Source organism: Allobosea sp. 117 (assembly GCF_000702305.1).
Taxonomy (GTDB): Bacteria; Pseudomonadota; Alphaproteobacteria; order Rhizobiales; family Xanthobacteraceae; genus Ancylobacter.
Genome location: NZ_JNLC01000011.1, coordinates 389,975 through 446,764, shown reverse-complemented (window position 1 = coordinate 446,764; position 56,790 = coordinate 389,975). Strand labels below are relative to the sequence as shown.

General features: G+C 67.8%; 51 protein-coding genes, 1 tRNA gene and 1 pseudogene (1 of these 53 running past the window's edge). 21 read left to right on the top strand and 32 right to left on the bottom strand.

Annotated elements, in window-relative coordinates; translation table 11 throughout:
* Positions 1–66: 66 nt before the first annotated feature.
* From glpD to U742_RS0108810, 3 genes are read right to left on the bottom strand one after another with little or no spacing between them, the layout of a single operon-like run.
* Positions 67–1,611 (bottom strand): glycerol-3-phosphate dehydrogenase, encoded by a 1,545-nt coding sequence (glpD, locus tag U742_RS0108820; protein ID WP_029352143.1) that lies wholly within the window; start codon positions 1,609–1,611, stop codon positions 67–69.
* Entirely contained in the window at positions 1,604–2,449 is an 846-nt protein-coding gene (locus tag U742_RS0108815) for an HAD-IIB family hydrolase (protein WP_156034171.1), read from the bottom strand. Before U742_RS0108815 ends, glpD begins: the two co-directional genes overlap by 8 nt.
* On the bottom strand, positions 2,446–3,789 hold the full coding sequence (locus tag U742_RS0108810; RefSeq protein WP_051660967.1) for an iron-containing alcohol dehydrogenase: 1,344 nt from the start codon (positions 3,787–3,789) through the stop codon (positions 2,446–2,448). The genes U742_RS0108815 and U742_RS0108810 overlap by 4 nt, the downstream gene beginning before the upstream one ends.
* A gap of 206 nt (positions 3,790–3,995) precedes the next feature.
* On the opposite strand from U742_RS0108810, the gene U742_RS0108805 reads away from it, so the two are divergent.
* The 5 genes from U742_RS0108805 (at position 3,996) to U742_RS0108785 (ending at position 10,204) form a co-directional block, all read left to right on the top strand.
* Positions 3,996–4,988, top strand: a complete 993-nt coding sequence (locus U742_RS0108805; protein WP_051660966.1) for a sugar-binding transcriptional regulator — start codon at positions 3,996–3,998, stop codon at positions 4,986–4,988.
* A gap of 723 nt (positions 4,989–5,711) precedes the next feature.
* Positions 5,712–7,112, top strand: a complete 1,401-nt coding sequence (locus U742_RS0108800) for an MmgE/PrpD family protein (protein WP_051660965.1) — start codon at positions 5,712–5,714, stop codon at positions 7,110–7,112.
* Complete coding sequence (locus tag U742_RS0108795) at positions 7,109–8,218, top strand: 4-oxalomesaconate tautomerase (RefSeq protein ID WP_029352132.1); 1,110 nt, start codon at positions 7,109–7,111, stop codon at positions 8,216–8,218. The genes U742_RS0108800 and U742_RS0108795 overlap by 4 nt, the downstream gene beginning before the upstream one ends.
* Positions 8,219–8,386: 168 nt before the next feature.
* Positions 8,387–9,136 (top strand): IclR family transcriptional regulator, encoded by a 750-nt coding sequence (locus tag U742_RS0108790; protein WP_029352129.1) that lies wholly within the window; start codon positions 8,387–8,389, stop codon positions 9,134–9,136.
* An 87-nt stretch (positions 9,137–9,223) separates the two neighbouring features.
* On the top strand, positions 9,224–10,204 hold the full coding sequence (locus U742_RS0108785) for a D-2-hydroxyacid dehydrogenase family protein (RefSeq protein ID WP_029352127.1): 981 nt from the start codon (positions 9,224–9,226) through the stop codon (positions 10,202–10,204).
* Between the two features lie 38 nt (positions 10,205–10,242).
* Here U742_RS0108785 and U742_RS22480 read toward each other — a convergent pair whose 3' ends face one another.
* The 6 genes from U742_RS22480 to U742_RS0108755 form a co-directional block, all read right to left on the bottom strand.
* A complete protein-coding gene (locus U742_RS22480; RefSeq protein WP_051660963.1) occupies positions 10,243–11,622 on the bottom strand; it encodes an MmgE/PrpD family protein in 1,380 nt (459 codons plus the stop codon).
* A gap of 99 nt (positions 11,623–11,721) precedes the next feature.
* Positions 11,722–12,732: a Bug family tripartite tricarboxylate transporter substrate binding protein gene (locus U742_RS0108775; RefSeq protein ID WP_029352122.1), complete on the bottom strand. Its 1,011-nt coding sequence runs from the start codon at positions 12,730–12,732 to the stop codon at positions 11,722–11,724.
* A gap of 69 nt (positions 12,733–12,801) precedes the next feature.
* Positions 12,802–14,334, bottom strand: coding sequence for a tripartite tricarboxylate transporter permease (locus U742_RS0108770; RefSeq protein ID WP_029352120.1), 1,533 nt, complete (start codon positions 14,332–14,334; stop codon positions 12,802–12,804).
* A gap of 48 nt (positions 14,335–14,382) precedes the next feature.
* Entirely contained in the window at positions 14,383–14,853 is a 471-nt protein-coding gene (locus U742_RS0108765) for a tripartite tricarboxylate transporter TctB family protein (protein ID WP_081852905.1), read from the bottom strand.
* Positions 14,854–15,058: 205 nt separating this feature from the next.
* On the bottom strand, positions 15,059–15,871 hold the full coding sequence (locus tag U742_RS0108760) for a phosphosulfolactate synthase (protein ID WP_081852904.1): 813 nt from the start codon (positions 15,869–15,871) through the stop codon (positions 15,059–15,061).
* 81 nt (positions 15,872–15,952) lie between these two features.
* On the bottom strand, positions 15,953–16,987 hold the full coding sequence (locus tag U742_RS0108755; RefSeq protein WP_051660962.1) for a YeiH family protein: 1,035 nt from the start codon (positions 16,985–16,987) through the stop codon (positions 15,953–15,955).
* 278 nt (positions 16,988–17,265) lie between these two features.
* Between U742_RS0108755 and U742_RS0108750 the strand changes: the two genes are divergently transcribed.
* From U742_RS0108750 to U742_RS23530, 5 genes and pseudogenes are all read left to right on the top strand, one after another.
* Complete coding sequence (locus U742_RS0108750) at positions 17,266–18,345, top strand: AbrB family transcriptional regulator (RefSeq protein WP_197028215.1); 1,080 nt, start codon at positions 17,266–17,268, stop codon at positions 18,343–18,345.
* Positions 18,346–18,495: 150 nt separating this feature from the next.
* Complete coding sequence (locus tag U742_RS0108745; protein ID WP_029352110.1) at positions 18,496–19,581, top strand: Ldh family oxidoreductase; 1,086 nt, start codon at positions 18,496–18,498, stop codon at positions 19,579–19,581.
* Between the two features lie 19 nt (positions 19,582–19,600).
* Entirely contained in the window at positions 19,601–21,109 is a 1,509-nt protein-coding gene (locus U742_RS0108740) for an MmgE/PrpD family protein (protein ID WP_029352108.1), read from the top strand.
* Between the two features lie 32 nt (positions 21,110–21,141).
* Positions 21,142–22,518, top strand: a complete 1,377-nt coding sequence (locus tag U742_RS0108735; RefSeq protein WP_051660960.1) for an MmgE/PrpD family protein — start codon at positions 21,142–21,144, stop codon at positions 22,516–22,518.
* A 238-nt stretch (positions 22,519–22,756) separates the two neighbouring features.
* Positions 22,757–22,885, top strand: a pseudogene (locus tag U742_RS23530) (ATP-binding protein); the annotation flags it as partial.
* Between the two features lie 88 nt (positions 22,886–22,973).
* On the opposite strand, the gene U742_RS0108725 reads toward U742_RS23530, so the two are convergent.
* From U742_RS0108725 to U742_RS0108715, 3 genes are all read right to left on the bottom strand, one after another.
* Entirely contained in the window at positions 22,974–23,585 is a 612-nt protein-coding gene (locus tag U742_RS0108725) for an IMPACT family protein (RefSeq protein WP_038360921.1), read from the bottom strand.
* Positions 23,586–23,830: 245 nt separating this feature from the next.
* Positions 23,831–24,256 (bottom strand): GFA family protein, encoded by a 426-nt coding sequence (locus U742_RS0108720; RefSeq protein ID WP_029352101.1) that lies wholly within the window; start codon positions 24,254–24,256, stop codon positions 23,831–23,833.
* Positions 24,257–24,312: 56 nt separating this feature from the next.
* Entirely contained in the window at positions 24,313–25,500 is a 1,188-nt protein-coding gene (locus U742_RS0108715; protein ID WP_029352100.1) for an MFS transporter, read from the bottom strand.
* Positions 25,501–25,591: 91 nt separating this feature from the next.
* On the opposite strand from U742_RS0108715, the gene U742_RS0108710 reads away from it, so the two are divergent.
* On the top strand, positions 25,592–26,521 hold the full coding sequence (locus U742_RS0108710; RefSeq protein ID WP_029352099.1) for a LysR substrate-binding domain-containing protein: 930 nt from the start codon (positions 25,592–25,594) through the stop codon (positions 26,519–26,521).
* Positions 26,522–26,795: 274 nt separating this feature from the next.
* On the opposite strand, the gene U742_RS0108705 is transcribed toward U742_RS0108710, so the two are convergent.
* A tRNA-Gly gene (locus tag U742_RS0108705) sits at positions 26,796–26,870 on the bottom strand.
* Between the two features lie 384 nt (positions 26,871–27,254).
* Between U742_RS0108705 and aguB the strand changes: the two genes are divergently transcribed.
* From aguB to U742_RS0108690, 3 genes are all read left to right on the top strand, one after another.
* Complete coding sequence (gene aguB / locus U742_RS0108700; RefSeq protein WP_029352097.1) at positions 27,255–28,151, top strand: N-carbamoylputrescine amidase; 897 nt, start codon at positions 27,255–27,257, stop codon at positions 28,149–28,151.
* On the top strand, positions 28,148–29,257 hold the full coding sequence (gene aguA, locus U742_RS0108695; RefSeq protein WP_029352095.1) for an agmatine deiminase: 1,110 nt from the start codon (positions 28,148–28,150) through the stop codon (positions 29,255–29,257). Before aguB ends, aguA begins: the two co-directional genes overlap by 4 nt.
* Before the next feature lie 125 nt (positions 29,258–29,382).
* A complete protein-coding gene (locus U742_RS0108690) occupies positions 29,383–30,192 on the top strand; it encodes a non-homologous end joining protein Ku (RefSeq protein WP_029352093.1) in 810 nt (269 codons plus the stop codon).
* Between the two features lie 172 nt (positions 30,193–30,364).
* On the opposite strand, the gene ligD is transcribed toward U742_RS0108690, so the two are convergent.
* Both ligD and U742_RS0108680 read right to left on the bottom strand, forming a co-directional pair.
* A complete protein-coding gene (gene ligD, locus U742_RS0108685) occupies positions 30,365–32,983 on the bottom strand; it encodes a DNA ligase D (RefSeq protein WP_029352090.1) in 2,619 nt (872 codons plus the stop codon).
* A gap of 12 nt (positions 32,984–32,995) precedes the next feature.
* Positions 32,996–33,907, bottom strand: a complete 912-nt coding sequence (locus tag U742_RS0108680; RefSeq protein ID WP_029352088.1) for a non-homologous end joining protein Ku — start codon at positions 33,905–33,907, stop codon at positions 32,996–32,998.
* Between the two features lie 200 nt (positions 33,908–34,107).
* On the opposite strand from U742_RS0108680, the gene U742_RS0108675 reads away from it, so the two are divergent.
* The 5 genes from U742_RS0108675 (at position 34,108) to U742_RS0108655 (ending at position 39,583) form a co-directional block, all read left to right on the top strand.
* Positions 34,108–35,175, top strand: coding sequence for a Gfo/Idh/MocA family protein (locus U742_RS0108675; RefSeq protein ID WP_029352085.1), 1,068 nt, complete (start codon positions 34,108–34,110; stop codon positions 35,173–35,175).
* 1 nt (position 35,176) lies between these two features.
* Positions 35,177–36,313, top strand: a complete 1,137-nt coding sequence (locus tag U742_RS0108670) for a Gfo/Idh/MocA family protein (RefSeq protein WP_029352083.1) — start codon at positions 35,177–35,179, stop codon at positions 36,311–36,313.
* A gap of 158 nt (positions 36,314–36,471) precedes the next feature.
* A complete protein-coding gene (locus U742_RS0108665) occupies positions 36,472–37,485 on the top strand; it encodes a Bug family tripartite tricarboxylate transporter substrate binding protein (protein WP_029352081.1) in 1,014 nt (337 codons plus the stop codon).
* Positions 37,486–37,617: 132 nt separating this feature from the next.
* The gene (locus tag U742_RS21975) at positions 37,618–38,064 is read left to right on the top strand and encodes a tripartite tricarboxylate transporter TctB family protein (RefSeq protein WP_038360915.1); all 447 of its coding nucleotides are present in this window, start codon (positions 37,618–37,620) and stop codon (positions 38,062–38,064) included.
* A gap of 10 nt (positions 38,065–38,074) precedes the next feature.
* A complete protein-coding gene (locus U742_RS0108655) occupies positions 38,075–39,583 on the top strand; it encodes a tripartite tricarboxylate transporter permease (RefSeq protein ID WP_029352077.1) in 1,509 nt (502 codons plus the stop codon).
* Between the two features lie 58 nt (positions 39,584–39,641).
* On the opposite strand, the gene U742_RS0108650 is transcribed toward U742_RS0108655, so the two are convergent.
* The 5 genes from U742_RS0108650 to U742_RS0108630 form a co-directional block, all read right to left on the bottom strand.
* A complete protein-coding gene (locus U742_RS0108650) occupies positions 39,642–40,601 on the bottom strand; it encodes a LysR family transcriptional regulator (RefSeq protein ID WP_029352076.1) in 960 nt (319 codons plus the stop codon).
* Positions 40,602–40,778: 177 nt separating this feature from the next.
* Entirely contained in the window at positions 40,779–41,315 is a 537-nt protein-coding gene (locus tag U742_RS0108645) for a carboxymuconolactone decarboxylase family protein (RefSeq protein WP_038361055.1), read from the bottom strand.
* Positions 41,316–41,336: 21 nt separating this feature from the next.
* Positions 41,337–42,359, bottom strand: a complete 1,023-nt coding sequence (locus tag U742_RS0108640) for a Gfo/Idh/MocA family protein (RefSeq protein ID WP_051660959.1) — start codon at positions 42,357–42,359, stop codon at positions 41,337–41,339.
* Between the two features lie 86 nt (positions 42,360–42,445).
* Complete coding sequence (locus U742_RS0108635; protein ID WP_029352069.1) at positions 42,446–43,549, bottom strand: LLM class flavin-dependent oxidoreductase; 1,104 nt, start codon at positions 43,547–43,549, stop codon at positions 42,446–42,448.
* Positions 43,546–44,100: a flavin reductase family protein gene (locus U742_RS0108630; RefSeq protein ID WP_029352067.1), complete on the bottom strand. Its 555-nt coding sequence runs from the start codon at positions 44,098–44,100 to the stop codon at positions 43,546–43,548. Before U742_RS0108630 ends, U742_RS0108635 begins: the two co-directional genes overlap by 4 nt.
* A gap of 95 nt (positions 44,101–44,195) precedes the next feature.
* Here U742_RS0108630 and U742_RS0108625 point away from each other — a divergent pair, with 95 nt between their 5' ends.
* Entirely contained in the window at positions 44,196–45,164 is a 969-nt protein-coding gene (locus tag U742_RS0108625; RefSeq protein ID WP_029352065.1) for a LysR family transcriptional regulator, read from the top strand.
* Here U742_RS0108625 and U742_RS0108620 read toward each other — a convergent pair.
* From U742_RS0108620 to U742_RS0108575, 10 genes are all read right to left on the bottom strand, one after another.
* Positions 45,137–45,586, bottom strand: coding sequence for a cupin domain-containing protein (locus U742_RS0108620; RefSeq protein ID WP_029352063.1), 450 nt, complete (start codon positions 45,584–45,586; stop codon positions 45,137–45,139). The genes U742_RS0108625 and U742_RS0108620 overlap by 28 nt on opposite strands.
* A 16-nt stretch (positions 45,587–45,602) precedes the next feature.
* Entirely contained in the window at positions 45,603–46,697 is a 1,095-nt protein-coding gene (locus tag U742_RS0108615) for an Ldh family oxidoreductase (protein WP_081852899.1), read from the bottom strand.
* Entirely contained in the window at positions 46,694–47,719 is a 1,026-nt protein-coding gene (locus U742_RS21970; protein ID WP_051660958.1) for an amidohydrolase family protein, read from the bottom strand. The genes U742_RS0108615 and U742_RS21970 overlap by 4 nt, the downstream gene beginning before the upstream one ends.
* Before the next feature lie 9 nt (positions 47,720–47,728).
* A complete protein-coding gene (locus U742_RS0108605) occupies positions 47,729–49,258 on the bottom strand; it encodes a tripartite tricarboxylate transporter permease (protein ID WP_029352057.1) in 1,530 nt (509 codons plus the stop codon).
* 22 nt (positions 49,259–49,280) lie between these two features.
* Positions 49,281–49,733, bottom strand: coding sequence for a tripartite tricarboxylate transporter TctB family protein (locus tag U742_RS0108600; RefSeq protein ID WP_038360911.1), 453 nt, complete (start codon positions 49,731–49,733; stop codon positions 49,281–49,283).
* A gap of 106 nt (positions 49,734–49,839) precedes the next feature.
* On the bottom strand, positions 49,840–50,877 hold the full coding sequence (locus tag U742_RS0108595; RefSeq protein WP_051660957.1) for a Bug family tripartite tricarboxylate transporter substrate binding protein: 1,038 nt from the start codon (positions 50,875–50,877) through the stop codon (positions 49,840–49,842).
* 489 nt (positions 50,878–51,366) lie between these two features.
* Positions 51,367–52,425 (bottom strand): CobW family GTP-binding protein, encoded by a 1,059-nt coding sequence (locus U742_RS0108590; RefSeq protein ID WP_038360908.1) that lies wholly within the window; start codon positions 52,423–52,425, stop codon positions 51,367–51,369.
* Between the two features lie 8 nt (positions 52,426–52,433).
* Positions 52,434–53,675 carry an LVIVD repeat-containing protein gene (locus U742_RS0108585; RefSeq protein ID WP_081852897.1) on the bottom strand — a complete coding sequence of 414 codons (1,242 nt, stop codon included), beginning with the start codon at positions 53,673–53,675 and terminating at the stop codon, positions 52,434–52,436.
* Between the two features lie 122 nt (positions 53,676–53,797).
* On the bottom strand, positions 53,798–54,535 hold the full coding sequence (locus tag U742_RS0108580) for an FCD domain-containing protein (protein WP_051660956.1): 738 nt from the start codon (positions 54,533–54,535) through the stop codon (positions 53,798–53,800).
* Between the two features lie 87 nt (positions 54,536–54,622).
* Complete coding sequence (locus tag U742_RS0108575) at positions 54,623–55,303, bottom strand: hypothetical protein (protein ID WP_029352044.1); 681 nt, start codon at positions 55,301–55,303, stop codon at positions 54,623–54,625.
* A 157-nt stretch (positions 55,304–55,460) separates the two neighbouring features.
* On the opposite strand from U742_RS0108575, the gene U742_RS0108570 reads away from it, so the two are divergent.
* On the top strand, positions 55,461–56,252 hold the full coding sequence (locus tag U742_RS0108570) for an alpha/beta fold hydrolase (protein WP_029352042.1): 792 nt from the start codon (positions 55,461–55,463) through the stop codon (positions 56,250–56,252).
* A gap of 5 nt (positions 56,253–56,257) precedes the next feature.
* Here U742_RS0108570 and U742_RS0108565 read toward each other — a convergent pair whose 3' ends face one another.
* Positions 56,258–56,668, bottom strand: a complete 411-nt coding sequence (locus U742_RS0108565; protein WP_029352040.1) for a DUF6691 family protein — start codon at positions 56,666–56,668, stop codon at positions 56,258–56,260.
* Between the two features lie 3 nt (positions 56,669–56,671).
* A protein-coding gene (locus U742_RS0108560; protein ID WP_029352038.1) for a YeeE/YedE family protein crosses the window boundary here: on the bottom strand, positions 56,672–56,790 show its 3' end. The gene runs 325 nt beyond the window's last position; only the last 119 of its 444 coding nucleotides appear in the window; its start codon lies off the right edge, out of view; the stop codon is at positions 56,672–56,674.

Below are 56,790 nucleotides of genomic sequence, written 5' to 3'. Positions count from 1 at the left end.
GGCTGGCTGGGCCGCGTTAGGCGTGGTGTCTGCGTCGTCCTTCTGCGTTCAGGCGACTTTCTGCGTTCAGGCGACCTGCGAGAGGCCGTCGAGATACTGGTCCATGTCCCGGACCTGCTCCTTGGAGAGATGCAGGCCGAGCTTGCTGCGCCGCCAGAGGATATCGTCGCTGGTCGTCGCCCATTCGTTGCGGCGCATGTGCTCGATCTCCGCCTCGGTCAGCCCGCCACCGAAATGGCGGCCGAGATCCGATGGCTTCGTGGCCTTGCCCAGGATCGCCGCCGCCTCGGTGCCGTAGTAGCGGGCGAGGCGCACCGCCTCGCGCGGGGCGAGGAACGGATAGTCCTCGCTCAGCTCGCGCCGGAGCGCGTCGAACGCCTGCATGGGGAAATCGCCGCCGGGCAGCGCCGCGCGTCCGGTCCAGCCGCGCCGGTCGGCGATCTGCTCCCGCAGTTGCGGAGCGTAGAGCGGGGAGATCCTGTCGAGAACGGCTTCGGCGAGGCGGCGGTAGGTGGTGATCTTGCCGCCAAAGATCGACACCATCGGCGCCCCACCGGCCGCATCGAGTTCGAGCACATAATCGCGGGTCGCGGCCTGCGCCGCGCCGGCGCCATCGTCATAGAGCGGACGCACGCCGGAATAGTGCCACACCACGTCGCGCTCCGACACCGGCCGGGCGAAATAGCCGCTCGCGGCGCGGCAGAGATAGGAAACCTCCTCGTCGCTCGCCCGCACATGGGCAAGGTCGCCGGTATAGTCCCGGTCGGTGGTGCCGATGAGGGTGAAGTCCTGCTCATAGGGGATGGTGAAGACGATCCGCCCGTCGCTGTTCTGGAAGATGAAGCAGCGGTCGTGCCGATAGAGCTTGCGCACCACGATGTGCGAGCCCTGCACCATGCGCGTGCGCCCCTTGGGTGAACGGCCGGCGAGGTTGCTCACCACATCCCCCGCCCACGGCCCGGCGGCGTTGACCAGGACCGGCGCGCGCACCGTGCGCCGGGCGCCGCCGGCGCCCTCGACGGTCAGCGTCCATCCCTGCGCATCCGAGCGGGCCGCGGTGCAGGCGCTGCGGGTGAGAATCCGCGCGCCGTGGCGCTCCGCGTCGCGGGCATTCAGCACCACGAGGCGGTTATCCTCCACCCAGCAGTCGGAATATTCGAAACCGACGGACAGGCCCGGCTTCAGCCCCTCGCCGATCGGGCTGGAGGCGAAGTCGACCGTGCTCGTGCCTGGCAGCGCCTTGCGGCCGCCGAGATGGTCGTAGAGGAACAGCCCCAGCCGCAGCATCCAGCGCGGGCGCATCTGCGGCACGTGGGGCAGCACGAAGCGCAGCGGGCGCACGATGTGCGGGGCGATGCCCCACAGCACCTCGCGCTCCTCCAGCGCCTCGCGCACCAGCCGGAACTCGTAGTGCTCCAGATAGCGCAGCCCGCCATGCAACAGCTTGGTGGAGGCTGATGAGGTGGCGCCGCCGAGATCGCCGCGCTCACACAGGAAGACCTTCAGCCCGCGCCCCGCCGCGTCGCGCGCGATGCCGCAGCCATTGATGCCACCGCCGATGATGGCGAGGTCGTAGACATCGGTTCCGCCGGTGAGCGCCGTCTCAACCATGGTGGCGCACTCCATGGCCGAGAGTTTCCGGCGCGCCGTCGCGGGCGGCGAGAACCAGGTCGGCGACCTCGACGAAGCCCTCTCCGCCCCGCCCTCGGGCGACGAAGCTCGGCAGGTGCGGCTCCGTGTCCTTGAAGTCGAGCACGTTGGCGACGCCGAAGGAGAGCGGGAAGAAGTCGAACATCGGGCCGTCATTCGGACTGTCGCCGACGAAGACGATGCGCCCGCGGTCGTCGTCGAGGTCGAGACCGAGAATGTCGTGGGCGAAGATCCGGCTCATCGCCAGCTTGTCGTAATCGCCGAACCAGCCATTGACGTGGATCGACGACAGCTTGGCCACCGCTCCCGCCGAGGCGAACAGGTCGAGCACCCGGTCGACCGATTCCCTCGGCAGCGGGGGAACATCCTCGCAGACGTCGATGGCGAGGTCGGCCTCGCGGTAGAGCTGGTCCGAGGCGATGCCGGTGCCCGGAACCTCGCGCAGGATGATCTCCCGCAGTTCGGAAAGGCGGGCGCGGTTGCGCCGGCGCTCCTCATCGGTGGCGAAGAAGCGCTGGATCATGCGCTTCTGCTCCCGGCGATAGGAGAAATAGAAGGCGCCGTTCTCGCCGACCACGCCGGCGACCGGCCAGAACCGGGCGATCATGTCGCACCAGCCGGCCGGGCGGCCGGTGATCGGCACCACAGCAAGGCCCGCGGCGTCGAGCCGCTCCAGTGCCTCATAGGCGGCCGCCGGCAGGCGCCCCTCGCAGGTCAGCGTGTCGTCAATGTCGGTGAAGACCGCGGCGATGCCGGACAGCGCCGACGCGTCGAGGGCGGAGAGCGGGCGCAGGCTCATCGTCCTTCCTCCGCGATGAAATCCTCGAGGATGCCCATGCCGGCCGCCAGATCGAGGAAGGAATAGCGGTCGCGCATCTCCGGGCTGTAGCGCAGCGCGTCGCGGTAGAGGTCGAGGTCGATGCCAAGCTCGCGCGCCGTCGCCGCCCCGCCCGCCGCGCGCAGGTGCTCCGCCAGCACGGCCGAGGGAACCGACATGTCGAGGAGCCGGGCGCGCAGGTCCGGCCAGAGCAGGGCGAGGCGGGCGTTGAAGGCTTCGCAGCCGGCTTCATCGAGCGCCTTGGCGCGGCTCGCCGCGATACAGGCCTCGACCGCCGCGGGCGGATAGCGCCGGCGCAGGGCGTCCTCGTCGACGGCAACGGGATGGATCACCGGCGCCTGCTTCCGCGAGAGGATCCGCTCCTGCAGCCGCGCCATGGTGACGGAGGTTACGCCCACCTGCTGCCCGTGCACCGTGCCGGGGTGACGGTCGCCGGCGAAGCTGTCGATCCAGTGCGAGATCTGATGCTCACCCATGGAGCCGGGATGGCTCATGCGGGCGACGGAGATGCCGAAGCCGGTCAGGGTGAGCAGACGGTGCAGATAGCCCACCGCTTCCCGGTCCCCCTCGGCGAGCTCGGCCGAGCGGGCCAGAAGGGCGCGCTCGTCGGCGTCCTGCAGCGCATAAGGCGCCTCGCAATAGGTGGTGCCGAACATCCGGTTGGAAAAATACCAGTCCACCTGCGCGGTCGAGCGGCACAGGCTGTCGCCCAGCCCCGCCGCGATCAGATAGGCGGGGGCGGAGGCATTCACCGCCAGATCGATGAAGACGCCGCGGGCCGCGTGGGCGTTCTGCGTCGTCTTCAGGCCGGACGAGAGGGTGATGGAGGCCGTCGTCGAGGTGTAGCCGTTCATCGACGGCGCGGTGCCGAACACGCAATAGGGCCGGCCATCCTTCGCGGTGGCGTATTTGCACAGGTCGTTGACGGTGCCGGAGCCTACCGCGACCAGCGCGTCGGCGCCGCGCGTCTTCTCCTGCAGCGCCGCCACCTGCGCCTCGTCGGCATGGGGATGATCGAGCACGACGCCGACGGCCGAGGCGCCGAGCGCGGCGGCGACGGCGACGCCCTGCGCGTCCCAGGTGTCGCGGTCGGCGACCACCGCATAGCGCGTCGCCGGCATGTTGCGGCGAACGAGATCGGCATGGGCGCCGTCCAGATCGTCGGCGATCACTACGCAGGCGAAGGGAACCTCGGCGGGGCGCCCGGTATCGGGGCTGATCCAGCGGCCCGCGATCACGTCGTCGATCAGATCGGTCCAGGGCGCGCGGGTGGTCTCGCGCACCATCACGGGGCGATTCATGCCGGTGTTCCCTCCCGGGGATGTCTCTTGCTTGTTGCTGGCATATTTCAATTGACTATGACGTTTGTCAATATCGTTTTTCATGACCATCTGAAAAATGCCGAAACGGTGCCGGAAGGCCCGAAATCCGCTAGAAGAAGCGAAGAATCGCGACCCGCCGGCACTCGCCGGAGGTGATGGCGTGGCGCGACAAGGGAGGGGCATCGATGGGCGAGCCACATGAGACGCAGTTGCGCCGTCCCCGGCGCCAGCCCGCCGTGCCGGCGGAATTCGGCCTCGATCCGGTCCTGTGGGCGGCGTGGCTCTATTACGAGGAGGGCCTCAAGCAGGACGACATCGCCGAGAAGCTCGGCGTGTCGCGCGCCTCGGTCTTCAACCTGCTGCAGCGCGCGCGCGACGAGGGGGTCGTCAACATCAAGATCGACCCCTCGCGCATGGAGCGCGTGACGCTGGCACGCGACATCGAGGCCGCCACCGGCATCGATGAGTGCTTCATCATTCCCGACGAGGGCGCGGAGGAGCCCCTCCACGACCGGATCGGCCGCTTCGGCGCGCGACTGCTGGAGCAGCGCCTGACCGGCGAGGATGTGCTGGGCGTCGCCTGGGGCCGGACGGTCATGTCGCTGTCGAAGGCGCTGGCGCCGCTGCACCTGCCGGGCGCATCCATCGCGCAGGTCACGGGCAGCTCCATCGCCACCTATGACTTCTCACCCGAGCTGTGCACCTCGAACATCGCCATCCGCGTCGGCGGGCGCTGCATCAACCTGCATGCGCCCGGAATCGTCTCCAGCGCGAAGATGAAGCAGCTCCTGATGGAGGAGCCGATCATCGAGCAGCATTTCAGGCTGCTGCGCACCTGCACCAAGACGCTGTTCGGCGTCACCCATGTGGGCAGCGAGACCCTGCTCAAGGACAGCGGCTTCATGTCCGAGCCGATCCTCGCCGAATATCAGCGCCGCGGAGCCATCGGCTTCGTCTCCGGCTATTTCTTCGACCGGCAGGGCAATCCGGTGCTGACGGAGATCGACGCCCGGCACATCGTGATGCCGCTGGAGGACTTCCTGAAGGTGCCGGAGCGCATCTGCATCGGCGGCGGCATGGAGAAGGTCGAGGCGATCTCCGGCATGCTGAAGGGCGGCTACGCCAACATCCTGGTCACCGACGCGGCGACCGCGCGCATGGTTCTGAGATCGTACTAGGGAACGCGCCGAGCCATCCCGGTGGCATCATCCACCCTCGGCAATCAATCCCCCGTAGAGTTCGCCGCAACAATCCCGCTAGAAACCCAGGCCGCCTGAGGCCACAAATCACCCCCGGACTCTCTCCTAAGCCGGAGGAGAAAAGGGTCTCAGGTCAATCGGCGGTGCGGTCCGTCCCCATTGATCATCGTCCAGTGCCAAACGACGGCTCACCGCAAAACAGGTGTTATCGGCCACTGGCCGACTGCCGCGTTAGGGTCCTCGGGACGAGCATGCGGTCCTGACCGACAATCCCTGCCGACTTGCTAAGCTGACTGACGATGCAGGGCGAGGTTTTTCGGCAGCAGGTCAGCAGCACATCGACTGACTAGCGTGCCGTAGCCGAGGGCGCTCTAGGGATCGAGGATTGTATGCACCCTTGGGCGCCCACACTCCTGATCTCGCGCCCGCAATGGTCACGCCTAAAGCCGTGCCGATGGCTCCACTTCCTTGTGCGACCGCTTCCCCCGACGTGCTGCCGGCCATGGAAATCGGTCGCGGCCTGCAAATGCTGCTGCGCTGTCGGCCCGGCCCGTATGGCCCCTCCCGAAGCTAGCTGCCGGAGGGCATTTCAGCCACCTCTAATTCGCCGTTCAAAATACGGTTTCATTTCTCTTGCGCAAATAGTGAAACCGTATTTTATTGAACAAAATATCAGGCTGAATTCAGCAGGGGGTAGCGTTCGTGGACGCCATTCTGGAGAGCTTCGTCGCCTTCGCGACGGAACTCGCTTTTGACGACATTCCGCTACCGGTGGTGATGGCCGCCAAGGAGCGGCTGATCGATTCGCTCGGCTGCGCGATCGGCGCCCACGACACGCCAACCGTGAAGGTGGCGCGCGCAGTAGCCACCCAGCCGGCGCAGCCAGCGTTCGCCGGCCGGATGCTCGGCACGGGCGAGGTTGCCGCCGCCGATGCCGCCGGCTTCGTGAATAGCTGCATGATCCGTACACTCGACTTCAACGACACCTATCCCGGCGTTCATCCGAGTGACACCATCGGCGGGCTGCTCGCCATCGGCGCGCAGAGGGGCGCGTCCGGCCGCGATCTGCTCACGGCGATGGTCGTCGCCTACGAGGTCTTCATCCGGCTGCAGAGAACGGCACAGTTCCGGGAGCGCGGATGGGACCAGGGCGCCGGGGTGGGCAGCGCCTCGGCGGCCGCGGTCGCCAATCTCCTGAAGCTGACCCCGGACGTGACCCGGCATGCCATCGCGCTCGCCACCGTGAACAACATGCCGCTGCGCGCCACGCGTGCAGGCCAGCTCTCGATGTGGAAGGGTGCGGCGACGGCATCGGCCGTGCGCAGCTCGATCTTCTGCACCCAGCTCGCGCAACTCGGCATGACCGGCCCCGAGGCGCCGTTCAGCGGGCGCCACGGACTGGCCGAGCAGATTTCCGGGCCGATCGAGCTTCCGGCTTTCGGCCATGAGGCGGACTGCTTCTTCCTGCCCCGCGTCAGGCTGAAATACTGGCCGGTAGCGTACAACATGCAGCTCGCCGTGTGGGCGGCGATCGAACTGCGCCGGCAGGTCGCAATCGAGAATATCGCCGCGATCGAGGTCGAGACTTATTGGCAGGCCTGGAGCGAGAGCGGCAGCGAACCCGCCAAATGGGACCCGCGCACGCAGGGCACGGCCGATCACAGCCTGCCCTACATCATGGCGAGCACGCTTCGCCACGGTACGATCGGCCCGGAGGCCTTCGAGCCGGACGCCTATCTCGATCCGACCATCCGCCCGCTGATGGCGTTGATATCGGCGCGCGTCGCCGACGATATCCAGAACGAGTTCCCCGAGACAATCCGCATGCGCGCGACAGCGTGCGACAAGGCCGGCCGCCTCCACCAGGCCGAGATCGTCAATCCGCCCGGCCACGAGACCAGTCCGATGTCGCATGCCGGAATCGCCGAGAAGTTTGCCCGCCTGTGCGATCCGGTGCTGGGCGGCCCGCGGACCATCGAGGCTCTCGACTATTGGTGGGCCATCGACCGCTCGCCGGATATTTCGGAAGGCTTCGACCTTCTGGAGATCCCGGCGGCAAGCGGGCGGCCGGCGTGCCTTTGCCAGGGAGCCCGGGTCCAATGACGCTGCAAGTCGGCATTCCCTGCATCGTCATGCGGGGCGGCACCTCGAAGGGGCCGTTCTTCAAGCTCTCGGAACTGCCCGAGGACCGCGACACCCTCACCAACGTCCTGCTCGCCGCAATGGGCTCCCCCGATCCGCGGCAGATCGACGGTCTCGGGGGCTCGGACACGCTCACCAGCAAAGTGGCCATCGTCAATCGGTCGGAACGGCCGGGGATCGATGTCGACTACCTGTTCGCGCAGGTGTCCGTGGACCAGCCGGTGGTCGATACCGAGCCGCCCTGCGGCAACATGCTGGCCGGCGTCGGTCCCTTCGCAATCGAGACCGGCATGGTCGAGGTGCAGGACGGCGTCACGCGGATCGTCATCTACAACGTCAATACCGACAGCCGCATCGAGGCATTCATCCAGACCCCCGGCGGGCGGGTGGAATATGAGGGCGAGACGACGATCGACGGCGTGCCCGGTACCGCCGCCGCCGTCCGTCTCAATTTCATGGACATTGTCGGCTCGAAGACTGGCTCGATGCTGCCGACGCGGAACACGATCGACGTGGTCGAGGGCATCGAGGCCACGCTCATCGACGTCGCCATGCCGATGATGATCGTGCGGGCCCGGGATCTCGGCAAGACCGGCTACGAGACCCCGGCCGAGCTCGATGCCGACAGGTCGTTCTTCGCGCGGCTGGAGGCCATGCGTCGAGAGGCCGGCCGCCGGATGGGGCTCGGGGATGTATCCGGCAAGGTGATCCCCAAGATCGCGATGGTGGCGCCGCCGCGGGCCGGCGGCGCGGTAGCCGCGCGCTATTTCGTGCCGCACAAGACGCACGCGGCCTTCGCCGTGACCGGGTCGATCTGCGTAGCGAGCTGCGTGGCGCTTTCCGGCTCGGTCGCCGACGGCGTCGCCGATCCGCCGCCCGGGGACGACAGGATCGTATGGATCGAACACCCGAGCGGCCAGATCGATGTCGCGCTGGCGACACGCGGCCAGGGCGCCAACATGGAGGTCGTCAGCGGAGGCGCTATCCGCACCGCGCGGAAGATTATGGCGGGCGAGGTTTTCGTGCCCGCGTCCGCCTGGGCGGGACGAGCCGTGGTCGCAGCTTGACGTTACGTCTGGTGAGCGTCTGCGTGGCCGCAAACTTCTAATGCACGACATACGCAGGACTGCTATACGGCCCTGTTCTCGATTTTCGCGGGTGCGGGGGTCGGCCGCGACAAGTCCTTTGCTGGGCTGCGTGCCGGTCCGTCTGCGCCGCCTTTATGCGGTATCGGCATGGCGACTGGAGTTGATGCGGTCGAGCGGGCTCTCCTCGTTCTCGAGGCCTTCAAGGACGGCTCGAGGGTCATGTCGCTCAAGGAGATCTCCGAGAAGACCAAGTTGAACAAGGCGACGATCCTTCGTCTGATGGTCTCGCTCGAACGGTTCAATTACATCGTCCGGCTCGGGGAAGGCCGCTTCTCGCTCGGTCCCAACCCCATCCATCTGGGCGCTGTCTATCAGCGCTCCTTCCGCGTGAGCGATCATGTCCTGCCGGTCCTTCAGGACATGATGAACGAGACCGGGGAAACGGCGGCCTATTTCATTCGCGAGAAGGACCTCCGCGTCTGCCTGTTCATGGTGGAATCGCCCAACACGCTGCGCTCCCATCTGCGCGAGGGCGACGTACGTCCGCTGCGGCCAGGCGGCACGGGTCTCGTGCTCGAAGCGTTTTCGGGAGGGGAAGGTGAGGAGTATGAACGGCTGAGGCAGTCCTATATCGCCGTCAACATCGGCGAGCGCCACCCGGAAATCTCGTCCGTCGCCGCGCCGGTGTTCAGGATCGGACAGCAGTTGGTGGCGGCGGTCTCGCTTTCCGGCCCGACCAGCCATTTCGACGAGCAGACGATCCCGTTCCTGTCGCGCTCGGTTCTGGAGGGCGCGGCCCGCCTCACCTACAGCTTCGGCGGGGACCCGACGCCGCTGGACCTGGCTCGCCACGGAATCCCAAAGACGGAACGGCCGAAGCGCCTGCTGGAGAATTGACGTCCGGCGGGACTTACGTTCTTTTATTTTATCAGGCGATACGATATTTTGTTCATCGATACGATTGTCTCGATGGCGGAGGCGCGCATGCGTATCGCGATACTCGACGACTACCAGTCCGTCGCCCTGTCCATGGCGGACTGGAGCGTCCTGCCGGCGGGGGTGGAAGTGGTCTCGTTCCGGGATCACCTCCACGACGAGGACGCATTGGTCGCGCGGCTTGAGGGGTTCGACGCCATATCGCGCATGCGCGAGCGCACCGAGTTCCCGCGGCGGGTGCTGGAGCGCCTGCCGCGACTGAAGCTCCTGCTCGCCACCGGCCGCCGCAATTCCGATACGATCGATCTGGCCGCGGCGACCGAGCTCGGCATCACTGTCTGTTCGACCGCCTCGATCCCCTGCTTTCCGGTGGAACTGACGTGGGGGCTGGTCCTGGCCCTGTTCCGCCGGATTCCATTCGAGCACGCCGCGGTGCAGGGCGGCGGATGGCAGTCCGGTCTCGGACGCGGGCTGAACGGGCGTACGCTCGGCGTCGTCGGCCTGGGCACGATCGGGCTGCCGGTTGCCAGGATCGGGCAGGCCTTCGGCATGGAGGTGATCGCCTGGAGCCGTAACCTCACCGCCGAGCGCGCCGCCGAGGCCGGGGTGGCGCGAGTGAGCAAGGAAGAGTTGCTGGAACGTTCGGACGCGGTGACGCTCCACGTTCCGCTGACTCCGGAATCGACCCACCTGATCGGCGAGGCCGAGCTCGCACGCATGAAGAGCGACGCCTATCTCATCAACACCTCGCGTGGCCCGCTGATCGACGAGGCGGCGTTGGTGCGCGCCCTGAAGGGACGACGTATCGGCGGCGCCGGTCTCGACGTGTTCGATGTCGAACCGCTGCCAGCGGAGCATCCGTTGCGCGGTCTCGACAATGCGGTGCTCACGCCGCATATCGGCTACGTGACCGAAGACAATTACCGCATCTACTTCACCCAGACCGTGGAGAACATCCAGGCCTATCTGGCGGGCAAGCCGATGCGCGTGCTGATGCCGGGCGACAAGGTGCTGAACTTCGCGCATTGACCGGCGCGCCAGGCCGTAGCCGGGCGCGCCTTGAGTCTTCAGGCGGGCTGCGGCTGACGCCGCGCGACTCTGGAGGAGAGCAGCGCGCACAGCGCGTCGAGATCGGCGGCCGTGTCGATGGTCCGCACGGCCTGCACGATGGCGTCGGTCCTGTCCCGTCCCAGAACCGGGACCGACAGCCCCTCAAACTTGGTGACGATCTCCGCAAAGCCGAGCGGGCTCTCGACGCCGCCGCGCGGATTGGCCGCCTGTTCCGAATAGGCGCGGCCCGCCGCGACCACGTTCAGGATCGCCCCGCGCTCGCCCGGCCAGGCAGCGGTGAGCCCGTCATCCACCACGACGCGCATCTTCCGCATCAGATCGTGTACGTCCTGCCGCCGCAGCGCCTCGTCGGAAAAGTCCTCGAGCGTCAGTCGTCCGTTCGCCAAGGCCATGGTGGTGCAATAGGGGATGTTCAGCATGGCCGCGAGAGAGGTTTGCGGCGGCTCGGCCGTCACATGCCAGGGCTTGTCGCAATAGGCGTAGGTACGCAGTTCGATCATCTCGATCGCCTCGGGCCGGACGCCGTGGGCGCGGATCCGCAAGGCGAGGTCCACCGGCGCGTGGGTCTGCCGGCAGGACGGAAATGGCTTGATGTCGGTTGTAGCGATCGCGAAGCTCTCGCCAAGGCCGGCCGTGAGCTGCTCGGGATCGCCGCCATCGGCAAGAACGTTGAGAAAGCCGAGTTCGCCGTCGATGGCCGCGGCAGCGCCGCGCAGGCCTTCGCGAGCCAGCAGCACCGCTACTCCGCCGGCGCGCGCGGCGAAGCCGGCATGGAGATGCTTGGTAGCTGCGCCGTCTATCCGGTACTGGGTGAGGCCCCCGGCCTGGCTGCAGGCGATGCCGATCGCCGAGACGGTCTGGGCGGGATCGAGCTTCATCAGCACGGCCGCGCTCGCCGCCGCGCCGACGACGTTGCAGGTGCCGGTCGGATGGAAGCCGCGCTTGCGATGGGCCGGCCCGCCGGCCAGGGCGGTGCGGACCGACCCCTCGTAGCCGGCGACCACCGCGGCGAGGAAGTCGCGGCCGCTCGCGCCGGCATATTGGGCGAAGGCGAGGGCGGCCGGCACTACGGCGGCGCCGGCATGCACGAAGCGGTGGGCGTCGTCGAAATCTATGGCGTGCGCCGAAACGCCGTTGAGGAACGCGGCATCCAGGACGTTCGCGGTGTCGGAGGTCGCGATGACGGTGACGTGGCCGGATGATCCGAGCGTGCGAATCATCCGCGCGCTCTCGCGGGCATGGGGGGTCTGCGAGCCACCGATCGCCACGCCGATGGTGTCGAGGATGTGAATCTTCGCGCGCTCGACGACGGCGTCGGGCAGCTCGATCTCCGGGACCGAGAGCAGGAAGCGCGAGAGCTGTTCGGTGCGATCCATCGTGATCTCTCGGACATGTCGAGTTGAACGGCCGCTCCTGGGCCGCCTGGAAGAAGGCTGGCGCGACGGGGCCGCACCAGCTTCGCGATTTTCACGGCATCAGTTGGTCTTCTTGTCGTAGATGCTTCCGTACTTCGCGAAGGCATCCCAATGCGCCTGGATCACATCCTTCATGATCTGGTCATGGGTCATGTTGACGAGCAGCTTTTCGTCGACGCCGGTCTTCTTCATGGCTTCGATGACGCGGGGGTCCTTCAGCGCTTCGGTGAGCGTGTCGTGCAGTTTCTGCACGCGGTCAGGATGGGCGTCCGCGAACGCCTTGTGGACGAGGATGCCGCGATAGGAGGCGATGGGGAGCGTGTCGGTGCCGATCTCCTTGTCGAAGGCCGGCGCGTTGCTGGTCAGGCCGGGAACGGGGTTGGTCGGCATCGGGACGCTGATGATGCGCAGGCCGTTGCCGCCGCGTGTGAAGGTGCCGACCTTCGAATAGCCGACTTCGAGATGGCCGCCGAGCACCTGGGTCGTGATCTCACCGGAATTGGAGTGCGGGATGATCTCGAACTTGGCGCCGGTCTGTTCCATCGCCTGATGGATCTGCAGGTTCTCGGGGCTCGCCCAGTAGGAGATGCCCATGGTCACAGGGCGCTTCTTGGCCGTCTCGATGATGTCCGTCATGGATTTGAACGGGGAATCGTCCTTGACGAAGATCGCGCCGGGATCGATGCCGAACGAGCCGACCGGATAGATGGCCTCCTCGTATTTCCACCTCGGCTTTTGCTGGATGTACATGATCGAGCTGGAGCCGAGATTGCTCGACAGGATCACCGAGCCATCCTTCTTCTGGCCGAGGAAGTAGTCGTAGCCGACGCGGCCGCTCGCCCCGTCGCGGTTCTCGTAGATGAACTTGGTGCCGAGCTTCTCGGCCCAGACCTCGCCGAGCGCGCGGGTCTGGGCGTTGTGGCTGGAGCCGACATCGTGCGAGACGACGATCGTCATCTGCGGCGGCGGCCAGTTGTCCGCGGCGAAAGCGGCGCCGGCGGTCAGTGAGACCGTCGCGGCGAAGGCGGCAAGCGATCCGGCAAGTGAGCAGGCAAGCGATTTGGCAATCATGTTGTGTTCCTCCTATTTGGCCTGTTGTTCATGGCCTTCGTTTCGGGCCTGTTGTCTGTCGGAGAAGGTTCACTGCTGGGCCTTCACCGGGTCTCCGATCCTCCGGTTCCGGTAGTTGCGCAGCAGCTGGAGCGCCGGCCGGGCGCCGAGCGTCAGGAACAGCAGGAGCCACAGGAACAGGGTGAGCGGGCGCTCGAAGAACAGTTCCGGGGTGCCGCCGCCGAGGCGCAGCGTGCGCAGAAGGTTCTCCTCGAACATCGGTCCGAGAATGATGCCCAGCAGCAGTGCGATCGGCGGGTAGCCATACGACTTCATGAAGAAGCCGATGATGCCGAAGAGGACCATCACGCCCATGTCGAAGATGTACTGGTTCTGCGAGAAGCTGCCGATCAGCGCGGCCACCATGATGACCGGGACCATGGTGTTGACGGGGAGGAACGCCAGCCGGTAGGCGAAGGTCGCCAGCAGCCCGCCCATCACCACAAGCAGGCCGGCGGAGACGAACTGCGACCAGATGATCGCATAGGCGACGCTCGCTCCCTCCGCCGTGCTCAGCAGGCGCGGCCCAACCTCCAGGCCGTGATAGGCCATGATGACCAGCAGCACCGCCGCCGCCGAGCTGCCGGGGATGCCGAGCGTGATCAGCGGCACGATGGAGCCGCCGACATCGGCATTGTTCGCGGTGTCGCCCGCGATCAGGCCGTTGGGCGAGCCCTTGCCGAACTGCTTCTTGGCCTCGGGCGAGGCCCAGGACAGCGCCTGCTGATAGGACAGGAAGGTCGAGACGGTACCGCCGGCACCGGGGACGATGCCGATGATGATGCCGGTCAGGGAGGAGCGCAGCAGGTCGAAGGGGTAGCGGAAAGTCTCGCGCATGCCCGCGAGCACGCCCTTCAGCCCGACCTCGCGAGCCTGGGAGACGCGGTTAACGGTGATTCCGCCCTCGATCATCTTGAGCAGCTCGGAGAAGCCGAGCAGACCGATCAGACAGGGGATGATCGGCAGGCCGTCGAACAGGTAGACCAAGTCGAACGTGCCGCGGAACGTGCCCCACATCGGGTCGGTGCCGGTCGTCGACAGCAGCATGCCGGCAAAGCCCATCATCAGGCCCTTGGCAAGGCCGCCGGACGATACCTGGGCGATGGCGGCGAGGCCGAACAGCACGATGATGCAGATTTCCGGGTAGCTGAAGCGCAGCGCGATCGCCCCCAGCGTGGGCGCGGCGACCAGCGAGGCCAGGCCGCCGAGCACTGCGCCGATGGTCGAGCCCATGACGCACATGCCGAGCGCCTTGGCGCCATCGCCCCTGAGCGTCATCTGGTAACCTTCGAGCGCGGTGACCGCGGCCGAGGCGTCGCCGGGGATGTTCAGCACGACCGCGGGGAAGGCGTTGCCCACCTCGCCGCCGGCATAGAGGCTCATCGCAAAGACGAGGCCCATCTCGGGTGACATGGCGAGCAGCACGGGCAGCAGGATGGCCAGCATGCCGCTCTTGTTGAGGCCCGGCACCGCGCCGAAGGTCATGCCGATGAAGACGCCGATCGGCACCACCCACATGACGCCCAGGAGCATGAGCAGGCCGTCGTAAGCACCGTTCATCATGGTTGTCGAACTCCGTCCCTGACAGGATTTCGTTGATGGCTTCGGGCCTCAGAGAATTCCCTCGAGGATTCCCGCCGGCAGCGGCAGCTGAAGCTCCTTGACGAGTCCGAAATGGACGACGGCGACCATGCCCACGGAGATCGCGAGGATGGCGGGAACCGAGCGGACGCCGAGCAGCAGCAGGGCAGCCACCAGCATGACGAAGAAGGTGATGGCGTAGCCGATGACCGGTATGAGAAGGACGGCGAGCGCCATCATCGCGACGATGGCGATGAGTTGCACATAGTGCCAGCGCGGAGCCGGCTCGTGCGGCAGATCGTCGGCTTCGCCCTCGTCGGCGCCCATGGCGAGACGCGCGAGCACGATCAGCGCGCAGAGGATGGCCACGCCGCCCAACAGCAGGGCGTAGTTCTGGCTGCTCTCGCGATAGGAGCCGAGATATTGCTCGGCGATCATATAGCCAGAGTATCCAATTACCAAAATGGGTATGATAAGCGGACCGAGACGGCTCAGAAGCATTGGTTTCCTCCCACTTGCCGCGGCGGTTTTTTGCCGTCGGCCCTTCAGGCCTCATCATTCAGATTTCAGCCATCGAAAGCTTATTTTTTCTGACAAAATCTAACTTAAGCCTCGCGAATTGCAAGCTTTCACCGGGCTCAAATCTGGTATTTCACGGTGGAGGCGTGCCGCTTGGCGGGCACGCCTCCGTGTTCTCCGGATCAATTCACTGTGCGGGAACGCGCTGATTGACCTTGTCGATCAGATAATCGTACCCGCCCTCCCGGCTCAGCGTGCGGCGGGTGGGCTCGAGCTTCGGGATGACGTCCTTGTCGAGGTTGGGCCCGAGGTTGACGTCCGGGCCGAAGGTGCGGAACAGCCACACCTGGTGGGCCTGGGCCTCCGCCTCGAAGACCAGTTTTTCCAGGCCGACCTCCTTGGCGAGCTTCACGAGCTGCTCTGCTTCCGGCTGATCCGCCTTCGGGCCGAGGCAGATCTCGATCTGCGACCGCTCAAGGATGCACAGGTCGCAGCCTTCGCTGATCAGCGTGTTCATCTCTTTGGCGGCCATGTCCGCGTCGAACTTGTCTTCCGGATATTTGTCGCCGACCTCGAACATCACCTTGAGCCCTGCGCTCTTGGCCATGCGGACATATTTCACCTTCTCGTCCAGCGAGAGAGGGATGATGTTTTCCGAGCATTCGACGGCGGTGAAGCCCATCTCGACCAGCTTGTCGAAGGTCTTCTCGACGGAATTGCTGAGATAGGCCATCTCGAACACGATCCCGCCGGGGTTCACGTCGATGTCGTGGTCCCGATAGAGCTTGATCTTGCGGCGCACCAGATCGTCCGGGCTCTCCGTCATCAGCAGCACGAAGAGGTGGCGGATCTTGATGTAGTCGATGAATTCGCCGACCGCCTCCATCCAGCTGGCCGCCTCGGCGTAGCCGAAGCCGAGGTCGCGGGCCAAGGTCAGCCCCCGCATGCGCGGCTTTTGGCTACGCTCCGGTATGTCGACGAAGCTAAATGCCCTGCTCATGTCTTTCCTCCACGATGCTCTTGTTAGAGTTCAGAATCGAAGTGATGCCGTCTGCCGAGAGGCTGGCCGCGCGAGGGCGTGTCAGAACACGCCGACAAGCATGGCCGCGAGGAGCCCCCCGGCAAGGAGCGCGCTGTTGAGCAGGACGAGCAGCACGACCCGCCCTCCCACCGTTCGGATGCTCGCGATCGAGGTGTTCATGCCAATCGCGGCGATGGCGACGAGGAGCAGCCAGTTGGAGGCGCCAACCAGCCCGTTCCGGAACAAGGGCGGCAGTTCGACCACCGAGTTGAGGACGACCAGCAGGGCGAAGACCACCACGAACCACGGGATGCCGATGCTGCGCAGGGACGGCTTGCCGCCGCCGCCGACCATCAGCGAGATGACCACCACGATCGGGGCCAGCAGGGCGACGCGGTAGAGCTTGGTCAGCGCGGCGAGATCGCCCGCCGGCTCCGAGAAGGTGTAGCCAGCACCCACCGCCTGCGGCACGTTGTGGATCGAGCCGCCGAGGAAGACGCCGGCTTCAAGGTCGCTCAGGCCGAGGCCGCCCGCGATGGCCGGGTAGGCGATCATCGCGATGGCGCTCAGCACGACGACCGTGATGACGACCAGTGCCGTGTCCCGCTCGAGATCGCCGTCCTTCCGGAACACCGAAGCGGCCGCCACCGCCGCCGAGGCGCCGCATATGGCGGTGCCGCAGCCGGCTAGCACGCCGAGCCGCGCGCTGAGCCCGAGCAGCCTGGCAGCATACCAGCTGAAGGCCATCGTCGCCGTCATGGCGGCCGCCACGACCAGGGCCGGCTTCCAGCCGAGCGCCATCACGTCGCCGAAGGTCAGCCGTGCGCCCAGAAGCGCCACGCCGGCGGCCAGCAGATGTTTGGCCGAGAAGACCACGCCGGGCTTCGCCGCCACGTCGGCGGACAGGAAATTGAGCAGCAGGCCGCAGACGAGCGCGATCATCAGCGAGGGCCCGGCGCCGACGTCCTCGAGGAATTTCGATGCCAGCGCGACGATCAGAGCGACCGCGACCCCCGGAAAATAGCGCGGAACGACTGAGAGCAGAGTGTCGTCCGACGTCAGTCCGTGGTTCGCCGCCGCCGATTTCACGTCCATGGATTCCTCGCTCTTTCAGTGCTGCTCACGATTTTCGTCGCGTGTCCGGAGCGCGCGATCCGCCTCGGCGGCGGCGCCCGCGGCGCTGGTTGACGGTACTTTTAACGCGACGATTCATTTCTGTCAGCATAATTATGTTTCATACAACAAAATATCACACGCGTGATCACTCGCTCCCCGCCTATCTGGTCGCGCCGATCTCATCGTGTGGGGTACTTTTTGAGTCTTTCATTTCTGCTAATGATACCATATTTCATTCTTATAAACGGAGCATGCGCGTGACCGAGCTGAGCGAGGCAGTGGCGAACCAGACATCGGCCCCCGGCCACGTCGTCGTGCTCCGCACCCTGATGGCGGCCTCGGCAGGCGGGTGGCTGTTCAGCCATTTCCACGTTCCGCTGGGCTGGCTCCTCGGCGCGCTGTTCGCGACGATCGTCGGCACCCGTCTGTTCAGCGCCGTCCACATTCCGCGGCTGATGCGCGATCTCGTCTCGCCGGTGCTCGGCGTCCTTGTCGGCAGTTCGTTCACGCCCGCGCTTCTGAGACAGATCGGACAATGGCCGCTGCCCGTCGCGGTCACGCTCGGCTATGCCGCGCTGATCAGCGTGCTGGGCTTCCTCTATTTCCGCCGCGTGGCGCGGCTGGACGTCATGACCGCGCTTTTCGCCGGCCTGCCCGGCGGGCTTTCCGAGATGACGCTTCTCGGGGTCGCACTCGGGGCGCGGGCCAACGTCCTCGCCGTGGTCCATTCGCTGCGGATCGTGATGATCGTGGTCATCATGCCGTTCATCATCGGCTTCATGGCACGGCCGATGCCGGGCGCCGCCTTCGCCGGCAAACCGCCCCTCGAGACGATCGATATCGTCCTGCTGGTCGCGTGCGGCGTCGGCGGCTTCGCCCTGTCGCGCGCGGTGCGGATGCCGGCGGGAGCGCTGCTCCTGCCGCTGGGGCTGAGTGCCACCGTGCATCTGGCGGGAGTGACGGGCGGCGCGCCCCCGCTGTGGATCGTGGCGCCGGCCCAGATCGTCGTCGGCGCCTATATCGGGGTGCGGTTCGTGGGCATGGCCTTCCGCCATGTGCTGCCGATGGTCGGGCACGGCGTCACCTGGGGCTTCATCATGATCGGCACCGCGGTGGGCCTGGCGATCCTCACCAGCCGCGTCTTCGAGGGAGTGGAGCGGCTGCCGCTCTTGCTGGCACTCTCGCCGGGAGGAATGTCGGAGATGTCGCTGCTCACGCTCTCGGTCGGCGTCGACGTCGCCTTCGTCATCACCTGCCACATGATGCGAATCGTCATCGTCTTCCTGTGCGCGCCGGCGATCGCCCGGCTGGTCGCCACCCGCTGTAACCGGAGCTGACATGACACCCAGCCGAGGCCCCCGCGCCGACTCGGACATTCCCCAACGTCAACAACAAGATATCCGGGAGGAAGCCTTGCTCTTGACCAACATGGCCTGCACAGGGACCCACGCTACGGCTTCGTGCCGTCGCGCGGGCGGGCGACGCCCATGACCGCGCCGCTCCCTTATTCCGCGCATGATCTCGAGACCTTCTCGGCGCGGGTCTTCCGCCATTACGGCCTCGGCGAGGACCACGCGGCGACGGCGGCGAGGGCCCTCGTCTTCGCCAATCTCAGGGGGCTCGATACCCATGGCGTGGCCCGTCTGTCGGGCTATGCCGGGCGCTTCGAGCGGGATTTGGTCGATCCGCGGCCGCCGATGACGCTGGAAACGCGCTTCGGCTGGAGCGCCAGCGTGGACGGTGCCAACGGCATGGGCCCGGTGGTCGGCCAGTATGCGATGGACGAAGCTCTGGCGCGGGCCGAGGCCCATGGCATCGGTGTCGTGACCGCACGCCGCAGCAATCACTTCGGCGCGGCCTCGTTCTTTGCCGTGCAGGGCGTGCCGCACGGCTGCATCACCATGGTGATGTCCCCCGCCTCGCGATCGCTGGCGCCGTTCGGCAGCCGCGAGCCGCTTTTCGGTACCAATCCGTTCGCGGTCGCCTGCCCGGCCGGTCGCCACGCGGCCTGGTCCATGGACATGGCGACGAGTGTGGCGGCACGCGGGCATATCCGGCTGGCCGCGCGCCATGGCCGGCCAATCCCGGAAGGCTGGGCGCTCGATGCCGAAGGCCACCCCACGACCAATGCCGAACGCGCGCTGGAAGGCGTCATGCTGCCCTTCGCCGGCGCGAAGGGCTCGGCCATCGCGATGATGATCGACATTCTCGGCGGCGTGCTCTCAGGCTCGGCCTTCGGCGGCGACATTCGCGACATGACCCGCGATTTCGAGGCGCCGCAGGACGTCGGGCATTTCTTCCTCGCCTTCAAGATCGATGCGTTCATGCCGCTTGCCGCCTTCAACGGGCGCATGGAAACCGAGATCGCGCGGCTGAAGGCGCTGCCGCCCGCGGCTGGACATGACGAGGTCCTCTATCCCGGCGAGCTCGAGGCGCGCACCGCGACGAGGAGATGGTCCGAAGGCATCCCGATCTCGCCGGAAGTGCTGGAGTCGCTGAAGGCCGTGGCTGGCCGTGCCGGCGTGGCGCTGCCGGTCCCGCTCGCGAGCGGCCCGGCGACTTCCGTTTCGTGACAAGCTCGGAGTATCGACGATGATCGATCATGAAGTCCGGGTATGGCCGTCGAAGACGCCGTTGCCCGCCGAGAAACAGCTCGCCTACAAGCTGGCGCAACTCGCCTGCGATCCGGTTCCGCTCGATGCGGACGTGACCGGCATGGTGATCAACCGGCTCATCGACAATATGGGCGTGGCGATTGCCGCGCTGGGCCGGCATCCGGTCCAGGCCGCCTATGCCCAGGCGCTCGCCCATCCACGCCCGGGCGGCGCGGTGCTGTTCGGCTCGTCCGGCGACCGGCTCTGCGCGGCGGAATGGGTCGGCTGGGCGAACGCGGTCGCGGTGCGCGAACTCGATTATCACGACAGCTTCTTCGACGTGGAGTTCGCCCATCCCGGCGACTGCATCTCGCCGATCCTGGCGGTCGCCCAGCAGATGGGCTGCAACGGCGTCGACCTCGCGGCCACCATCGCGACCTCCTACGAGATTCAGGTCGACCTGTGCAAAGGCATTCCCCTCAACGCCCATCACATCGACCATGTCGGCCATCTCGCGCCCGCCGTCGCCGGTGCGCTCGGCCGGCTGCTGCGTCTACCGGTCGAGGTCGTCTATCAGGCGATCCAGCAGGCGGTTCACACCTCCTACGCCACCCGCCAGTCGCGCCGCGGCATGATTTCGAGCTGGAAGGCCTATGCCTGCGCCCATGCCGGCAAGCTCGCCGTCGAGGCGGTGGACCGCGCCATGCGCGGCGAGGCCTCGCCCTCACCGATCTACGAGGGAGAGGCGAGCGTGATCGCCAGCATGCTGGACGGACCAGAGGCGCGCTACACGGTGCCGCTGCCGGCGCCGGGTGAGCCCAAGCGCGCGATCATGGAAACCTTCACCAAGGAGCACTCGGCCGCCTATCACGGCCAGCCGCTGATCGACCTCGCCTTCCGCATGAGGCCCGGCATTCCCGACGTGGATGCTGTCGAGAGCATCCGCATCTTCACCAAGCACATGACCCACCGTACCACCGGGACGGGGACCGGCGACCCCCAGCGCATGGATCCCCATGCCAGCCGCGAGACGCTCGACCACAGCGTGATGTTCATGTTTGCCGTGGCGTTACAGGATGGAAGCTGGGACCACCATGCCAGCTACGCGCCCGAGCGGGTGCGTCGGCCGGATACGGTCGCGCTCTGGCACAAGATCGAGACGGTGGAGGATCCCGAGTGGAACCGCCGCTACGACGAGGTGCCGGGCATCGAGCGAGCCCATGGCGGGCGGGCTGAAATCCTGCTGAAGGACGGCACCCGGATCGTCGACGAGATCCATACCGCCAATGCGCATCCGGCTGGCAAGTGTCCGTTCGCACGCGTCGATTATATCCGCAAGTTCGAAACCTTGGCCTTGCAGAGCACCGAGGCCGCCGAGCGGCGGCGCTTCCTCGATCTGGTGCAGCGCCTGCCGGAACTGGAGCCGGCGCAGCTTCGTGCGGTCAACCTTGCCGCACCCGGCGCCTTCGCCGAGATGGTGCGCGGCGCAAAGTCCGGAATCTTCTGAATTCAACAACACACAATGTCTGGGAGGACGCAATGACGGTGCATGCCAAGGAACCGATCTCGGTCGTGATGAACGACCTCAGCACGTATATTCACGAGGCCCTCGATCGCAGCATCCCCGAGGAGGTGCTGGAAAAGGGGCGTCATCACCTGCTCGACACCGTCGCCGCCATCGTCTCCGGTTCCCGGCTGCTCGCCGGCGAGGCCGCGATCCGCTATGCGGCGACCCTGGGCGGCACGCCGAGCTGCACCGTGATCGGCAGCACCCTGCTGACCAATGCGGTCTACGCCGCCTTCGCCAACGGCATGTCGGCCCATGCCGACGAGACCGATGATTCCCATCTGGGTGGACGCTTCCACCCCGGCTGCGGCGTCATCCCCTCGGCGCTGGCGGCGGCGGAGATCGCCGGTCGCAGCGGCGTGGACCTGCTGAAGGCGGTCATCCTCGGCTATGACGTCGGCGTGCGCGCCAACCTGTCCATGGGCCCGCGCAAGCTCTATGCCGGCGGCCACAGCACCCACAGCGTGGGCACCCTGTTCGGCGGTTCCGCCGCGGCCGCCGCGCTCATGCGACACACGCCGCAGCAGGTACGCTACCAGCTCTCCTACACGGTCCAGCAGGCGTCGGGCGTGCAGTGCTGGGCGCGCGACGACCTGCACGTCGAGAAGTCGTTCGACTTCGCCGGCATGACCGCCCGCAACGCAATGTCGGCAGCGACCATGGTCTCGGCCGGCTTCACCGGCGTCGACGACGCGCTCTCGGGCCACAATAATTTCTTCTCTGCCTTCTCGAACGACCCCCGGCCGGAGGAATTCTCCTCGGGACTCGGTAGCCGCTACGAGATCATGGAGGCCAGCATCAAGAAATGGTGCGTGGGGTCGCCCATTCAGGGCGCGATGGACGCGGTGACCGCGTTGATGGCCGAGCACGGGATTACCGCCGGGACGGTCGAGAAGGTTGTGGTGGAACTGCCCGACGACCGCGCCAGCCTCGTCGACAATCGCACCATGCCGAACATCAATGTCCAGCACCTGATAGCGCTTCTGCTCGTCGACGGCGCGCTCGGATTCGACAGCGCGCACAGCCATGAGCGCATGGTGGACCCCGCCGTGGCGGCGATGCGCCGGAAGATCCAGCTCGTCGCCAATCCCGAGCTGACTACGGCGCTGCCGCCGCGCCAGGTCATCATCCACATCCGTACCGCCGACGGGCGCGAATTCACCCATCGCACCCATGCGGTGAAGGGCACGCCCGCCAATCCCATGTCCCGCGCGGAAGTGGTGGAAAAGGCGCTTGATCTGATCGGCCCGATTCTCGGCGGCGACAAGGGGCAGGCCTTGGTGGACGCTCTCGTCGGCATCGAGCGCATCGGCAATGTCCTCGATCTCAGGCCGCTCCTGCAGGCCTGAGCGCGCCTTCCTCCGTCGAGGCGACGCGGGCCGGCCTTTCCGGTCCGCCCCGCGCCGCCGGGCTATTCAGCGGGGCGTTCTCCCCGACGAATGCAACGACCTTCGTTGCGTTGAGCCCGTACCAAGGTGGTGAGCGCCAGCACGAGGCTGTTGCAGGCAATGCCAGAGAATGGCGCGATATGTGTCGCCAGCGCCTCGACCCAATGCCAGCGACCGCGCATATCCGCTCGCGGCCGCCGGCTTCGACTTCGCCAGCAGCGAGGTCCATGAGGCGCCCGTGTGCCAGCTCCTTCGCCGCGAGTTCCATGACGACGCGCCCAACGTCGTCCTGATCGGCGGGCCGGGCACCGGCAAGACCCACGTCGCCTATCGGCCGATAGATCTGTGTGGAGGCAGATCCACCATTTCGTAGCCGTTGTCGACGAGCTGCATATTACTCGGGCCTATTGTCATGACTATTCGTTCCATCGGATCATCGAGCGTCCGCTGGTCAGATTCGTAAGCAGCCGGCCCACGGCATCTGCTTCCGATTTCGGCGCTGACACCGACAGGATCGCGCCGCTGTCCGTGAAAGCCTGAACCCCCACCTGAACGTCGGGGAGCGCGCCCAACCTTGCCTGGGCCAGCGTCAAATCACTGAACCCGCATGTGGCCGTCCCGGAGACGGTCTCGATGAGCGGCGCCTTCTCGGCTTCGCGCAAGCATAGGGCCGCCGTTCCGCCATAGGCACGGATCAGGCCGCCGCTACCCAGAAGGACGCCACCGAACCAGCGTGTCACGACAACCGCGACGCCATCGAGGCCCTGCCCGTCGATTGCTGAAAGTATCGGCTTGCCGGCGGTTCCGCCGGGTTCCCCGTCGTCGTTGAAGCGGTAGTTCTGTCCCAAGCGCCATGCCCAGCAATTGTGATTGGCTGCCGGATCCGACTGTGCAGCGATGAAGTCTTTCGCTGCCGCCTCGTCCGCGACGGGACCAGCGACCGCAATGAAGCGGCTCTTCCTGATCTCTTGCTCGCGTATAGCGAGTTCAACGAGGGTAAGGCGTGCGACCATACGCTCGTCTATCATGGCCTCAGTCCCCGATCTCCTCCGGCCCGAGAGTTGAGTCCTGAGTTTCGTTGATCGAGCCCGTGTGCTGAATCACCAGAAGCGGGCATTCGCCACGAAAGCCAGGAATGCCCGCTTCCCGGCTGGGAACTAACATCAGCTGTTAGCGCGCAACGACAACGGCGGCTGAACCGATTATGGCAAACGGAGACAAAGGCGGAGCCGGCACCTTTTTGCCGACCAGGCGTTTTTGAGATCCGTGGCGGTCAGCTTGCCGGAGTGAAGCGGAGGGTGCCGGCTCGCTGCGGTGGCTTGCCGGTGTCGTTCGTGTGGTTGACACCGTCGATGACGGGCACCTCGGCGAAATCGAACGGGCTTACTCCGTCGAGGCAAGCGACGTTTACGGCGTACAGCTTCTGATTGGATCGTCGCTGATGGTGCGTATAGATCCCGCAGCGAGAACAGAAAAAGTGCTGCACTGATGCGGTGTGGAACCGGTAGGTCGTCAGCACCTCCGCGCCCTCGACGATCCGGATCCCGCCCATTTCGGCCATCACGACGATCGCACCGCGCATCCGGCAATAAGAGCAGGTACAGCGTCGGATTGAGTTGAAGCCGTCGCTGAGCGTCACCTCGAAGCGCACCGCACCGCAATGGCACTGACCAGCACGGGCAATTTTATCGCTTGCCATGTCGTTCCTTGTCGAATTCTCACGCGGCGTGGGCATGTAGGCGCGACGGCCACCGCTCACCGCCTCGTCAGTTTCGGACCGAGGGCGAGCGCGAGCGGCAGGTTCGCCAGCGCGGCGGCGGCGGTCCCCAGCGTTGCGGCGACAGGGCCGGCCTGATCGCCCACCGCGCCGAACAGCAGCGGCGACAGCGCCCCCGAGCCGATCACTCCCGTATAGAAGATGGCGAAGGCGCGCTCGGTCCGGTCGGCCGGCGACAGCTCCGGCACGGTGCCGTAGAGCACCGAGGATGTGCCGTTCAGCGTGAGCCCAAGCAGCGGCAGGATGATGAGCAGCGGCAGGAGCGGCAGGACGGCGGCGAGCACGATCATGAGCGCCGTGAGCCCCTCGGTACAGAGGGTGACGCCGACAACACCCCAGCGCTGGGCGAGCCAGCCGCAGGCGAGCTTGCCCGCCGCGCCGCCCAGGAAGACAAAGGCGAGCGCCGTACCGATGAGCGGCTGCGAGGCGCCTTTCAGCTCCAGCAGAAACGGCAGGAAGGTGAGGAACCCCATGCGCACGCCGGTGTCGATCACGCCGATCGCCAGCAGCAGCGGGAAGCCGGTACCGCCGCGCCGTAGGGGCGCACGTCCCGAGGTGGCCGGAGGCGGCGCTGCTTCGATCCTGGGCATGGACAGGGCGAGCAGGGCGGCGACCGCGATCCCCGCCAGCGCGAGCAGCCACAGGGCCGACCGCCACGGCGCGAAGGACAGACCGAAGGATAGCGCGGCCGGAATGATGGCCTTGCCGAGGTCGCCGCTGAAATTATAGGTGCCGAGCGGCCCGCGCGCCGCGGCCCCATAGGCGCGCGACACCGCGCTGGAGGCGATCGGATGCTGGACGCTGGAGCCGGCGCCGGAGACGAGCAGCGCGGCATAGAGCCCCATTGCGCCGCCGCTGAAACCGGCGAGGGCATAGCCCGCCGCGGCAAGCACCGTCCCGAAGATCAGCACCGCCCGACCGCCGACGTGATCGGCGAGCCAGCTCGCCGGCACCTGCAGCGCGGCCATGGCTCCGGCATAGAGGCCGCGCAGCAGGGCTAGCGCGACATAATCGAGCCCGAACTCGGCCCGCCACACCGGAAGGAGCACGTAGATGGCGTCGGTGTAGCCGTCGTGCAGGGCGTGGGCGAGGCCGGCGAGGGTCAGAGTGCGCCGACGGGTCTGCGGCGCCTGCGACAGTGCCGGCGGACCGGCAGAAGGAGCGATGCTGGATGAATTTGTCACATCAATATGGTGCGCTTGCTAGAATGGAGGGCGCAAACGACTAATTCGGCCATCCGATGTCAGAAAAACTCACATGAACGGCCCCTCGAAAAACCGGCCTCTGCCGCCTCTCAATGCCATCCGCGCCTTCGAGGCGGCCGCACGCCGGTCGAGTTTCAAGGACGCCGCGGCGGAACTCGGCGTCACCCATGGCGCCGTCAGCCGGCAGATCCGGCTTCTGGAGGAATGGCTCGGCCCGCCGGTGCTGTTCCGCCGCCTGAGCCACGGGGTGGCCCTGACGGCGGAAGGCCGCGCGCTGCTCGGTGAAATCCAGCCCGCGCTCGAGCGCATCGCCCGGGCGGCCGCGGTCCACGGCCGGAAGGCCAGCGGCACGGTGGCGCTTCGGGTCAACGCGCTCGCCACCTTCAGCCTGCGCTGGCTGGTGCCGAAGCTCGGCCTGCTGCGGGAGGCGCATCCCGCGATCGAGATCGAGCTGACGACCGGCAATGAGCCGGTCGACGGGCTGGCCGGCGACTATGACCTGATCATCCGCGGCGGTCCGGACGCCTTCCACGGCTTCGAGGCCCGTCTGCTGCTACCGGAAAGGCGGCTCCCGGCCTGCAGCCCTGCCCTGCTGCGACGCCAACCGCTCAGCGAGGTGGGCGATCTCGCGCGGCACACGCTTCTCCATGTCGCCAGCATGCCGCGGCTCTGGCGCGACTGGCTGGCGAAGGCCGGGCACGACTCTCTGGAACCGGCGGCCACATTGACGCTGGACCACTTCTATCTCTCGATCCAGGCCGCCGTGGATGGCCTCGGCGTGGCGATGGCGCCGTCCGCCCTGATCGAGGACGACCTCAACGCCGGGCGGCTGATGGCTCCCTTTCCGCACATCTCGCTGCCGTCGCGCAGCTATTTCGCCTATACGCCACTCGACTCGCCGCTGCGCGCCGAAAGCGAGCGCGTATGCGCGTGGATCGAAGGCTTTGACAGCACGCCCCTGATGCAGATCGGTGAGCAGTAGTGATTGGCCACCGTCACGGCGTTGTTTGAATGTCCGCTATCCAGAGCGATCGGAACGGCCGCAATTGGCGCTACCCGACCGCCGCGGCAAGAGCGACCATCACGACAGAAACGCCTATACGGGATGGGACAGCAACGCCGACGACGCGCCACATTATCCGGCGGCCTTCGTCCAATCGCTTCCATTCTGCTTCCATATGCCCCGGAGGGCGGGCTTGGAAGCAGGTAGCGCCCGGCGAAACGCCTAATAACACTTTGATTTTTCTTGGGAAAATTGGAGCGGGCGATGGGATTCGAACCCACGACCCCAACCTTGGCAAGGTTGTGCTCTACCCCTGAGCTACACCCGCGCCGCTCCGTGTCCGGCGCCGCTTGCGGCAGCCATCGGACGGGCCGCTTCTATGCCTCAGGTCGAAACCGAATGCAACAGCCCGCCAGACGATAATTGCGCATGGCGCGTCCGACGTGCGGGACACGCCCGCGCGTCGTGCCGGGGGGCAGGAGCGCGGATGGCGGGAGCGCCGACGATCCGTCCACGGGCGGCATCCGGCCGTGGACGCAGCACTCGGACGATCGGCTCCGGCGCGCACGCCCTTGTGCTTCAATGCGGAATATGAGAGGCGGGGCGGGCCGGCGGGATCGCCGCGGGAGGCTCGCAGCCATGCGACACCCCGTGTCATCTCCCCGCGCCCATGAGCGGGCAGACTGGACCGGCAGGAAGCCGATCGGAGATCATCATGCGTCAAGTGACCGTCGCCGCCACGCAGATGCATTGCGACTGGGACCGCGCCGGCAACATCGCCCGCGCCGAGAAGCTGGTGCGCGCCGCGGCGGCGCAGGGCGCCGGGCTCATCCTGATCCAGGAGCTGTTCGAAACCCCCTATTTCTGCCAGGACCAGCACTATCCCTATCTCGAGCTCGCCGCGCCTTTCGAGGGCAACCCGCTCATCGCGCATTTTTCGGCGCTGGCGCGCGAGCTCGGCGTGGTGCTGCCGGTCAGCTTCTTCGAGCGCGCTGGCCAGGCTTGCTTCAACAGCCTCGCCATGGTCGATGCCGACGGCAGCGTGCTCGGCCTCTATCGCAAGAGCCACATTCCGGACGGGCCGGGCTACACCGAGAAGTTCTATTTCTCGCCCGGCGACACCGGCTTCCGGGTCTGGAACACTAAGGTCGGCACCATCGGCGTCGGCATCTGCTGGGACCAGTGGTTCCCGGAATGCGCGCGCGCCATGGCGCTGATGGGCGCCGAGATCCTGCTCTACCCGACCGCCATCGGCTCGGAGCCGCATGACGCGAGCCTCGATTCCTCCGGCCACTGGCAGCGGGTGATGCAGGGCCATGCCGGCGCCAACCTGATGCCGCTGGTCGCCTCGAACCGCATCGGCACCGAGGCGGGGCTCAACGGCACCGCCATGACCTTCTACGGTTCCTCCTTCATCGCCGACCAGACCGGTGCCAAGGTGGCGGAGGCGGACCGCGCGAACGAGGACGTGCTGACTGCCACCTTCGATCTCGACGCCATCGCCCATCAGCGCCGATCCTGGGGCGTGTTCCGCGACCGCCGGCCGAATCTCTACGGCGCGCTGCTCGGGCTCGACGGCCGGCACCCCTCGGCGGGAGGCGCCGCATGAGCACGTCCGTCTTCGCCGACCCGCTGCCGGGCACCCCGGCCGCCGACGGCTTCCGCATGCCGGCGGAATGGGAGCGCCATGCCGGGTGCTGGATGATCTGGCCGCAGCGCGAGGACAACTGGCGCGGCAAGGCCGAGCCCGGTCAGGCCGCCTATGCGGCGGTCGCCTCGACCATCGCGCGCTTCGAGCCGCTCACCATGCTGGTGCCGCCGGAGGAGATGGAGAACGCCCGCCGGCAGCTCGGCCCGGATGTGCGCCTGCTGCCCGCGCCCTCCGACGATTCCTGGTGCCGCGACTGCGGGCCGACCTTCGTGACCGATGCGAGGGGCCGGCTGCGCGGCGTCGACTGGGATTTCAACGCCTGGGGCGGCCTCTACGAGCCCAGCGATTCCGACCGGCTGATCGCCGCCCGCGTGCTCGCCGATGTCGGCGCGCCGCGCTACCGCGCGCCGCTGGTGCTGGAGGGTGGCTCGATCCATGTCGACGGCGAGGGCACGGTGCTCACCACCGAGGAGTGCCTGCTGAACCCGAACCGCAATCCGGGCCTCACCAAGGCCGAGATAGAACGCCACCTCGCCGATTATCTCGGCACGACCAGCGTGATCTGGCTCGGCGCCGGCCTCGTCGACGACGAGACCGACGGGCATGTCGACAACCTCGCCTGCTTTGTGCGGCCGGGCATCGTCGCGCTGACCTGGTGCGACGATCCCGCCGACCGGCAATATGAAATCTCGCGCGACGCCTATGAGCGCCTCTCCAGAAGCCGCGACGCGCGGGGCCGCACGCTGGAGGTGGTCAAGCTGCCGCTTCCCGGCCCGCTCTATCGCACCGAGGACGAAGCCATCCCGCCGCTGCGCGGCGAGGAGCACGGCCTGCACCGCAAGGCCGGCGACCGGCTCGGCGCCTCCTATGTGAATTTCTACATCGGCAACGGGCTGGTGCTGATGCCGCAGCTCGATCCGAACCACGACGGCGAGGCGGCCGCGATCCTCGCCCGCCTCTTCCCGGACCGGCAGGTGGTCGGCCTGCCGACCCGCGAGATCCTGCTCGGCGGCGGCAACATCCACTGCATCACCCAGCAGCAGCCGGCCGGCACGCCGGGCTGACCGGCGTTCGGCGGCGGGGGCGTTCCTTCGCCATGGTCGCGCCCACAGCCCGCGTGCGCCAGGGGAACACGACGCGGGGAACGGCCGTTGATAGCATCGATATCCCACAGCAGCGGGGATGCGCCATGGCGCGCGGCAGCTTCTGGAAAGGCTATCTCAAGCTCTCGCTGGTGACCTGCCCGGTCGCCATGACACCGGCCGTCTCGGAGAGCGAGAAGATCCGCTTCCACACGCTCAACCGCGCCACCGGCAACCGCGTGGTCAGCCACTATGTGGACGCCGTGAGCGGCAAGCCGGTGCGCGAGGAGGACGAGGCCAAGGGCTATCCGCGCGGCGAGGACGACTATGTCCTGCTCGATGACGAGGAGATCGGCGCGGTCGGGCTGGAGAGCACGCGCACCATCGACATCGAGATGTTCGTGCCGGCCGATTCCGTCGGCTGGATCTGGTACGACCGCCCGCACTACCTCACGCCCGACGACGAGGTCGGCGAGGAGGCCTATTGCGTCATCCGCGACGCCATGGCGGCGACCGGCACGGTCGGCATCTCCCGGCTGGTGCTCTATCGCCGCGAACGGGCGGTGATGCTGGAGCCGCGCGACAAGGGCATCGTGCTCTGGACGCTGCGCTACGGCGACGAGGTGCGCGACCCCGCCGATTATTTCGACGCCATCGGCGCCGACAAGCCGGACAAGAAGATGATGGGCCTGATCGGCGAGCTCATCAGGGAGCGCATCCGCGACTGGAGCGCCGACATGGCGGGCGATCCGGTGCAGGCGCGCCTGCTCGACCTCATCGCTGCCAAGAAGAAGGGCCGCAAGCGCCCGCCCAAAGCGGAACCGGCGCCGGAAGCACCGCCGGACAACGTGATCAACATCATGGACGCCCTGCGCCGGAGCATCGCCGCCGAAGGAAAGCCGGCGAAGAAGCGGTGATCATCCAAGGAGGCCACGTCATCCTGAGGTGCCGCGAAGCGGCCTCGGAGGATGCACTTCCGGGCGCGCGCACTGACCATCCTTCGAGGCTCGACTTCAGTCGAGCGCCTCAGGATGACGGCGTTTTCAGCGAGAGTCGCGCGACGGGCAGAGGCCGGCCCGCCGACCGGCTTCACGCCGCCTTGCGGCCAGCCGTCCTGCGCCCCTTCGATTTGCCTCCCCCCAGCGGTGCGGCGGCGGCGCGGAAGCCTTCCCACGGGTCGGCCTTGAGGGCGGCGATCCGCGTCGGCATGTTGAGCACGGTGAAATAGGCGGGTCCGATGCCCGGCGACAGCTCGTCCCAGCCGAGCGGCGCCGAGACAGCGGCACCCGGCCGCGCCCGCGTCGAATAGGGCGCCACCGCGGTCTGACCGCGCTGGTTGCGCAGATAGTCGATGAGGATCCGGCCCTTGCGCTTCGCCTTGGAGATCGTCGCGACATAGCGCTCCGGGCTGTCGGCCGCCATCGCCTCGGCGATCGCCTTGGTGAAGGCCTTGGCCTCCGGCCATTCGGCCTTCGGCTCCAGCGGCACCACCACATGCAGACCCTTGCCGCCGGAGGTCTTCACGAAGGAGGCGAGCCCGAGATCGGTGAAGCGCTGGCGCAGCTCGCGTGCGGCCTCGATCACCGCCTCCCAGGCGACGCCCTCGCCGGGGTCGAGGTCCATGATCAGAGTGTCCGGCCGCTCCCAGTCGGCCAGCGTCGAGCCCCAGGGGTGTATCTCCAGCGTGGCGCCCTGCACCAGCGCCATCAGCCCGTCGAGGTCCTCGATGGCGATGAAGGGCTCGCCGTCGGGCTCTGCGGGGTCCTTCACCAGCACGATCTTCGGGTTCAGCCCCTTCCAGGCGTGCTTCTGGAAGAACGTCTGGCCGCCGATGCCGTCCGGCGCGCGCAACAGCGCCAGCGGACGACCGACGATGAAAGGGGCGATGTGGCGCCAGACCTGCGCGTAATAATCGGCGAGGCCTTCCTTGGTGACGCCGTCGTCCGGCCAGTAGAGCCGGTCGGGATGGGTGAGCTTCACGGTGCGCCTCTGCTTTCCGGCCGCCGTGGCGGCCTCTGTGCCGGCCTCGTCTCCCGGTGTCGCGCCGGCTCCGGTCCTGGGCGTCTCGCGGACGATCTCGCGCGCCGCCTTGTCTTCCCTGAGGCCGCGAAAGGCAGCGTGCCTGAGATGCCCGTCCGCCGTCCAGGCCCGAAATTCCACCTCGGCGACGAGCTCGGGGCGCACGAAGCGCACCTGCCGGCTCTCTTCGGCAGTCAGCCGGCCCACGAAGGGGTTCTCGGCGCGCATGCGCTGCAGGCGAGCGAACAGATCGCGCGCCATCGCGTGCGAATAGCCGGTGCCGACCCGCCCGACATGGACGAGGCGGCCCTTCTCGTCATAGACGCCCATCACCAGCGAGCCGATGGCATCGCGCGCCGTGGTCGAGGGGACATAGCCGCCGACCACGAACTCCTGCCGCGCCGAGCATTTCGATTTCAGCCAGCTCCGCCCGCGCCCGGCCCGGTAGGGCGCGTCGGCGCGCTTGGAGACGACGCCTTCCAGACTCAGACGGCAGGCATGGCGCAGCACCAGCGCCCCGTTCTCCGCAAAATGGTCGCTGAAGCGCAGCGCGCCGGAGCCATGGTCGATCAGCTCCTCCAATAGACGCTTGCGCCCGGTGAGCGGCACGCCGATGAGGTCGTAGCCGTCGAGATGGATGAGATCGAAGGCGTAGAACACGAAGCGGTCGCTGCGACCCTCGCTGAGATCGGCCTGCAGCGCCGAGAAATCCGACGCCCCGGCCGCCGTCTCGACCACCAGCTCGCCGTCGATCAGCGCGGTGCCGACGGGAAGCGTACGCAGCGCGCCCGGCACGGCGGTGCCGAAGCGCCCGGTCCAATCGAGCCCGCCGCGCGTGATCAGCTTCACGCGCCCGGCCTCGATGCGGGCCTGAAGGCGATAGCCGTCGAACTTGATCTCGTGCAGCCACTGCCCGCCGGCCGGCGGGGCGGCGACCAGCGTCGCCAGCATGGGTGGCACGAAATCCGGCAGCGCGGCTTTCCGGGCACCCTTGATTCCGGCTGGATCGGACATCCCCGGCACCGCCGACGCCTGGGCTGCGCGCCGGGACGCCGCGGTCTTCTTCGGCGCGGGCGCCGGAGATGACCTGTCTATCCGCCCGGTCTTGGACGACCAGCCCGGCGCCTCGCCGGCGACGTCGGCGATCTCGCGGCCGGTCTTCACCGATTCCGGACGCTCCTCCAATATATCGGGCGCGTCCTCCGGCCGGGCGAACGCGTCGTCGCCCTTGATCAGCAGCCAGTTCTCGCGCTTCTCGCGCGGCTTGCCGTGCATGCGCACGAGATGCCAACGGCCTTTCAGCTTCTCGCCGTCGAGCTCGAAGTCGAGATGACCCTTGGCGTAGCCCTTGTGCGCGTCGCCGATCGGCGTCCAGGTGCCGCGATCCCAGACGATGACGGTGCCACCGCCATATTCCCCCTTGGGGATGGTGCCCTCGAAGTCGCCATATTCGAGCGGATGGTCCTCGACATGGACGGCGAGCCGCTTCTCGCCCGGCACCAGGCTCGGGCCCCGCGTCACCGCCCAGCTCTTCAGCACGCCGTCCATCTCCAGCCGGAAATCGTAGTGCAGGCGTGTCGCGTCGTGCTTCTGCACCACGAAGCTGTTGCCGGCGGCGCGCGCCAGGCCGCCCTTCGGCTCCGGCGTCGCCTCGAAGTTCCGCTTCTTGCGATAGGTCTCGAGCGCCATGGAGACCGTCCGTCAACTCGCCTTGCGGCGCGTCGCGGCCGCCTTCGCGGGGGATGCCCTGGCCGCAGCCTTGCGGGAAGCCGCCTTCCCTTTCGGGGCGACCTTGCCACTTCGCGCGCTTTTGGCGGCGCCCTTCGCCGGCGCCTTGCCGGCGAGCCCGGCGCTCTCGCGCAGCGCCGCCATCAGGTCCACCACCTTCTCGCGCTTACGCGCCGGAGGCGGCGTGATGGCCCGGCCCTCCAGCTTCGCCTTGACGAGATCGGCCAGTGCCGCCTCGTAGCGATCGTCGAAAGCGGCGGGGTCGAAGCTGCCCGCCTTGGTGCGGATGATGTGCTCGGCGAGCTCCAGCATCTCGCCTGCGATCTTCATGTCGGGCACGACGTCGAACGCCTCGCGCGCCGGGCGCACCTCGTAGTCGAAGTTCAGCGTCGTCGCGACCAGCCCCTCGCCCTGCGCCCGGACCAGCAGCGTGCGCACGCGCCGGAACAGCACCGCCTGCGCCACCGCCGCGACCTTGGCCGCGCGCAGCCCCTCGCGGATCAGCACGAAGGCCTCGTGCGCCGCGGCGTTGGAGGGTGCGAGGTAATAGGGCCGGTCGAAATAGACGTCGTCGATCTCCCCGCACGGCACGAAGGCGGAGACGGCCAGCGTCTTGTCGCTCTCCGGCACGGCGCTCGCGACCTCGTCGGGCTCCAGCACGACATATTCGCCGTCGGACACCTCGTAGCCCTTCACCTGCTCGTCGCGCTCTACCGGCTTGCCGGTCTCGCTGTCGACGAACTGGCGCTGAACGCGATGGCCGGTGGCGCGGTTGATGGTGTGGAAGGCGATGCGCTCGGAGGTCGAGGCGGCGGTGTAGAGCGCCACCGGGCAGGTCAGCTCGGCGATCTTGAGGAAGCCCTTCCAATTGGCCCGAGGCGCCATGTCGGCCGCTCCAATCCGCTCGAACTTGCCCGCTTCACCGCCCGGCGTTCAACGCGAAAAGCCGCCGCGCTGTTCCGCGGACCGGATGCCGAGCCATGCCATCCCACTATGTCCTGATCGCGAAAGAGTATTTGTGCCACCTGTCAGCTCATGATCCGCTCAAAGTCCAATAAAGCCAAGCGCATCGGGACGGAGACGAGATGAGGCAGGTAGATGTCGCGGTGATCGGCACCGGATGGTGCGGTGGTATTCGCGCGGAAACGCTGGCCCGCAGCCCGCTGGTGAAGCGCCTGCACATAGCCGAGACGAATGACGAGCGCCGCGCCCATGTGGCACGACTGACCGGCGCGACGACCGCCACCGCCGATTATCGCGAGCTGCTGGCCGATCCCGCCATCGAGGCGGTCTATGTCTGCGCGACGCCGGAGAGCACGCATTATCCGATCACGCTGGCGGCGCTGGAGGCCGGCAAGCACGTCTTCCTTGAGAAGCCGATCGCCATCGAGCTCACTGAAGCCGACGAGCTGATCCGCGTCGCCGCCCGCAAGGGACGCAAGTTCACCATCGGCTATTCGCAGCGCTTCAACCCGAAATTCGCCTACGCCAAGAAGAAGCTGGTTGACGGCACGCTCGGCGCGCCGGTCAGCGCGCTGGTCTCGCGCCACATCACCCGCGGCCTCGGCAAGAAGATCACCGGACGCGGCAAGCTCTCCCCCGCCGCCATGGAGGCGACCCACGACCTCGACTTCGTGTTCTGGCTGCTGGAGCCGGCCAAGCCCGTGCGCGTCTATGCGCAGGGCGTGCGCCGTGTGATGTACCCGACGACCGGCGCCTATGACTGCCAGTTCATCACCGTGACCATGGACAATGGCTGCGTGGTGGTGGTCGGCGCCGGCTGGATCCTGCCGCCGGGCTATCCGAACTTCTCCTCCACCTGGATCGAGGTGGTGGGCTCGGAGGGCGCGCTGGTCATCGACGACACCCATCGCGACGTCTGGCTCAACACCATGGGCGGCGGCAGCGTCTTCCCGATGTCGACCATGCCGGGCGAGCAGGTGGACCACGTCTATGCCGGCGCCATGGGGCCGGAGACGCTGCACTTCCTCGAAGCGGTGGTGTTCGACCGCGACGTGATGGTGACCCTGGCGGCCGCCCGCACGGTGATGGAGGTCTATATCGCCGCCGATCTCTCCTCGGAGACCAACGAGCCGGTCGACCTGCCGTTCAGCAACGCCGACGCCGTCCGCATCGCCGAAGGAGCCCTGTGACATGCGCCGCCAGTCCCCCAAAGGCATCGGCCTCGCCATCGTCGGCGCCGGCCGCGTCGGCCTGTTCCGCGGCGCGGTCGCCGCCCGCCATCCGGCGGTCGAATGGATCGGCCTCGCCGAGCTCGATCCCGAAAAGGGTAAGCGCATCGGCGCAGAGATCGGCGCCGACTTCGTGACGACCGACCACCGCGAGCTGCTCAAGCGGCCCGAGGTCACCGCCGTCATCGTCGCCACCGACGAGCATCTGCATGTCGACCCGGTGATGGCGGCGCTGGAACGCAAGCTCCCCATGCTGATCGAGAAGCCGCTGGCGACCCATCTCGACGATTCGGCCCGCGTGCTGAAGGAGATCCGCGCCTCCGGCGTCGACGCCGTGGTCGGCTACACCCAGCGCTTCCGCCGCCGCTGGCTCGCCGCCAAGGAGAAGGTGCGCACCGGCGCGCTCGGCGACGTCACCATGGTCACGTCGCGGGCCTTCATGAACCGGCTGGTGGCGATCGACAATTACCGCCGCTCCAACGCCCCGGAGACCATCTCGCCGATGGTGATCTCGGGCACGCACGCCCTCGACATCGTCATGTGGTACCTTGAGGCCAAGACCCCGGTGGAGGTCTATGCCCGCTCGGTCGACAAGGTGCTCGGCCCGGACTGGCGCGGCATCGACGGCACCGCCGGCATGATCATGATGAGCGACGGCTCGATCTACCATCTCAACATCTCCTGGGCGCTGCCGGTGACCTGGCCGGGCGCGGTCTACAGCCTCGAGGTCGGCATCGTCGGCACCACCGGCGTGCTCACCATCGACGACACCCACCGCGACATCGTGCTGGCGGTCTCGGCGCCGCAGGCGGAGGGCTACCTGCCGGACAAGAGCCGGCTGGTCGACTTCATGGGCAGCTATCCGCCCGGCGACATGGCGCTCGGCGAATTGCGCGGCCCGATGCGCACCGAGACCGAATCCTGGCTCAACCGCATCGCGCTCGACCTGCCGACGCAGCACGCCACCGCCGCCGAGGCGCATAACCGGCTGATGCTGACCAAGGCGCTCGACCTGTCGGCGAAGCTGAAGCGGCCGGTTCCCCTGCCGCTGGAAGTCGAAGGGGAACGTGAACTGATGCGCGAGGCCGCGATGGCGTGAACGGTTCCGGCCGGGCGCGAAGCGGTTCGCGTCCGCAACTGCAAGGAAAGACAGACGGGAGTGCCCCTTTCGTTCGGCCAAATGACGGCTGAACATGCCTTCAACCGGCGGCGCCAGCACAGAACAAAACGCGGCGCCGCGTTTCCTGGGAGGGAACGATGACCGACAGCGTAAAGTTCAGCCGGCGGCAGGCCGGCATCGCCTTCATCACCGGCGCGGCTCTCGCGGCGGGGCTGCTCGCGGCCCCGTCGGCGCGGGCGCAGTCCGACTATCCGAACCAGCCCATCACCGTGATCGTGCCCTTCGCGCCGGGCGGCGCCTCCGACTTCGCCGCGCGGCTGCTGCAGCCGAGGCTCTCCGAAATCCTCGGCCAGCAGATCGTGGTCGAGAACCGCGACGGTGCCGCCGGCAATGTCGGCATGGACATCGCCGCGCGGGCCAAGCCGGACGGCTACACGCTGTTCCTCGGCAATGTCGGCACCGTATCGATCAACCCGTTCATCTTCTCCAGCCTGCGCGTGAAGCCGCTGCAGGACTTCATCCCGGTGTCGATCGTCGCCGACACGCCCGGCCTGATGATCGCCAACCCCGCCTTTCCGCCGAACAACGTCAAGGAGCTGGTGGAATATGTGAAGGCGCGGCCCGGCCAGGTGAACTTCGCCTCGCCCGGCACCGGCTCGGTGAACCGGCTGGAGATGGAGGCGTTCCGCCGCGAGGCCGGCCTCGACATGATCCACGTGCCCTACAAGGGCGGCGCCGGCCCCGCCGCCGCCGACGTGATGGGCGGCCATGTCAGCCTGATGTTCGTGACCATCTCGTCGGGCATCAACCATGTGAAGGGCGGCCGGCTGAAGGCGCTCGGCGTGACGACGAAGCAGCGCGTCGCGCAGCTTCCCGACGTGCCGACCATGACCGAGCAGGGCTACCCGAAGAGCGTCTCCTCGTCCTGGCAGGGCATATTGGTGCCGGCCGGCACGCCCGAGCCGATCGTCAACAAGCTGCACGCGGCGGTCGTCGAGGCGATGAAGGACCAGAAGATCCGCGACCGCATGGCGGAATCCGGCGTCATCGCGGTGTCGAGCGCGAGCCCCGCCGAGTTCAAGGCATACATCGCCGCCGATGCCGCGAAGTGGGGCGCCATCATCAAGGAGATCGGCGCCAAGGCGGACTGATCGTCCATCCATCGGGCGCCGCGAAGTTCTTGTCCCCGACCGTCTCGGATGCGCCATCGGCGATCCGGGACGCGTCGTCGCAAATGCCGCCTTCTCCGTCGTGATGGCCGCCGCGCCATCGGAAGGGACGCCATGAACATCAGACTTTCCACGGACTTCCTGACCGGCCTGCTGTTCTGCGGGCTCGGCGCGCTCGCCATCATCATCGGCTCGGACTATCCGGTCGGCACCGCCTCACGCATGGGCGCCGGCTATTTCCCGCGCATCATCTCGGTCGGCCTCATCCTGCTCGGCGGCGTCCTGATCGTGCGCTCGTTCCTTACCGAGACGGAAGAAGTCGGGCGCATCGATCCGCGCCCGCTGGTGATCCTGCTGGCAAGCGTGCTGGCCTTCGGCCTCCTTATCGAGGACTGGGGATTCCCGCTCGCCGGGCTCGTCGTGGTGATCGGTGCGAGCCTCGCCGGCCGGCATTTCCGGCCGCTCGAGACGGGGCTGCTGGCGGTCGGACTGGTGGTCGCCTGCACGCTGCTGTTCTCCTACGGCCTCGGCCTCAATCTTCCCCATACGCGGTTCTGGTGAGGCGACGGGCATGGAGCTGTTCAACGAACTTCTGCTCGGATTCTCGGTCGCGCTGACGCCGACCAATCTCGCCTACGGCTTCCTCGGCGTCCTTCTCGGCACCATCATCGGCGTGCTGCCGGGCCTCGGGCCGGTCGCCACCATCTCGATCCTGCTGCCGGTCACCTTCGCGCTGCCGGCACCCGCAGCGCTGATCATGCTCGCCGGCATCTATTACGGCGCTCAATATGGCGGCTCGACCACGGCGATCCTCGTCAACCTGCCGGGCGAGAGTTCCTCGGTTGTCACCGCCATCGACGGCTACCAGATGGCGCGCAAGGGCCGCGCAGGCCTGGCGCTCGCCACTGCCGCACTGTCCTCCTTCCTCGCCGGCACGCTCGCCACCGTGGTGATCGCGGTGGCCGCCCCCGCGCTCGCCGAGGTCGCGCTCGATTTCGGCCCGGCCGACTATTTCTCGCTGATGCTGTTCGGCCTCATCGCCGCGGTGATCCTCGCCCACGGCTCGGTCATCAAGGCGATCGGCATGATCCTGGTCGGCATCCTGCTCGGCACCATGGGCATCGATGCCAATACCGGGCTGGAGCGCTACACCTTCGGCGTACCGACCTTCGGCGACGGCATCGACTTCGCCGTCATCGCCATGGGCATGTTCGGCATCGGCGAGACCATCGCCAATCTGGAACGCGGCGAGGCGAGCCGCACCTTCGTGAAAGAGGTGCGCGGCCTGTGGCCGAGCTTCGCGGAGATCCGCTCCTTCCTCAAACCCGCGCTGCGCGGCACCGTGCTCGGCGGCTGCCTCGGCCTGCTGCCGGGCGGCGGGCCGGTGCTCGCCTCCTTCTCGACCTATGCCCTGGAGAAGAAGCTCTCGAAGGAACCCGGCCGCTTCGGCCATGGCGCCATCGAGGGCGTCGCCGGGCCGGAGGCCGCCAACAACGCCGCCGCCCAGACCGCCTTCATCCCGATGCTGACCCTCGGCCTGCCGTCCAGCGCGGTGATGGCGCTGATGATCGGCGCGCTGATGATGCAGGGCCTCTCCCCCGGCCCGCAGCTCATGAACCAGCGCCCGGACCTGTTCTGGGGGCTGATCGCCTCGATGTGGCTCGGCAATCTGATGCTGGTCATCCTCAACCTGCCGCTCGTCGGCATCTGGGTGAAGCTGCTCTCGGTGCCCTACCGAATGCTCTATCCGGCGATCATGCTGTTCTGCTGCATCGGCGTGTACTCGATCCACAACAACGCGCTCGACGTGGTGCTGGCGGCGATCTTCGGCGGCTTCGGCTTCATCGCCCAGCGCCTGCGCTGCGAGCCGGCGCCGCTTCTGCTCGGCTTCATCCTCGGGCCGATGATCGAGGAGACGCTGCGCCGCGCTTTGCTGATCTCCCACGGCGACCCAACGGTGTTCGTCACGCGGCCGATCAGCCTCACCTTCCTGGTGATGGCCTTCCTGCTGCTGATCGTCCTCGTCGCACCGATGATCCGCATGACGCGGCAAAAGGCCTTCGAGGAAGGCGCCGAGTGAGGCAAAGCAAAACGGCCGGGCAGGTGCCCGGCCGATCCTCTTCTCGAAATGGCGAGGTTCAGGCGACGCCGGCGAGCGGGCGCTCCTGCACCGGGCTCCAGTGTGGCGCGCTCTCGGGCAGCGCGCTGAAGATGCCGCGTTGCGCCAGCGTGTCGATCTCCGCCCGCAGCAGCCCCATCACCGCATGCGCCGCCGGGCTGAGCTGCTCGCCGACATGCGAGAGCATGATGGTGCGGCTGAGATTGACCCCGCCGACCGCGAGGCCGGTCAGCAGCCCGTCGTCGATCTCCTTGCGGAAGGCGGAGATCGGCATGATCGAGGTGCCGCGCCCGCGCAGCAGCATGCGGCGGATCGCTTCCACCGCGTCGATCTCGCAATCGACCTCGATGCACACGCCGTGCGAGGCGAGCTGCTCGTCGACCAGCGCCCGGATGCCGCGCGTCACCAGCATCGGCGTCGAGGCGAGCTCGTCCAGCGTCACCACCGGCGAGACGCCACGCGACTGGCGCGGCATGACGACGACGATCGGTTCGGTGAGCACGGCGGTGAAGCGCAGCGCGCGGTTCGGCGGCGGGTTGGTGAGCAGCGCGATGTCGACCTGGCCGTTCATCACGTCGATCTGCAGCCGGCGCGTGAATTCCTCGACGATGGTCAGGTTGATCGCCGGATAGGTGTTGGCGCAGCGCTCGATGAGCCCCGGCGCCAGCAGCGAGGACAGCGTCGGCGAGATGCCGACCACGACGCGGCCGGAGAGGCAGTCCCCGCCCATGTTCATGTCCTCGCTCGCCCGCGCCACCTCCTGCAATATGCGCCGGCTGTGCTGCAGGAAGCGGCGGCCGGCGAAGGTGAGCTGCACGCCGCGCGGGAGCCTCACCAGCAAGGGCGTGCCGACCTCGGTCTCGATGCGTTGGATGTGGCGGCTGAGCGCGGGCTGGACGATGCCGAGATCGCGGGAGGCCCGCGTGATGCTGCCGAGCTCGGCCACGCGCACGAAGGCTTCGATGCTGCGCAATTCCATGGCGTCTTCCTCCGGTCCGGGGCGCCGTTCAGTGCGGCGCTCCGCTAGAACCCTTTCCGATCAGGTGGAATCACCTGATCGATAAGAAAGTGCTCTCGATTCAATTGGCTGGAGCATTCTCCGGTCGCGAAGGTCGATCAACTTTCGCGGAAAATGCTCTTATGTGCGTCAATCCTCTCATGCTGGCGGCGGCACGCGAAAGATGCGCAGGGCGATCGCGAGCATGGAGTAGTAGCCCATCAGCCCGGTGAGCTCGATCACCGTGCGCCGCCCGAAACGCGCGCAGGCGGCATCGAACAGCGCGTCCGGCACCTCGCGCTCCCGGTAGAAGGCGGCGGCGAAATCGTGGACCAGCGCCGCGTCGGGATCCGAGAAATCGGGCCGGCGGCCGGCGGCGATCGCCTCGATCTCCGCCTCCGGCACGCCCGCCCTGCGGGCCTCGCCGGCATGCACGCCGAATTCGTAGGGCGCGTTCCAATGGGCGGCGGTGACGAGGATCACCGTCTCGGAGAGGCGCGGCGGGAGCCCCGTACGGTAGCGGCAGAAGGCCCCCACCGCCTGCGCCGTCTCGGCGAGTTCCGGGCTCTCGACATAGATGTGGAACGGTGCCGGCACCTGGCCGGCGCGCGGCCGGCCGATGTCGTCGAAGATGCGGCGCTGCTCCGCGTCGAGCTCCGCCCGGTCCAGTTCGCGGTAGCGGGGCTTTTCGGTCATCGCGTCCATCCCCGCCGCCCCTCACGCGCTCTCGGCGAGATCGGGCCGGCTGTCATGGACCACGACGGGAGCGTTGGCGGCGACGGAGCGGCAGATCGCCTCCAGCACGGCGATGTTGCCGATCTTCTGCTCGTCGGTGAAGCAATAGGGCGCGCCGTCCTCGATCGAGGCGGCGAAGGCTTCGAGATTGGCCTTCACCGTGTCGGTCCACTCATAGTCGCGCAGCTCGCGCCTCCCGTCCTTGTGCTGGACGGTCAGCGTCGTCGGTCCCGGCGTGTCGGGATGGGTATGGTTGCGCGTCTCGACCCAGGCCTCGGTGCCGAACACCGTCATGCCGATATAGAGCGGCGTGACGAGGATGGCGTTGAGATAGCCCGTCGCCCCCGAGGCGAAGCGGGCATGCACCGAGACGACGTCGCCGTTCGCCCGGTCCGAGGCCCGGCTGGCGGTGGAGGCGTAGACCTCCGAGATCGGCCCGAAGATGTCGAGGAAGGCATCGGTGAGGTGGATGCCCATCGCCGTCATGCCGGCGGCGGGCGCGTCGACGCTGGAAGCCCGCCAGTCGGTCTTCGGCACGGCTGCCAGCTTGTCGTGGCTGAAATTCGCCTCGACATGGGCGATGGTGCCGAGCGCGCCGGACGTCACCAGCCGCCGGATCTCCAGCATCGCCGGCTCGAAGCGCCGCTCATGGCCGATGCCGAGCTTCACCCCGGCGGCGCGGCAGGCGGCGACTGAGCGCTCGGCGTCGGCGCGGGTGAGCGCCAGCGGCTTCTCACAGAACACGTGCTTGCCGGCGCGGGCGACCTGCGCCACCTGAGCGGTGTGCAACGAGTGCGGCGTGCACAGGATCACTGCGTCGATAGACGGGTCGTTCAGCACGTCCTCCCAGCGCGTGGTGAGCGGGATGCCGTGCTCGGCTGCGAATGTCGCCTGCGCGTCGGATGTGTCGATCGCCGCGACGATGCGCAGCCTGTCGGAATCCGCCATGCGGCGGATCATGTGCTTGCCCCACCAGCCGAGCCCGGCGATCGCGGCACGGATCATCTCTTTCCTCCCGGAGCCTGCTCCACGGCAGGCCCTCATCTTTCAATCGAGCGCCTTTCGATCGGGCGAGCCGCCCGCGAAAGGCTCTAGGCGGCGGCGGTGGCGGCGGACGAGGCGTCGTTCACCGCCGGCATGACCTTCTCCGCCATCAGCTCCAGCGAGCGGATGGCGAGGTTGCGATCGGCCCAGTCGTGGCCGGCATAGAGCAGCGTGCCGAACGGGCCGATCTCGTCCCGGAAGGCGGCGAGTTCGTCCGCCACCTTCTCGGGCGTGCCCCAGATCACGAGGTCGTCGAGCACGCTTTCCACCGTCACCGACGAATCCGGCGCGTTCTGGTCGCGCTTGAACAGATTGGCGCGTCCGTTGCCGACCAGCTTGGTCGCCAGCGAGTTGTAATAGGCATAATAGGGCGAGCCGGGCTCGGTGGCATAGCGCCGGGCGGTGGCGAGGTCGTCGGCGACGAAGATGCTCTTCGCCACCCGCCAGTTGGCCGCGTCGGCCGGCCGGCCGCCCTTCTGGCAGCCCTCGACATATTTCGGCCAGTGGGTCTTCACCCATTGCGGCAGCAGGAAGTTGGCGGAGATCGGATCCCAGCCGCGCGCCGCCGCCTCCGTCACGCCCTTGGAGAAGGGCGCCACCGCGGTTACCACGATTGGCGGGTGCGGGCGCTGATAGGGCTTGTGGATGGCGCCCTGCCCGAGCTTCGGCATGTTGGTGCGCGCGGTCGAGATGGTCCAGTGCTTGCCGACGCGCTCGTAAGGCGGTTCGCCCGACCAGATGCCGAGCACGTGGTCGATCGCCTCGACGAACATCTCGGTGCGGTCCTTGTCGAGATTGCCGAACACCTCGGCGTCGGAGAGCAGGCCGCCGGGGCTGATGCCCATCAGGTAGCGGCCCTCGGCCATGTGATCGACCATCGCCACCTCGGCGGCCACTCGCGCCGGATGCTGGTTCGGCAGGTTGATGGTGCCCGAGCCGAGCTTGATGGTCTTGGTCTCGTTGAGCAGCCAGGCGATGAAGATCAGCGAGGAGGTGATGGTCTCAGCCGCATCGGTGACATGCTCGCCAAAGAACGCCTCGCAGAAGCCGAGCTTCTCCGCGATGAGGCAGAACTCCCGGTCCTCCTTCAGCGTCTCGTTCAGCGGCCGGCCGACCGGATGGATGGGCATGGTGAAGAAGCCGAGCTTCATGATGCGTGTTCCCGGGTGGCGTTTGCGGTGGCCTCGGCGGGATCGGCAAGCAGCGCCGGACTGCACAGCGCACCGGCCGAGAAAACCAGCGGCTCGCCGTCGCTATGGGTGGCGCGCTCCACCCGGCCGAGGAAGATGTGATGGTCGCCGGCCTCGATGACCTTCTCGGTGCGGCATTCGAAGCGGGCGATGGCGTTCTCGATCAGCGGGCAGCCATAAAGGCCCGGCCGGTGCGGGACGTCGGCGAACTTGTCGGGATGAGGCGTCGCGAAGTGCCGGCACAGCCGGCGCTGATGGGTGCCGAGCACGTTGATCGCGAAGCAGCCGGCCTCCAGGAAGCCGGCCAGCGAGGGCGCGTTGCGCCTGAGGCTCCACAGCACCAGCGGCGGATCAAGCGAGACCGAGGAGAAGGAATTCGCCGTCAGCCCTTCGATCCGGCCGGCGGAGGTGCGGGTGGTCACCACTGTCACGCCGGTCGCGAAGCGCCCGAGCGCCCGCCGGAAATGGCTGTGATCATCCGCGGAGCGGAATTCGATGACGTGTTCGCCCATGAAAGGGAGGTTAGGGCGCTCGACCACACTCCAGAAATGATATGATCTGCTCCGGATCATCAGGATTCGTAATGACGTTGGGGTAGCAGTGCCAAATGAGCGACACGCTCCGCGATATCCGCCTCTTCGTCGCCGCCTATGAGGAACGTTCCTTCACCGCCGCGGCCGAGCGCGAGCACGCCACGCAATCCGGCGTGTCGCAGCACATTCGCAAGATCGAGGACCGCTTCGGGGTGAAGCTGTTCAGCCGTGGCGGCGGCATGGTGCAGCCCACCCCGGCCGGCGACAGCTACTACCGGCATTGCATCGAGCTGCTGCGCCTCAACGAGAGCGCCAACCGCGCGGTCGGCCGCTTCGGCGCCGGGCTCGACGGCGAGATGATGGTGGGGCTGATGCCGACCATGACGCGCAGCGTGCTGGCGCCCGCCCTCGCCCGCTTCGTCTCGGCGCACCCCAACGTGACGGTCCGCGTGCTGGAGGCGTTCTCGGCCGCGCTCACCCAGCGTGTGCGGGCGGGCGAGCTCGCCTTCGCCATCGTGCCCGCCACCTCCGGCACGGTCGGCGTGAAGATGACGCGCTTCGCCTACACGCCGGAAGTGCTGGTCTCCGGCGCCGCCGCGGCACGTCCGCACATGGCGCCGGTGCGCCTTTCCGATCTCGGGCCGCTGAAGGTGGTGCTGCCGAGCGCGCAGAACGTGCGGCGGGTCAATCTCGAGACCTACTTCGCCTCGAACGGCGTGACGATCGCCCAGCGCCTGGAGCTCGACGCGATGATGGGCACGCTCGACTTCATCGCCGACAGCGACTGGGTGGCGATCCTGCCCGGGCTGATGATGGCGAAGGACGCGATACAGGGCGCACCGGGCATGCCGCGGGCGCTGACCGTCAATCCGATCGCCGACCCGCCGGTCGGCATGGACCTCGTGCTGATCGAGCCGGCCCGCCATCCGCTGGCGCCAGCCGCGGGCGCCTTCCTCGACATACTGGCCGAGGAGACGGCGCGCATCGGCAGGGTATGGGGCACCGAGGCCGGCCTCTATCCCGAGGCGACGCCCGGCTCGTAATAGCCCCCGCTCGTCGTGCCGTCCGCTGCCTTGCCGGCGATGCCGTGGGTGAGGTCCTTCACCACGAAGAAGATCACGTCCTCCTCGGGCAGCGCGACGGTGGAATGGACCACGTTCGGCGGGAAATAGATGAGCGTGCCCGGCCCGGCGATGCGCTCGGGCTCGCCCTCGATGTTCACCTTGAGCCGACCCTGCACCACATAGTTCCACTGCTCGTTGGGGTGCGAATGCGGCCGCGCGCCGGTGCCGCGCGCCTTGTGCATCAGCCCGCATTGGGTGCGAATGCCCTCGACCACGCCGCCGAAGGCGGTGGAATAGCCGGGGCCGGTCTCGATGCCGGGCAGCTCGGCGAGCTGGAACAGATAGGCGCCCTCGCCGGCCTTGAAGGCCCCTGCATTGACGGTCTTGCGCTCCTCGGACATGCGGTACTCCTTCAATTCAGACGCGGGCGGCGAGCGGGTCAATTCCCAGCTCCTGCGCGAGATCGTCGAGCTGCCGGCGCAGCGGCGCGCTGAGCGGCACGCCCTCCCGGTCGCGCCGGGCGCGCAGCGTCGCCCGACGGTCTCCGGGGATGCGCACGCCCCCGGTTCCCGGCAGCGGCGCGTCGGCGCGCAGTTCGTCGAGCTGGCGCTGCAGCAGCGGAGCGAACAGCTCCACCGGCATCAACCGCCCGACATCGAGCGCGAGGATGAAATGGCCGGTATTCGCCTCGGTCGTCGAATCGGCGTTGAAGTCGACCACCTCCGTGCCGAAGGCAGCGCCGTTCAGCGTGCCGGCGAGGATGCCGAGCACCAGCGCGAGGCCAGAGCCCTTGTGCCCGCCGATCGGCAGCAGGATGCCCTCATTGGTGCGGCTGGAATCGGTCAGCGGCGAGCCGTCGCGCCGGCTCACCATCCAACCCTCCTCGAGCGGACGGCCCTGCTGGGCATATTTCTTCACCGTGCCGTAGGAAACTGCGGTGGTGGCTATGTCGAGCACCACCGGCGGTTCCGCGCCGCAGGGAATGGCGACGGCGAGCGGGTTTGTGCCGAGCAGCGGGGTGGTGCCACCCCACGCCGCCATGTGGTTGGCGCTCGCCACCACCGAATAGATGCCGACCATGCCCTCGCGCGCCAGCATCTCGACATAGAGCGCGGCCGGCCCGGCATGGTTCGAGCGGCGCGCGCCGACCCAGGCGACCCCGCTCTCGCGGGCGAGCGCCACGGCGGTCTCGGCCGCGCGGCTCATCACCAGATGGCCCATGCCGTTATCGCCCTCGACCAGCGCCACCGCCGGCGCCTTGCGTTCGACGCTGATCGCCGGGCGCGGATTCATGCCGCCGGCCCTGAGGCGCCGCACATATTGCGGCAGCCGGAAGATGCCGTGCGCATCCGCGCCCGTGAGATCGGCCTCGACCATGAGCTGCGCGACCCGCGCCGCATCCTCGGGCGGCAGGCCGCAGGCACCCATGGCGTCGGCGATGAGCCCGCGCATGGCGGAAGGTACGAGCGGGGCGTCCGCCGGTGCGTCGGTCCGCAATTCGGCGGCGCTCATGCGCGCGCCCTCAGACGCCCCGGCTCGGCCGCGCCGAGGAAGTCGGCCGCCGTGCCGCCGAGGATCCGCGCCGTCTCGGACGCCGGAAGCCCGGCGGCACGCACCTGCCGCGCGCATTCGAGCGTGCCCATGTCGAAGGGATAATCGCTGCCGAGCACGACGTGGTCGGCTCCGAAGGTGTCGGTGAGGTAGCGCAGCGCCGGGCCGAAATGCGTCAGCGTGTCGAAATAGAAGCGGCGGATCGAGTCTTCCGGGCTGCCCTTCAGATGCGCCCGGCACTCGGGCCGCTCCTTCCAGCCATGCACCATGCGCCCGAGCTGAAACGGCAGGAAGCCGCCGCCATGGACGAGACAGATGCGCAGCTTCGGGTACCGCTCCAGCACCCCGGCGAAGACGAGGCACGCGCCGGCGATGGTCGTCTCCAGCGGGTTGCCGATCAGGTTCTTGAGATAGAACTCCTTCGTGCGCTCGGGCGCCGCCGTCTTCTGCGGATGGATCAGGATGAAGGCGCCGAGCTCCTCCGCCGTCGCCCAGAGCGGCTCCAGCCCCGGATCGTCGAGATTGCGCCCCTCGATATGCGAGCCGATCTGCGCGCCGGCGAGGCCGAGCTGCGTGACGGCCCGGCGCAGTTCGTCCGCCGCCCGCTTCGGGTCCTGCATCGGCAATGTGGCGAGACCGATCAGCCGGTCGGGATGCTTGCGCGCGAGATCGGCGATCGCCTCGTTCTGGATCGCGCACAGCGCGCCGGTGAGCGCCGCCTCGCGGTCATAGAGGAAGGTCTGCGGACAGTTGCAGACCACCTGCCGATCGATGCCGGCGAAGTCGAGATCGGCGAAGCGCCGGTCGAGATCCCAGCCGCCGCGCGGGAACGGGCGCTGCACGATGTCGCCGACCTTCAGCACGCCGCCCTCGGCATCCACCTCGCTCAGGCTCGGGCCGATATCGGGCGCCTCGCGGCGCATCCGCCCCATCATCTCCTCGGTGAGGATGTGGGCGTGCACGTCGATCACCGGTGTGGTCATGTCTTCTCCCTAGTCGGACGAGTGTGAGACGAGCCGGTCGACGCCGGCCCGCCGCGCCGCGCGGCGGGCAAGCAACACATTGACGACCGGCAAGGCGAGCGAGCCGATGACGAGCAGCGCCAGCACCGCCGAGAGCGGGCGCTCGACGAAGATCGAGAGGCTGCCTTCCGAGAGCATCAGGCTCTGGCGCAGCGAGGTCTCCATGAGCTGCGCCAGCACCACGGCGAGCACCAGCGGCGCGCGGGGGATGTCGGCGCGGATCATCAGATAGCCGATGACGCCGAAGGCGAGCGTCAGCCCGACATTGAACAGGCTGAGGCTCACCGCATAGGCACCGACCAGCGAGATGATCAGAATACCCGGCACGAGGTAGGAGTAGGGGATGCGCAGCACGGAGGCGAAGAGCGGCGCCATCGGCAGGTTCATGATCAAAAGGATCACATTGCCGATGAACATCGAGGCGATGAGCCCCCAGACGAGGTCCGCCTGCTCGGTGAGCAGCATCGGGCCGGGGCGGATGCCGAGCAGCACCAGCGCGGCCAGCAGCACGGCGGTGGAGGCCGATCCCGGAATGCCGAGCGCCAGCATCGGCACCATGGCGCCATGCGCGGCCGAGTTGTTGGCGGATTCGGCCGCCGCCACGCCGTCCAGCGCGCCGTGACCGAAGCGCTCGGGATGGCGGCTCGCCTTCTTCTCGACGACATAGGCGAGCAGCGAGGCAACGGTGGGCCCGGCGCCGGGCATCAGCCCGATGACGAAGCCGATCAGCCCGCCGCGCAGGATCGCCATGCGGCACTCCGCCCAGTCCTTCGCGGTGAGCCACATGTCCTTCAGCCGGGTCTTCACCGGCTGCATGTTCTGCGGCTCCTCCATCGAGGCGAAGATCTCGGCGATGCCGAAGATGCCGATGGCGACAGGCAGGAAGTCGATGCCCTCCATCAGGTCCAGCGAGCCGAAGGTGAGGCGCTCGGTGCCTTGGATCGGGTCGGTGCCGACCAGCGCGATCATCAGCCCGAGCACCGCGCCGATCATCGCCTTCACCGGCGAGCCGGTGCCGAGGCTGGCGGTGGCGGTGATGCCGAGCAGGGCGAGCAGGAAATATTCCGGCGCCGAGAAGCGCAGTGCGAAGGCGCTAAGCGCCGGGGTGAGGAAGACGAGCGCGATGACCGCCCCGACCCCGGCGATGAAGGAGCCGATCGCCGCCACCGCCAGCGCCTGACCGGCCCGGCCCTTGCGCGCGAGCTGGTTGCCGTCCACCGCGGTCATCACGCTCGCCGCCTCGCCCGGCACGTTAACCAGCACCGAGGTGAGCGTGCCGCCATACATGCCGCCATACATGATGCCGGCGAGCATCACGAGCGCGGTCACCGGCTCGAGGCCGAAGGTGACCGGCAGCAGCAGCGCCATGCCGGCCGACGGCCCGATGCCGGGAAGCGCGCCGATGAGCTGGCCGAGCGTGACGCCGATCAGCACGAACAGCAGGTTGGTCGGCGTGAAGGCGACCTCGAAACCCTGAGCGAGCGAAGCCAGAACGTCCATTCCGATCTCCGAATGAGCGAGGTCACACGCCGAAGGCGCCGCGCGGCAGCGCAATGCCCAGCCAGGCGACGAAGACGCCGTAGACGAGCCCGATCACGATCACCGTGGTGGCGATGGTCGGCAGCAGCGGACGCCGCTCGACGCCGAGCAGCAGATAGAGGCAGAACAGGATGCCGGCCGGGATGAAGCCGATCAGCGGGATGGCGGCGAGCAGGGCGAACAGCCCGACGGCGACCCCGCCGACCCGCATCAGGCCGCGCCGGTCGGGAAAGCTGTGCGGCGTCCCGTCGTGCTCGGACAGCGTGCCGACGAGCAGCACGACCGCGAGAACCACGCCGGCGAACCCGACCCAGAAGGGAGCGAAGGCGGAGCCCGGCGCGAAATCGGCCCAGTAGGGCAGATGCCATGTGCCGAGTAGCACGCCCGCGGACAGGGCGAAGAGCACCAGCGACACGACGATGTTGGTTGCTTTCACGCGCACCTCCGGCACCGGTCGGGCTGCGGAAGGGACGGCGGACACGAGGCGCCGCCCTGGGGCATGCGCCGCGGTCCGCCGCGAGGAGGCAGCATCGCTCAGGCGATCACTGCACGGCCGGCTGCTTGGCGAGGCCGAGGTCGCGCAGCAGCGCGAGATGTTCCTCGTGCAGCTTGGCGAGATGCGCCTTCACCTCGGAGGCCGGCACCATCTTCGAGCGCAGGAAGTTCTCCTTGAGGCTCGCCTGCCATTCCGGATTGGCGACCAGCTTGGCGATGGCGTCGTCCCAGAACTTCACGGTGCCGGCGTCGAGGCCGGGCGGTCCCGCGAGGCCCCAGGCCTGGCCCCACACGATGTCGTAGCCCTGCTCCTTCGCGGTCGGGATGTCCTTCAGCTCCGGATCGGTGCGGCGCTCGCTGGCGAGGATGGCGATGATGCGGGCCTTGCCGCTCTTCACCAGCGGCAGCGCCTCGCTCGGGGTCAGCGTCATCATCTCGACATTGCCACCGAGGAAGGCCGCCTGCGCGGCGCCGCCGCCGTCGAACGGCACATAGTTCAGCTTCACCTTGCCGGCCTTCTCGACGAGCCCGGCGACCATGTGGTCGGTCGAGCCCGACTGCGCGCCGGCGACCTTCACGCTGCGCTCGCGCTGGCCGGCGAGGGCGACGAGGTCCTTGAGGTTCTGCACCGTCGAGCTCGGCTGCACCACCAGCACCAGGTCGCCCTGGATGAACATGCTGATCGGCGTCAGCTTGTCATAAATGGTGGGCAGGCCCTGGGTGATCGGCGTGGTGAGGATCGGCTGGGCGATGCACAGCACGATGTTCTTGTCGCCCGGCCGGCCGAGCACGAAATTGGCCGCGACCATCCACGAGCCGCCGGTGCGGTTCTGCACCACCAGCGGGTTGGTGATGATCTTCTGTTCGTTGAGAATCTTGGCGGCCCGGCGCATCAGCACGTCGGGGGTGCCGCCGGGGCTGGTGCCGGTGGTGATCTCGATCGGGCCGGTCGGCGCGGTCTGGGCGTGCAGCGCGGCCGGCGCGGCGGCGAGCGCGAGGCCCACCGTCACGCCGATGCCGAGGGCGGCGAGAGCGGCGTGCTTCAGGCGATGAGACAGGATCGGTCGGGCGTGGACTGCGGTCATGCTGGCGTCCCTCCTAGGCCTTGATGGCGGTTCGGCGTCTTGTGACGTCTTGTCCGGCCAGCTAAGTCTCGCGACGCAAGGATGTCAAGTTCATCGACAATATTGTTTGCGTTCTGTGGTATGTTTGTTCGGCATGCCTATAGTACATATCGGCATATCTGACGAATAGATGAAGTTAACACCAGCTCATATCTGCCGAATTCAAGTGCCGTCAGCAGGGCCATATCGCCCGCAGGCGGATGAGGAACGGCTCTCCCCCGCCCATCGCTGATCTTTGCTCCATGGCACCGCCGTCGACATCGCGGGCACACGCAACATCCCGCCCGGCTTTACGCAATTCGCTTCCAATGCCAGTATTCGGAAAAATATAAGGGAGGATCTGTCAGTTATGACAGCGATAGTGACGTATATCCGATCTTATATACGCTTGTGCTTCGTAACGCTCGGCCATGTGCACTGCATACATAATTCCCATTCCGAAGATGTCCGTCAGCGCGGGCCCTCCTGAGAGCCGGCCGATTTCGCATCCGGCGGCCCGCCGCCGACGAGCTGTTCGAGGCTGCGCTGCAGGGCGAGCTGCGAGATACCGCGCGTGATGAAGACGATCCGGCTCGTCCGGTCGCTGTCGGGCCACGCGGCGAGCTGGACCGGCGGATGCATGACGTCCTGAACCGCATGCACGACGAGCGGCCCCTCGGCCCCGCTCAAGTGGATGAGCCCCTTCATGCGCAGGAGGTCCTTGCCGCGCAGGGACAGGACGGCGCCGAGCCAGCGCCGCAGCGCCTCCCGCGAGACCGGTCGGTCGATCGTCACCGCGAAGGCCTGGATGCCGCGATCATGCGGATTGGCCCCGGCGACCTCATGCTCGGGAAAATCCGCATTCCTTAGCCAGCGCAGTACCTCCTCCCCTGTTGCCCCGGTGACGGCCGGCACATGGCCGAACAGCGCCTCCGGCGCGATGGCGCCATTGAGCACCGGCACGATGTCGGCGCCCGGATTGAGCCGCCGCAGGCGGGCCTCCAGCGGATCGGTGTCGCCCGGTTCGGCGAGATCGGTCTTGGTGAGGATCAGCACATCGGCGAGCGCCGCCTGCCGGCGCGCCTCCTCGAATTCGTCGAGCTGGCCGGCGCCGTTCGCCGCGTCGACCGTGGTGACGATCGCGCGCAGCGCGAAGCGCCCAGCGAGCAGCTTCTCGGTCGCCAGCGTTCGCACGATGGAGGCCGGATCGGCGAGGCCCGTGGTCTCGATGGCGACCCGCGCGAAAGCCGGCAGCTCGCCGCGCGCGACCTTGGCGGTGAGGTCGTCCAGCGTGTCGACGAGGTCGCCGCGCACCGAGCAGCAGATGCATCCGCTCTGCAGCACCATGGCGTTCTCGATGGCACTGTCGACCAGGAGATGGTCGATGGCGACGTCGCCGAACTCGTTGATGATCACTGCGGTGTCGGCCATGCCGGGGTCGCGCAGCAGATGGTTCAGCAGCGTGGTCTTGCCGCTGCCGAGAAAGCCGGTGAGCAGCGTCACCGGGATCGGCGTCGCGCGCTCGCCCATGGCGCCGCTCAGATCTCGAGCTCCAGCACATAGAGGCCGCCGGCATGGCGGTCGGCGCAATAGACGATGCCGGCCTCGTCGACGAACACGTCGTTGAGCTGGATCGCCGGCACCCGCGCGCCCGGCGGGGCGGAGGGCACGAAGGCCGCGACCTCCTTCGGGACCAGCGGATCGGAGATGTCGTGCACCCTGAGCCCGCCATTGAACAGGGTCGAGAAGATCAGCGTCTCGGAATGCAGCGCGACCTCGCTCGGCGGGTTCTCGTGCACATTATGGCAGCCGAAGCGCCCGCCCTTGCGCCCATACTCCTCGAAGGAGGGCATGGGCAGGGTGGAGAGCGGCACCAGATTGTCCTCGCGCCGCGCATCGACGATCCAGGTCAGCTTCGGCCAGTCGAAGCCGTTGTCGTGCACGCATTCATGAGTGACGACGAGCAGATCGCGGCCGAACAGCGGCATCACCGTGTGGGTGAAGCCGGGGAAGGGCGGGTTCGGGTTGAAGGCCGAGACCACCTTCGGGCGGGACTTGTCGGATATGTCCATCACATAGCCGCCGCCGTCGATATAGCCGACATAGGCCCGGTCGGGACGGGCCGGATAGACGTTGGTGTTGTGGCAGCGGAAGCCGCTGTCGATGGCGAGCCGCTCGGGTGGCAGCGCCTCGTCGCCCTCCGCCGTGCCCGGCATCCACCAGCGTCCGGCCTCGACCGGCCTCACGGGGTCGCGCACGTCGATGATCATATAGGCCTGGTCGTCGCGCTGGTTCCGCGGCAGGAAATCGGCGGCGCCCGAGGCGCAATGGACGAATTCGCCGTCGACGAACCACACCTGATGCACCCCGCGCGAGCGCGGGCCCGAGCAGTCGAAGAAGCTGATCGAGCGCGGCGCCTCCGGCACCGAGATGTCGAACAGCTCGACGCCGGCGGGCGAGATGCCGACATCGTAGGTCTGGTAGGCGACCGCCATGAGGTTGCCGCTGATCTCCAGCGAGTTGGAGCGCACCCGGCTGTGCGGCAGGTCGGTCTGGACGATCACGCGCGGATGGCGCGGATCGGTGACGTCGACCGCCGTGAAGTTCTTCGGCGGCCCCTCATGGGCGAGCCACATGATGCGTCGCCCGTCCGGCGCGCGCTGCAGCGCCATGCCCTCGCCGACGCCGCCATGGCCGTCGAGCGCATGGTGGCCGATGAGGCGCATGCCCCTGATGAGGTCGATCTTCACCTCGGCGGCACTGTCCGACGTGGCGAGCATGCGGCGTCCTCCCGTGTCCGGATCGGCGGTGACGGCCGTCCAACTATGTTCGTTGATATGGAAAATGTTCGAACATTTCGGAGGTGTCAACAAAGCCGGCGGCCGGCGCCTTGTCCCGGAGCTCAACCGTCGGCTGGCGCGGGCGCGCGGAGACTGCGCGTCACAGCCTCGTAGTTCCGCGCGACGACGTCGAGGCTGCCCTCGAAATGCCGGGCGAGGATATTGGCCGCCCGGTCGGCCTCGCGGCTCACCGTCGCCTCGGCGAGCGTACGGTGCTCCTCGCGCACGCGGCGCGACAGCTCCTGCGAGCCGGCGGTCACCACGATCACCGCCCGCCGATAGCGCTGGAAGTGATCCGACAGCACGTCGCAGAAATGGATGAGCCACGGCGAGCGGCAGGCGGCGATGAGGCTGGCGTGGAAGCGGTCGTGCCGCTGCTCCCACTGGTCGATTGTCACGCGGTCCTCGTGCGAGGCCGGCAGCGGTGCGCGCTCCAGCCGGTGCAGCGCCGCCAGGATCTCCGCCTCCCAGTCGGCATCGCCGCGGGCGATGGACTGGCGCAGCGCCGAGCAGCCGAGATCGATGCGCAGCCGGCAGAGATCGTGCAGGTCCTCCAGCGACAGCGGAGCGACCGTATAGCCGCGATTGCCCTCGACCCGCACGAGTTGCTCGGAGACCAGCCGGGAGAGCGCCTCGCGCAGCGGCGCGATGCCGACCCCATAGGCCGCGCTGAGCTGCCTGAGGCGCAGCCGCTGGCCGGGCGGAAGCTGGCCCGCGATCAGGTCGCGCCGCAGCCGGGCATAGGCTTCCAGCCCCAAGGTCGGGGCATCGTCATCGCCGGGAACGCGCTGCAGGGACAAGGAAAGCTCCGCACCTAAGGCATCGCGGCACATGATGGGCGCGCTCGGAGGATCGATCAATCAGCGGATGTTCAAACGCGCTTCGCCTCAGAAGTCCGGCAGGCGGACGGCGCCGGGCGCGGCGGGAAGCGCGTCGCTCTCCCAGAAGCGCGCCTGTGCACCGAGCAGGGCGGCGAAGCGCGCGCCATCCGTGCAGGCGGCGGCATCGAATGTCGCGACGCCGATACCCGCCGCGTCGAGACGCTCGCGGCGACGCCGTTCCGCGCCCGGCGTCAGCGCCGAGGGCGCCAGCAGCACCGCGAGTTCGCGCTCGCCGAGCCAGAAGGCGAAATCGACCGCGACCGCCTCCGCCGGCGGCGGCACGGACAGGAAGGCGCGCGGCAGCGGCAGGGGGGCGGACCAGAGCACGTCCTCCGGCCGGAACAGGCTGTCGAACGGCGCCAGCCGTTCCTCGATCGCCGCGCGATTGCGCGCGACGGCTTCCCGCAGATACATGAAATAGCCGTCGAGGAAGGCATCCGCGCCCCGGTTCCACCCGCCCGAAAGCCGCTTCAGATGGGCGATGACGCGCGCGTCGAGCGCCGTCTCCTCATCGCCGAGCGCGGGCGGCGGCAGATCGAGCGCCTCGTCGTTCAATCGCAGCACCTCGCCGGGCCGGACACGCGCCAGCGGCACGCCGCGGGGCGCGCGGGGATCGAATGCGGGCGGCAGGCCGGCCACGCCGAAGGCGATCGGCTCCGGTGTCGTCGGGGCGTGTCGGTCGGCCATGGCCTCTCCCATCTGCCGGAGCTAACTAGCAAATCGCGGCATGCAAGGCGGAATCAGCTTTCCTGATCGGACGGATCATTTCTTATGGTTTCGCGCTCGCGCCGGGACTTGGCTAGCCTCGCGCCGAATCGGCGTGAACGGAAATGGGGGCAAGCAAATGGAGTTCGTGGCATCGGGCGAGGCGAGGATCGCCGCGCGGGTGGACGGCCCGGCGCACCTGCCCTGGATCGTGCTCTCCAATTCGCTCGCCGCCGACCACACCATGTGGGACGACCAGATCGCCATGCTCACCGCCCGCCGCCGGGTGCTGCGCTACGACACGCGCGGCCACGGGAAGAGCGGCGCGCCGCCGGGCCCCTATGACTTCGATATGCTGGTCGGCGACGTGGTGGCGCTGATGGATCATTTCGGCATCGAGCGGGCCGACTATCTCGGCCTCTCGCTCGGCGGCATGACGGGGCTCGGGCTCGGCCTCGCCCATCCGGACCGCGTCGGCCGCCTTGTCTGCGCCGATGCCCGTGCCGATGCGCCCGCGCCCTTCGTCGCCGGATGGGACCAGCGCATCGCGGCGGTCGAGGCGAACGGCACGCAGGCGGTGGTCGCCGGCACGCTGGAGCGCTGGTTCACCCCGGCGACGCATCGCGACCGGCCCGAGATCGTAGCACGCACCGCCGCCATGATCCGCGGCACTTCGCCTGTCGGCTATATCGGCTGCGGCGAGGCGCTGAAGCGGCTCGACTATCTGCGCCGCCTGCCGGACCTCGCGGCGGAGACGCTCTACCTCGTCGGCGCGGAGGACCTCGCCGCCCCGGCCGAGGCCATGCGCGCCATGGCGGAAGCGACGCCGAAGGCCCGCTTCGGCGTCCTGCCCGGCTGCGCGCACATCGCCAATATGGAAGACGCCGCCGGTTTCAACGCCCGCGTCGCCACCTTCCTCGACGGAGCCTGAGCCGCTCAGTCGCTGGCGAGCCGCCGCGCCGCCCACATGCCGGCGAGCATGGCCGGCACGAAGACGAGCGTGCCCGCCGCGCCGAGCCCGAGCGAGGTGAGCGCCGGCCCGGGACAGAAGCCGCCGAGCCCCCAGCCGATGCCGAACAGCGCCGGCCCGAGGATGAGGCGGGCGTCGATGTCGGTGCGGCTCGGCACGCGGAAGCGCGGCGCCAGCAGCGGCGTATGCCGCCGCCAGGCGAGGCGGTAGCCGATGAAGGTGACCAGCACCGCGCCACCCATGACGAAGGCGAGCGAGGGATCGAAGCTGCCGGCGAGATCGAGGAAGTTCAGCACCTTGGCGGGGTCGCTCATGCCGGAGACGACGAGCCCGACGCCGAAGATGAGGCCGAGGGCGAGATTGACCAGGATCGACATGGGTCAGCCTCCGATCACATGACGCAGCACGAAGACGGTAAGGAACCCCGTCGCCATGAACACGCCGGTGGCGACCAGCGAGCGCGGCGACAGGCGGGCGATGCCGCACACGCCATGGCCGG

Bases quoted from the DNA above. Each gene is read 5' to 3' on its own strand.
- U742_RS0108740 (WP_029352108.1), top strand. From the start codon at position 19,601: ATGATCGATCATGAAGTCCGGGTATGGCCGTCGAAGACGCCGTTGCCC.
- U742_RS0108595 (WP_051660957.1), bottom strand. From the start codon at position 50,877: ATGACCGCAGTCCACGCCCGACCGATCCTGTCTCATCGCCTGAAGCAC.
- U742_RS0108775 (WP_029352122.1), bottom strand. From the start codon at position 12,732: ATGATTGCCAAATCGCTTGCCTGCTCACTTGCCGGATCGCTTGCCGCC.
- U742_RS0108725 (WP_038360921.1), bottom strand. From the start codon at position 23,585: ATGATAGACGAGCGTATGGTCGCACGCCTTACCCTCGTTGAACTCGCT.
- U742_RS0108635 (WP_029352069.1), bottom strand. From the start codon at position 43,549: ATGAAGCTCGGCTTCTTCACCATGCCCATCCATCCGGTCGGCCGGCCG.
- U742_RS21970 (WP_051660958.1), bottom strand. From the start codon at position 47,719: ATGACCACACCGGTGATCGACGTGCACGCCCACATCCTCACCGAGGAG.
- U742_RS0108690 (WP_029352093.1), top strand. From the start codon at position 29,383: ATGGCGCGCGGCAGCTTCTGGAAAGGCTATCTCAAGCTCTCGCTGGTG.
- U742_RS0108575 (WP_029352044.1), bottom strand. From the start codon at position 55,303: ATGGCCGACCGACACGCCCCGACGACACCGGAGCCGATCGCCTTCGGC.
- U742_RS0108590 (WP_038360908.1), bottom strand. From the start codon at position 52,425: ATGGGCGAGCGCGCGACGCCGATCCCGGTGACGCTGCTCACCGGCTTT.
- U742_RS0108675 (WP_029352085.1), top strand. From the start codon at position 34,108: ATGAGGCAGGTAGATGTCGCGGTGATCGGCACCGGATGGTGCGGTGGT.
- glpD (WP_029352143.1), bottom strand. From the start codon at position 1,611: ATGGTTGAGACGGCGCTCACCGGCGGAACCGATGTCTACGACCTCGCC.
- U742_RS0108805 (WP_051660966.1), top strand. From the start codon at position 3,996: ATGGGCGAGCCACATGAGACGCAGTTGCGCCGTCCCCGGCGCCAGCCC.
- U742_RS0108735 (WP_051660960.1), top strand. From the start codon at position 21,142: ATGACGGTGCATGCCAAGGAACCGATCTCGGTCGTGATGAACGACCTC.
- U742_RS0108625 (WP_029352065.1), top strand. From the start codon at position 44,196: ATGAGCGACACGCTCCGCGATATCCGCCTCTTCGTCGCCGCCTATGAG.
- U742_RS0108655 (WP_029352077.1), top strand. From the start codon at position 38,075: ATGGAGCTGTTCAACGAACTTCTGCTCGGATTCTCGGTCGCGCTGACG.
- U742_RS0108640 (WP_051660959.1), bottom strand. From the start codon at position 42,359: ATGATCCGTGCCGCGATCGCCGGGCTCGGCTGGTGGGGCAAGCACATG.
- U742_RS0108785 (WP_029352127.1), top strand. From the start codon at position 9,224: ATGCGTATCGCGATACTCGACGACTACCAGTCCGTCGCCCTGTCCATG.
- U742_RS0108770 (WP_029352120.1), bottom strand. From the start codon at position 14,334: ATGATGAACGGTGCTTACGACGGCCTGCTCATGCTCCTGGGCGTCATG.
- U742_RS0108755 (WP_051660962.1), bottom strand. From the start codon at position 16,987: ATGGACGTGAAATCGGCGGCGGCGAACCACGGACTGACGTCGGACGAC.
- U742_RS0108670 (WP_029352083.1), top strand. From the start codon at position 35,177: ATGCGCCGCCAGTCCCCCAAAGGCATCGGCCTCGCCATCGTCGGCGCC.
- U742_RS0108650 (WP_029352076.1), bottom strand. From the start codon at position 40,601: ATGGAATTGCGCAGCATCGAAGCCTTCGTGCGCGTGGCCGAGCTCGGC.
- U742_RS0108795 (WP_029352132.1), top strand. From the start codon at position 7,109: ATGACGCTGCAAGTCGGCATTCCCTGCATCGTCATGCGGGGCGGCACC.
- U742_RS21975 (WP_038360915.1), top strand. From the start codon at position 37,618: ATGAACATCAGACTTTCCACGGACTTCCTGACCGGCCTGCTGTTCTGC.
- ligD (WP_029352090.1), bottom strand. From the start codon at position 32,983: ATGGCGCTCGAGACCTATCGCAAGAAGCGGAACTTCGAGGCGACGCCG.
- U742_RS0108760 (WP_081852904.1), bottom strand. From the start codon at position 15,871: ATGAGCAGGGCATTTAGCTTCGTCGACATACCGGAGCGTAGCCAAAAG.
- U742_RS0108620 (WP_029352063.1), bottom strand. From the start codon at position 45,586: ATGTCCGAGGAGCGCAAGACCGTCAATGCAGGGGCCTTCAAGGCCGGC.
- U742_RS0108630 (WP_029352067.1), bottom strand. From the start codon at position 44,100: ATGGGCGAACACGTCATCGAATTCCGCTCCGCGGATGATCACAGCCAT.
- U742_RS0108570 (WP_029352042.1), top strand. From the start codon at position 55,461: ATGGAGTTCGTGGCATCGGGCGAGGCGAGGATCGCCGCGCGGGTGGAC.
- U742_RS22480 (WP_051660963.1), bottom strand. From the start codon at position 11,622: ATGGATCGCACCGAACAGCTCTCGCGCTTCCTGCTCTCGGTCCCGGAG.
- U742_RS0108810 (WP_051660967.1), bottom strand. From the start codon at position 3,789: ATGAATCGCCCCGTGATGGTGCGCGAGACCACCCGCGCGCCCTGGACC.
- U742_RS0108815 (WP_156034171.1), bottom strand. From the start codon at position 2,449: ATGAGCCTGCGCCCGCTCTCCGCCCTCGACGCGTCGGCGCTGTCCGGC.
- U742_RS0108790 (WP_029352129.1), top strand. From the start codon at position 8,387: ATGGCGACTGGAGTTGATGCGGTCGAGCGGGCTCTCCTCGTTCTCGAG.
- U742_RS0108565 (WP_029352040.1), bottom strand. From the start codon at position 56,668: ATGTCGATCCTGGTCAATCTCGCCCTCGGCCTCATCTTCGGCGTCGGG.
- aguA (WP_029352095.1), top strand. From the start codon at position 28,148: ATGAGCACGTCCGTCTTCGCCGACCCGCTGCCGGGCACCCCGGCCGCC.
- U742_RS0108645 (WP_038361055.1), bottom strand. From the start codon at position 41,315: ATGACCGAAAAGCCCCGCTACCGCGAACTGGACCGGGCGGAGCTCGAC.
- U742_RS0108745 (WP_029352110.1), top strand. From the start codon at position 18,496: ATGACCGCGCCGCTCCCTTATTCCGCGCATGATCTCGAGACCTTCTCG.
- U742_RS0108665 (WP_029352081.1), top strand. From the start codon at position 36,472: ATGACCGACAGCGTAAAGTTCAGCCGGCGGCAGGCCGGCATCGCCTTC.
- U742_RS0108585 (WP_081852897.1), bottom strand. From the start codon at position 53,675: ATGCTCGCCACGTCGGACAGTGCCGCCGAGGTGAAGATCGACCTCATC.
- U742_RS0108605 (WP_029352057.1), bottom strand. From the start codon at position 49,258: ATGGACGTTCTGGCTTCGCTCGCTCAGGGTTTCGAGGTCGCCTTCACG.
- U742_RS0108680 (WP_029352088.1), bottom strand. From the start codon at position 33,907: ATGGCGCCTCGGGCCAATTGGAAGGGCTTCCTCAAGATCGCCGAGCTG.
- U742_RS0108615 (WP_081852899.1), bottom strand. From the start codon at position 46,697: ATGAGCGCCGCCGAATTGCGGACCGACGCACCGGCGGACGCCCCGCTC.
- U742_RS0108765 (WP_081852905.1), bottom strand. From the start codon at position 14,853: ATGCTTCTGAGCCGTCTCGGTCCGCTTATCATACCCATTTTGGTAATT.
- U742_RS0108710 (WP_029352099.1), top strand. From the start codon at position 25,592: ATGAACGGCCCCTCGAAAAACCGGCCTCTGCCGCCTCTCAATGCCATC.
- U742_RS0108720 (WP_029352101.1), bottom strand. From the start codon at position 24,256: ATGGCAAGCGATAAAATTGCCCGTGCTGGTCAGTGCCATTGCGGTGCG.